The 41402-nt window shown below is 72.8% G+C and carries 34 protein-coding genes, 1 rRNA gene and 3 riboswitches; of the genes, 13 read left to right on the plus strand and 22 right to left on the minus strand.

The window, feature by feature from the left end:
• Nucleotides 1-165: 165 nt before the first annotated feature.
• Nucleotides 166-1158 (minus strand): M23 family metallopeptidase, encoded by a 993-nt coding sequence (locus ACWGJO_RS26225; RefSeq protein ID WP_452187377.1) that lies wholly within the window; start codon nucleotides 1156-1158, stop codon nucleotides 166-168.
• A 2-nt stretch (nucleotides 1159-1160) separates the two neighbouring features.
• A riboswitch (cyclic di-AMP (ydaO/yuaA leader) is annotated at nucleotides 1161-1298 on the minus strand.
• Between the two features lie 354 nt (nucleotides 1299-1652).
• Here ACWGJO_RS26225 and ACWGJO_RS26230 point away from each other — a divergent pair.
• Nucleotides 1653-3194 carry an MFS transporter gene (locus ACWGJO_RS26230; RefSeq protein ID WP_452187379.1) on the plus strand — a complete coding sequence of 514 codons (1542 nt, stop codon included), beginning with the start codon at nucleotides 1653-1655 and terminating at the stop codon, nucleotides 3192-3194.
• 7 nt (nucleotides 3195-3201) lie between these two features.
• Here the strand turns inward: ACWGJO_RS26230 and purB are convergent, their stop codons facing one another.
• Entirely contained in the window at nucleotides 3202-4641 is a 1440-nt protein-coding gene (purB, locus tag ACWGJO_RS26235; RefSeq protein ID WP_359907812.1) for an adenylosuccinate lyase, read from the minus strand.
• A 109-nt stretch (nucleotides 4642-4750) separates the two neighbouring features.
• Between purB and ACWGJO_RS26240 the strand changes: the two genes are divergently transcribed.
• Nucleotides 4751-6880, plus strand: coding sequence for a HelD family protein (locus tag ACWGJO_RS26240; RefSeq protein ID WP_452187381.1), 2130 nt, complete (start codon nucleotides 4751-4753; stop codon nucleotides 6878-6880).
• A 49-nt stretch (nucleotides 6881-6929) separates the two neighbouring features.
• On the opposite strand, the gene ACWGJO_RS26245 is transcribed toward ACWGJO_RS26240, so the two are convergent.
• From ACWGJO_RS26245 to ACWGJO_RS26255, 3 genes are all read right to left on the minus strand, one after another.
• Nucleotides 6930-7385, minus strand: coding sequence for a MarR family winged helix-turn-helix transcriptional regulator (locus ACWGJO_RS26245; protein ID WP_359907818.1), 456 nt, complete (start codon nucleotides 7383-7385; stop codon nucleotides 6930-6932).
• 81 nt (nucleotides 7386-7466) lie between these two features.
• Nucleotides 7467-7883: a DUF3037 domain-containing protein gene (locus ACWGJO_RS26250; RefSeq protein ID WP_359907821.1), complete on the minus strand. Its 417-nt coding sequence runs from the start codon at nucleotides 7881-7883 to the stop codon at nucleotides 7467-7469.
• A complete protein-coding gene (locus tag ACWGJO_RS26255; protein WP_359907824.1) occupies nucleotides 7880-8635 on the minus strand; it encodes a HipA family kinase in 756 nt (251 codons plus the stop codon). The genes ACWGJO_RS26250 and ACWGJO_RS26255 overlap by 4 nt, the downstream gene beginning before the upstream one ends.
• A 179-nt stretch (nucleotides 8636-8814) precedes the next feature.
• Here ACWGJO_RS26255 and ACWGJO_RS26260 point away from each other — a divergent pair, with 179 nt between their 5' ends.
• On the plus strand, nucleotides 8815-10173 hold the full coding sequence (locus tag ACWGJO_RS26260; RefSeq protein WP_452187383.1) for an NAD(P)/FAD-dependent oxidoreductase: 1359 nt from the start codon (nucleotides 8815-8817) through the stop codon (nucleotides 10171-10173).
• Nucleotides 10174-10252: 79 nt separating this feature from the next.
• Here ACWGJO_RS26260 and ACWGJO_RS26265 read toward each other — a convergent pair whose 3' ends face one another.
• Nucleotides 10253-11461: a GDSL-type esterase/lipase family protein gene (locus ACWGJO_RS26265; protein WP_452187384.1), complete on the minus strand. Its 1209-nt coding sequence runs from the start codon at nucleotides 11459-11461 to the stop codon at nucleotides 10253-10255.
• A gap of 273 nt (nucleotides 11462-11734) precedes the next feature.
• Nucleotides 11735-13072, minus strand: coding sequence for an aminotransferase class I/II-fold pyridoxal phosphate-dependent enzyme (locus ACWGJO_RS26270; RefSeq protein WP_452187386.1), 1338 nt, complete (start codon nucleotides 13070-13072; stop codon nucleotides 11735-11737).
• A gap of 34 nt (nucleotides 13073-13106) precedes the next feature.
• Between ACWGJO_RS26270 and ACWGJO_RS26275 the strand changes: the two genes are divergently transcribed.
• The 6 genes from ACWGJO_RS26275 (at nucleotide 13107) to ACWGJO_RS26300 (ending at nucleotide 18834) form a co-directional block, all read left to right on the plus strand.
• Nucleotides 13107-13778, plus strand: coding sequence for a pyridoxamine 5'-phosphate oxidase family protein (locus ACWGJO_RS26275; RefSeq protein ID WP_380551428.1), 672 nt, complete (start codon nucleotides 13107-13109; stop codon nucleotides 13776-13778).
• A 14-nt stretch (nucleotides 13779-13792) separates the two neighbouring features.
• Nucleotides 13793-14542, plus strand: a complete 750-nt coding sequence (locus tag ACWGJO_RS26280) for an FMN-binding negative transcriptional regulator (RefSeq protein ID WP_387727850.1) — start codon at nucleotides 13793-13795, stop codon at nucleotides 14540-14542.
• Nucleotides 14543-14659: 117 nt separating this feature from the next.
• Nucleotides 14660-16072, plus strand: coding sequence for a sugar porter family MFS transporter (locus tag ACWGJO_RS26285; RefSeq protein ID WP_452187389.1), 1413 nt, complete (start codon nucleotides 14660-14662; stop codon nucleotides 16070-16072).
• A gap of 57 nt (nucleotides 16073-16129) precedes the next feature.
• Entirely contained in the window at nucleotides 16130-16831 is a 702-nt protein-coding gene (locus tag ACWGJO_RS26290; RefSeq protein ID WP_387688261.1) for a dienelactone hydrolase family protein, read from the plus strand.
• A gap of 106 nt (nucleotides 16832-16937) precedes the next feature.
• A complete protein-coding gene (locus tag ACWGJO_RS26295) occupies nucleotides 16938-18206 on the plus strand; it encodes an MFS transporter (RefSeq protein ID WP_452187392.1) in 1269 nt (422 codons plus the stop codon).
• Between the two features lie 100 nt (nucleotides 18207-18306).
• Nucleotides 18307-18834 (plus strand): HAD domain-containing protein, encoded by a 528-nt coding sequence (locus tag ACWGJO_RS26300; protein WP_452187394.1) that lies wholly within the window; start codon nucleotides 18307-18309, stop codon nucleotides 18832-18834.
• On the opposite strand, the gene ACWGJO_RS26305 is transcribed toward ACWGJO_RS26300, so the two are convergent.
• Together ACWGJO_RS26305 and ACWGJO_RS26310 are read right to left on the minus strand one after the other, a co-directional pair.
• Nucleotides 18812-19600 carry a CPBP family intramembrane glutamic endopeptidase gene (locus tag ACWGJO_RS26305; RefSeq protein ID WP_452187396.1) on the minus strand — a complete coding sequence of 263 codons (789 nt, stop codon included), beginning with the start codon at nucleotides 19598-19600 and terminating at the stop codon, nucleotides 18812-18814. The two genes, ACWGJO_RS26300 and ACWGJO_RS26305, sit on opposite strands and share 23 nt — an antisense overlap.
• 107 nt (nucleotides 19601-19707) lie before the next feature.
• Nucleotides 19708-21213, minus strand: a complete 1506-nt coding sequence (locus ACWGJO_RS26310; protein WP_359907854.1) for a glutamate--cysteine ligase — start codon at nucleotides 21211-21213, stop codon at nucleotides 19708-19710.
• A 379-nt stretch (nucleotides 21214-21592) separates the two neighbouring features.
• Here ACWGJO_RS26310 and ACWGJO_RS26315 point away from each other — a divergent pair, with 379 nt between their 5' ends.
• Complete coding sequence (locus ACWGJO_RS26315) at nucleotides 21593-22165, plus strand: hypothetical protein (protein WP_452187398.1); 573 nt, start codon at nucleotides 21593-21595, stop codon at nucleotides 22163-22165.
• A 456-nt stretch (nucleotides 22166-22621) separates the two neighbouring features.
• Nucleotides 22622-22813, plus strand: a complete 192-nt coding sequence (locus ACWGJO_RS26320; RefSeq protein ID WP_188300053.1) for a DUF5999 family protein — start codon at nucleotides 22622-22624, stop codon at nucleotides 22811-22813.
• A 120-nt stretch (nucleotides 22814-22933) separates the two neighbouring features.
• On the opposite strand, the gene gcvP is transcribed toward ACWGJO_RS26320, so the two are convergent.
• Nucleotides 22934-25834, minus strand: a complete 2901-nt coding sequence (gene gcvP / locus ACWGJO_RS26325) for an aminomethyl-transferring glycine dehydrogenase (RefSeq protein WP_452187400.1) — start codon at nucleotides 25832-25834, stop codon at nucleotides 22934-22936.
• Nucleotides 25835-25937: 103 nt separating this feature from the next.
• A riboswitch (glycine riboswitch) is annotated at nucleotides 25938-26070 on the minus strand.
• A gap of 1 nt (nucleotide 26071) precedes the next feature.
• A riboswitch (glycine riboswitch) is annotated at nucleotides 26072-26175 on the minus strand.
• A gap of 226 nt (nucleotides 26176-26401) precedes the next feature.
• Between gcvP and ACWGJO_RS26330 the strand changes: the two genes are divergently transcribed.
• Nucleotides 26402-27622: a PRC and DUF2382 domain-containing protein gene (locus ACWGJO_RS26330; protein ID WP_452187402.1), complete on the plus strand. Its 1221-nt coding sequence runs from the start codon at nucleotides 26402-26404 to the stop codon at nucleotides 27620-27622.
• Between the two features lie 189 nt (nucleotides 27623-27811).
• Complete coding sequence (locus ACWGJO_RS26335) at nucleotides 27812-29308, plus strand: MFS transporter (RefSeq protein WP_452187404.1); 1497 nt, start codon at nucleotides 27812-27814, stop codon at nucleotides 29306-29308.
• A gap of 141 nt (nucleotides 29309-29449) precedes the next feature.
• On the opposite strand, the gene ACWGJO_RS26340 is transcribed toward ACWGJO_RS26335, so the two are convergent.
• From ACWGJO_RS26340 to rrf, 12 genes are all read right to left on the minus strand, one after another.
• Nucleotides 29450-30865 (minus strand): DNA polymerase IV, encoded by a 1416-nt coding sequence (locus ACWGJO_RS26340; protein WP_452187406.1) that lies wholly within the window; start codon nucleotides 30863-30865, stop codon nucleotides 29450-29452.
• Between the two features lie 66 nt (nucleotides 30866-30931).
• Entirely contained in the window at nucleotides 30932-31654 is a 723-nt protein-coding gene (locus tag ACWGJO_RS26345; protein WP_452187408.1) for a SanA/YdcF family protein, read from the minus strand.
• Nucleotides 31655-31748: 94 nt separating this feature from the next.
• A complete protein-coding gene (locus ACWGJO_RS26350) occupies nucleotides 31749-32393 on the minus strand; it encodes a MerR family transcriptional regulator (RefSeq protein WP_452187410.1) in 645 nt (214 codons plus the stop codon).
• A gap of 223 nt (nucleotides 32394-32616) precedes the next feature.
• On the minus strand, nucleotides 32617-33093 hold the full coding sequence (locus tag ACWGJO_RS26355) for a bifunctional nuclease family protein (RefSeq protein ID WP_224276619.1): 477 nt from the start codon (nucleotides 33091-33093) through the stop codon (nucleotides 32617-32619).
• Between the two features lie 97 nt (nucleotides 33094-33190).
• A complete protein-coding gene (ftsR, locus tag ACWGJO_RS26360; RefSeq protein WP_359915026.1) occupies nucleotides 33191-33886 on the minus strand; it encodes a transcriptional regulator FtsR in 696 nt (231 codons plus the stop codon).
• Between the two features lie 179 nt (nucleotides 33887-34065).
• Nucleotides 34066-34947 (minus strand): FHA domain-containing protein, encoded by an 882-nt coding sequence (locus ACWGJO_RS26365; protein ID WP_452187412.1) that lies wholly within the window; start codon nucleotides 34945-34947, stop codon nucleotides 34066-34068.
• A 229-nt stretch (nucleotides 34948-35176) separates the two neighbouring features.
• Nucleotides 35177-36373, minus strand: a complete 1197-nt coding sequence (locus tag ACWGJO_RS26370) for a DUF881 domain-containing protein (RefSeq protein ID WP_452187414.1) — start codon at nucleotides 36371-36373, stop codon at nucleotides 35177-35179.
• Nucleotides 36366-36698, minus strand: a complete 333-nt coding sequence (locus ACWGJO_RS26375; RefSeq protein ID WP_030062488.1) for a small basic family protein — start codon at nucleotides 36696-36698, stop codon at nucleotides 36366-36368. Before ACWGJO_RS26375 ends, ACWGJO_RS26370 begins: the two co-directional genes overlap by 8 nt.
• Nucleotides 36695-37783 (minus strand): DUF881 domain-containing protein, encoded by a 1089-nt coding sequence (locus ACWGJO_RS26380; RefSeq protein ID WP_452187416.1) that lies wholly within the window; start codon nucleotides 37781-37783, stop codon nucleotides 36695-36697. The genes ACWGJO_RS26375 and ACWGJO_RS26380 overlap by 4 nt, the downstream gene beginning before the upstream one ends.
• Before the next feature lie 191 nt (nucleotides 37784-37974).
• Nucleotides 37975-40470, minus strand: coding sequence for a sugar phosphate nucleotidyltransferase (locus tag ACWGJO_RS26385; protein ID WP_387688284.1), 2496 nt, complete (start codon nucleotides 40468-40470; stop codon nucleotides 37975-37977).
• A gap of 124 nt (nucleotides 40471-40594) precedes the next feature.
• Entirely contained in the window at nucleotides 40595-41215 is a 621-nt protein-coding gene (locus ACWGJO_RS26390) for a CDP-alcohol phosphatidyltransferase family protein (protein ID WP_359915003.1), read from the minus strand.
• A gap of 100 nt (nucleotides 41216-41315) precedes the next feature.
• Nucleotides 41316-41402: ribosomal RNA gene (gene rrf, locus ACWGJO_RS26395) — 5S ribosomal RNA — on the minus strand; the annotation flags it as partial.

Consider the following 41402-nt stretch of genomic DNA (forward strand, 5'->3'; position numbering starts at 1 on the left):
CGAGGAGGTCCTCGTGCGGCCGGGCCGGCCTGGGCGTGTCCCGCGCCCATGTCCGCCGTGCGGCGATCACCCGGTCGAGCGGTCACCCGACATGACCATCCCGGAGGATCGATTCGCCCCGCAGCAGCGGTGGTTCAGAAACCCTCGGGGCTCAGCGGCCCCGGGTCAGAGCGCGACGCCGTGCGCGCGCAGGTAGGCGACCGGGTTGATGTCCGAGCCGTACTCCGAGCCGTTGCGGATCTCGAAGTGCAGGTGCGGGCCGGTCACGTTGCCGGTGGCGCCGGAGAGGCCGATCTGCTGGCCGACGGTGACGGTCTGACCGATCCTCACGCCGATCGAGGAGAGGTGCGCGTACTCGGCGTAGTGGCCGTCGGCGAGCTTGATCTCGACCTCGTTGCCGTAGGCGCCGCCGTTGCCGGCCTTGACCACGACGCCGTTGGCGACGGCGCGCAGCGGGGTGCCGGTGGAGGCGACGAAGTCCTGGCCGGTGTGGTGGCCGGAGGCCCACATCGAGCCGGCCACGCCGTAGGCGGTGCCGAGCTTCGGGTTGGCCAGCGGGGCGACGAAGCCGGAGGTGGCGGCGGCGACCGGAGTGGCGGTCACGACCGGGGCCGGAGCGGCGACCTGCAGCTGGGTCTGGAGCTGGGCGGACGGCTTGGCGGCCTCGGTCTTCACCTGGACCTGGGCCTGCGGCTCGGCGGCCTGGGTCGCCGGGGCGGCCGGCTGGGCGGGCTTCGCCGGGGCGGCCGGCTTGGCCGGGGCGGCGTCGGCGGCCGGCGCGGCGGCGTGGCCCGACAGCGCGAGCTGCTGGCCCGGGAAGATCAGGTTCGGGTTGGCGCCGACGACCGAGCGGTTCTGCTCGTACAGCGCGTGCCAGCCGCCCTCGACGTTCTTGGCGTCGGCGATCTTGGACAGGGTGTCGCCGCTGACGACGCGGTAGCTCTCCTGCGCGGCCTGGGCGGCCGGGGCAGCGGCCGGCGCGGCCGACTTGGCGTCCGTGGAGGCGGCGGCCTGCGCGGCCGGGGCGGCCGGAACGGTGTGGGCCTGGGCGCTCACCGCGGTGACGAGCGGGAGGGCGAAGGAGACACCGGTGACGGCGGTCGCGATGCCGATACGGGCGGCGCGGGGCAGGGCGATACGACGAGCCTGAGCAGGCATGGAATTTTCCTCTCCGACGCCTGCGAGGTGAGCTGTCGGGTTCGGGCTGGAGTTGCCCGGCCGCATGCGCGGCTTCACCCCTAGCCGGTCCTGGACGCCCGCGCCCTGAGGCGCGAACTCCGGTCCGGCGACTTACCTGTGGGTCCCCCGCTCCTGCCGTACAGAGTTCGTTTCGAACCACCGGGCAGCGGCAGGACTCGGCGTTCCACCCGGGGGATCCGTCCGGACTGGCCGGGCGGTCGCTGAACTAAAACCCATCCGTTCGGGTGAAGCAATGTCGATCTCTTGAAAGGGCAACCATCTCCCCCGTTCCGGTGACCCTCCGCAGACCGGACCCCACGGTGCGTACACAACCCATTCACCCCCCGCCACTGATCCACGACCCTGCGCCGAGATCGGCGACGGAACGCAGCCACCCGTTCACGCACCGCCGACCGTCAACACACCCACCGGTGACCCTTGTCACGTGCGCCCCGGCAGCGCAGGATTCGCCCGTGGCCACCTCCGAGGCCGGCACCCTGCGCCTGGGCACCGCGCAGGGTCGCTGGGTACTACTGGCGACCGTGCTCGGCTCCAGCATGGCGATGCTCGACGGCACCGTGGTGAACGTCGCCCTGCCCCGGATCGGCGCCGACCTCGGCGCCTCCCTGGCGTCCCTGCAATGGACCCTGAACGCCTATCTGCTCACCCTGGCGGGCCTGATCCTGCTCGGCGGCGCGCTCGGCGACCGGTACGGGCGGCGCAAGGTCTTCCTGATCGGCGTGGTCTGGTTCGCCATCGCCTCCGCGGCCTGCGCCGCGGCGCCGAACATCCACGTGCTGATCGCCGCCCGCGCCGTCCAGGGCATCGGCGGGGCGCTGCTCACCCCCGGCTCGCTCGCCATGCTCCAGGCCGTCTTCCACCCTGACGACCGCTCGGCCGCGGTCGGGCTCTGGTCCGGCCTCGGCGGGGTGTCCGCCGCGATCGGCCCCTTCCTCGGCGGCTGGCTGGTGGACGGCCCCGGCTGGCGCTGGATCTTCCTGTTGAACCTGCCGCTCGCCGCCGCCGTGATCGCGGTGACCACCCGGTCGGTGCCGGAGACCCGGGACGAGGCCGCCACCGGCCGCTTCGACGTGCTCGGCGCCGTGCTCGCCGCCCTCGCGCTCGGCGCGATCACCTACGCGCTGACCGCGGCCGGCGAGGGCCTGTCCCCGGCGGTCTGGGTCAGCGGGGTGATCGGGGTGGTGCTCGGCGTCGCCTTCGTGGCCGTCGAGCGCCGCGCGCCCGAACCGATGCTGCCGCTCGGGCTGTTCTCCTCACGGCTGTTCACCGCGGTGAACCTGGTCACCCTGTGCGTGTACGCGGCGTTCAGCGGCGTCTTCTTCCTGCTGGTGGTGCAGCTCCAGATCGTGTCCGGGTTCTCGCCGCTGGTCTCGGGCTTCGCCCTGGTGCCGATCACCGTGCTGATGCTGGCGCTGTCCGCGCGCGCCGGGCGCCTCGGCAAACGGATCGGCCCGCGCGTCCCGCTGACCGTCGGACCGCTGCTGTGCGCCGCCGGGGTGCTGCTGATGCTGCGCATCGGCCCCGACTCCTCGTACTGGGTGGACGTGCTGCCCGCCGTCACGGTGATGGGCTGCGGGATGACGCTGCTGGTCGCGCCGCTGACGGCGACCGTGCTGGCCGCCGTCGAGGTCCGGCACGCCGGCATCGCCAGCGGGGTCAACAACGCCGCCGCCCGCGCGGCCGGCCTGCTCGCGGTGGCCGCCCTGCCGGCGCTGGCCGGGCTGAGCGGCGACGCCTACCGGGTTCCCTCCGCGGTCGACTCCGCCTTCCACACCGCGATGCTGATCTGCGCGGGCCTCCTGGTGGCCGGCGGGCTGATCGCCTCCGCGACCGTACGCGGCAATGTGCTCGCCCCCGAGGAGCAGCCGGTGGCCGAGCCGAACTGCGACTGGCCGTGCGGACCGACCGCCCCGCCGCTCGACCCCGGCCACGTCCCCACGACGCGCGAGGGCCCTGCCACCGGTCCGGCGGCAGGGCCCTCGACTCTGAACTGACCGAACGTCAGAGGATGTCGGCCGGCGCGTACTTGGCGGCCTCCGGGTAGGCGGCCGCGACGGCCTCCACCTGGCGGACGACCTCGGCGACCTGGGCACCGGCCGCGCCGGTGAAGGACAGCCGGTCGGCCAGCAGCGCGTCCAGCGCGGCCCGGTCCAGCGGGATCCGCTCGTCGGCGGCCAGCCGGTCCAGCAGCTCGTTCTCCCGAGCGCCCGCGCGCATCGCCAGCGCGGAGGCGACGGCGTGCTCCTTGATGACCTCGTGCCCGGTCTCCCGGCCGACGCCCGCGCGCACCGCGCCCATCAGCACCTTCGTGGTGGCGAGGAACGGCAGGTAGCGGTCCAGCTCGGCCTCGATCACGGCGGGGAAGGCGCCGAACTCGTCGAGGACGGTCAGGAAGGTCTCCAGCAGGCCGTCGAAGGCGAAGAACGCGTCCGGCAGCGCGACCCGGCGCACCACCGAGCAGGAGACGTCGCCCTCGTTCCACTGGTCGCCGGCCAGCTCGCCGGTCATCGAGGCGTAGCCGCGCAGGATGACGGCCAGGCCGTTGACGCGCTCGCAGGAGCGAGTGTTCATCTTGTGCGGCATCGCGGAGGAGCCGACCTGGCCCTCCTTGAAGCCCTCCGTGACCAGCTCGTGGCCGGCCATCAGGCGGATGGTCTTGGCCAGGCTGGACGGCGCGGCGGCCAGCTGGACGAGGGCGGTGAGCACCTCGAAGTCCAGCGAGCGCGGGTAGACCTGGCCGACGCTGGTCAGCACGTTCTCGAAGCCGAGGTGCCCGGCGACCCGGCGCTCCAGCTCGGCCAGCTTGTCGGTGTCGCCGCCGAGCAGGTCCAGCATGTCCTGGGCGGTGCCGACCGGGCCCTTGATCCCGCGCAGCGGGTAGCGGGCGATCAGCTCCTCCAGGCGGCGGAAGGCGACCAGCAGCTCGTCGGTGATCGACGCGAACCGCTTGCCCAGGGTGGTGGCCTGCGCGGCCACGTTGTGCGAGCGGCCGGCCATGACCAGCTCGGAGTGCTGGGCGGACAGCTTGGCCAGACGCACCAGGACGGCCACCGTGCGGTCGCGCACGTGCTCCAGGGACTGGCGGATCTGGAGCTGCTCGACATTCTCGGTCAGGTCCCGGGAGGTCATTCCCTTGTGGATCTGCTCGTGCCCGGCGAGGTCGCTGAACTCCTCGATCCGGGCCTTGACGTCGTGGCGGGTGACCCGCTCACGGGCGGCGATCGAGCCGAGGTCGACCTGGTCGATCACCCGCTCGTAGTCGGCGACGGCGGTGGCCGGCACCTCGACGCCGAGGTCCTGCTGGGCCTTCAGGACGGCGAGCCACAGGTGGCGCTCGAGGACCACCTTGTGCTCGGGGGACCACAGCTGGGCCAGGGTCGCCGAGGCGTACCGGGAGGCCAGGACATTGGGGATCTGGGGCTTCGCGCTCACGCTTCGCAAGAGTAACAGCCGAGGTCACGCCGAACGTCGGCGGCTGGGGTAGGCTGGGTCAATTGAGCGCCTTTCAGATGGCGCACCGCAACCTTCTCACCGCAAGGTTACCACACCGATGAGCGAACATCCAGCGGTCGCGGGAAACCCCGGCGACGCCCTCGCCGCGGCCCTGCGCACCGAGCAGGCCCGCCTCACCCGGCTCTACTCCCGGCTCGACACGGTGCGCGAACGGGCCCGCCGCACCGCCGACGGCGCCCACGACGGAGCCGCCCCCGGCGGCACCCACCAGGCCCGGCTGGAACGCGAGGTGCGCGCCCGCGAGGCCGCCCGCCACGCGGCCCGGCTGGACGCGGTCGAACGCGGCCTGTGCTTCGGCCGCCTCGACGAGCGCGACGGCACCGTCCACTACATCGGCCGCACCGGCCTGACCGACGACGCGTACGAACCGCTGCTGCTCGACTGGCGCACCCCGGCCGCCCGCCCCTTCTACACCGCGACGCCCGCCCGTCCGGGCCCGGTCGTGCGCCGCCGCCACCTGCACACCCGGGGCCGCACCCTCACCGGGCTGGACGACGAGGCGCTCGACCTCGCCGGGCTGGACGAGTCCGGCCGGCGCGGCCTGGTCGGCGAGGCCGCACTGCTCGCCGCCCTCGGCCGCGAGCGCACCGGCCGGATGGGCACCGCCGTCGCCACCATCCAGGCCGAGCAGGACCGGGTGATCCGCTCCCCGCTGCCCGGCGCCCTGGTGGTCCAGGGCGGCCCCGGCACCGGCAAGACGCTGGCCGCCCTGCACCGCGCCGCCTACCTGCTGTTCACCCACCGCGTCGCACTGGAGCGCCGGGGCGTGCTGGTGATCGGCCCCAACCCCGGCTTCCTGCGGTACATCGACCAGGTGCTGCCCGCCCTCGGCGAGACCGAGGTGGTGCTGCGCACCGTCGGCGAGCTCCTCCCCGGCGTCACCGCCACCCGCACCGACGCACCCGCCGCCGCCCTGGCCAAGGGCGGCCCCTGGATGGCCGGGGTACTCCGCCGCGCCCTGGCCGCCCACCAGACGGCCCCCGCCCACGGCCTGGACCTCGGCGACGGGCTGCGGGTCTCCGCCAGGGCCTGCGCCGAGGCCCGGGACGCCGCCCGCGGCCTGCGGCTGCCGCACAACCGGGCCCGCGGCTTCTACCTGAGCACCCTGCTCGACGCCCTCGCCATCGCCCAGGCACTCGCCCTCGGCCGCCCGTACGACGACGAGGAGGCCCACTACGCCCCGCGCGAGCTGTGGGAACGGCCGGACGTCCGCGCCGCGCTCGACCCGCTCTGGCCCCGGCTCACCGCCCGGCAACTGATCGAACGACTGCTCACCGACCGGGAGTTGCTCACCGAAACGGCCCCCGACCAGGCATCCGCCCTGCTCCGCCCGCCCGGCTCGGGCTGGACGGTCGAGGACGTCCCGCTGCTCGACGAGGCCGCCGAACTCCTCGGCACCACAGGGGAATCCGCCCCGACCGACGACGACCCGGACGAACTCGCCTTCGCCCAGGGAGTGCTGACCATCACCGGGCAGACCGACGACGCCCTGCTGGACTCCGCCGCCCTCGCCGAGCGCTTCCGTGACAACGGCCCGTACCGCTCCACCGCCGAACGCGCCGCCGCCGACCGCACCTGGGCGTACGGCCACGTCGTCGTGGACGAGGCGCAGGAGCTGTCCGCGATGGCCTGGCGCGCCGTCCTGCGGCGAGTCCCGACCAGCTCGCTCACCATCGTGGGAGACCTCGCCCAGACCGGATCGCCCGCCGGCGCCCGCAGTTGGGCCGACATGCTCGACCCGCACCTGCCCGGCCGCTGGCACGAGGAACGGCTGACCGTCAACTACCGCACGCCGGAGCCCGTCATGGCCCTCGCCACCGCCGTGCTGCGCACCGCCCTGCCCGACCACCGGCCGCCCGAGTCCATCCGCCCGGGCACCGAGCGGCCGCGCGCCGTCCCCGTCCCGGACGGCGACTTCGCGGCGGCGCTCACCCGGCTGCCCGGCGGCCCGGGCACCCTGGGCGTGATCGCTCCGGACACCCTGGCGGCGGAGCTGGACGCGCTCACCGTCGCGGACGCCAAGGGGCTGGAGTTCGACGCGGTGGTCGTCGTCGAGCCGGCCGGACTCGCCCCGCGCGACCTCTACGTCGCCTTGACCCGGACCACCCGCTCACTCACCCTGCTCCACCACCGGCCGCTGCCACCGGAACTCGCCGGGCTGCTCTGACCGGGACGGCGCGCGGGCGGCGCGGGCCGCGTGTTCTCTTCTGCGCGCGCTACTGCGCGCCGCCCGTACGGCCGGCCAGTACCGGCAGCACCTGCGCGCAGATGGAGTGCAGCGCGATCCGCTGCTCGTCGTCCATCGCCTCGAAGGCCTGGTGGGTCCGGGCCATCTCGCCGCGGATGCGGTTGAGGATCTCCCGGCCCTCGGCCGTGATCACCACGATCTTCACCCGGCGGTCACCGGCCGCCGCCTCCCGGTTGGCCAGACCCAGTGACTCCAGCCGGTCCACGATCCCGGTGACGTTCGACGCGTCACAGCCCAGCCGGCCGGCCAGCGCCCGCATCGGCACCGGCTCCTGCACCGCGCCCAGCGCCTTGGCCTGCGAGGAGGAGAGCCCGTGCCGGGCGGCGGCCGCCGCGAAGTCCTGGAAGTACGCGGCACCGACGGCGGCCAACGCCTCCATCAACTCGGCGTTGGTCGGTACGGTCGTCGTCGCTGTCGAACCCATGGGGCCAGGGTACGGCCAGGTGCTTCAGTATCTCAAGCTTTGACCAGGGCAACCGTCGACGAACCGCCCCGGCCGCCGGTGTCAGAGCACCAGCTGGTCGAACAACCGCCGCAGCTCCGCCTCCGGATCCGCGGTCAGCCCGGTGTGCACGGGCCCCGGCTGGACGATCGCACTGCGCGGCGCGGTCAGCCAGCGGAACCGCTGCCCGGGGCTGTCCCCCGCCGCCGGACCGGCCTGCGGCCCGCCGTGGCAGACCGCCTCGATCCCGTGCAGCGCCCGCCGCACGCCCTGGACGTCCGCCACCGGGTCCAGCGCCAGCAGCCGGGCCTGGTCCAGATGGGTACGGGCCGCCAGGTGCGAGCTCTGCCGGCAGTACAGCAGCACCCCGACGTTGACGCACTCGCCGCGCTCGACCCTCGGCACCGCGCGGATCACGGCGTACTCGTAGTCGTGCAGTTCGACGGTGGCCGGCAGCGCGGACAGCGCGGGCTCGGTCATGCGGGCACCTCCGGCAGCCAGTCGCGCGGACCGGCCAGTCGCTCGGTCAGCTGGGCACGGTACGCGGCGCGCACCTCGTCGGGCGAGTCGAAGCCGAACTCGTCCACCAGCCAGACCTCGGGGATCTGCGCCACCGCGCCCTCGATCGCCGCCTCGGCGAGCGGCGCGAGCGCCTTGTCGGCCGCCGCCAGGTCCGGCCGGGCCCGCAGCAGCGCGTGGTCGGAGGCGTCGTACGGACGGCGCACCCAGGAGGCGGCACCCGGCCAGTTGTGGTGGAAGATCAGGCTCGCGCCGTGGTCGATCAGCCGCAGCCCACCGGTGGCCACCAGCAGGTTGGGGTTGCGCCAGGAGCGGTCGACGTTGCCGATCAGCGCGTCGAACCAGAGCACCTGTCCGGCGAGCTCCGGCTCCACCTCGAAGCAGAGCGGGTCGAAGTTGAGCGCGCCGCTGACGAAGGCCATCCCGAGGTTGGTCCCGCCGCTGGCCCGCATCTGGTCCTGGACCTGGTGGTCCGGCTCGCTGCGCGCGAGCACCGGGTCCAGGTCGATCGTCACCAGCTCCGGCACCGGCAGCCCGAGCCGCCGACCGAGTTCCCCGGCCAGCACCTCCGCGACCAACGCCTTGCGGCCCTGCGCCGCACCGACCCATTTCAGCGCGTACAACCGCCGATCGTCGGCCTCGACCAGGCCCGGCATCGAGCCGCCTTCTCGCAGTGGCGTCACGTACCGGATCGCCGTCACCTCGGGTAGCACGGCCGACAGCCTATCGGTGTCGCCGCCCCACCCGCTCCGACCCCACCGCCGCGCCGCCCCTCTCCCCCACCCGCCGCGGCGCCTCCCCACACCCACGGCCCCACCCCGGTGGCAGCCCCCGCTGCTCCGTGCGAGTGTGGCGGACAGTAATGGGGACCTTCACGGCAAAGGGATGAGCGATGGAACGACCTCGGATCCTGATCGTGGGCGGTGGCTTCGCCGGCCTGGAGTGCGCCCGCCGACTCGAACACAAGCTGTCACCGTCGGAGGCCGAGATCTCGCTGGTCACGCCGTTCAGCTACCAGCTCTACCTCCCCCTCCTCCCCCATGTCGCGGCCGGCGTCCTGACCCCGCAGTCCGTGGCCGTCTCCCTGCGCCGCTCGCTGCGCCGCACCCACATCGTCCCCGGCGGGGCCATCGGCGTGGACCCTGCCTCCAAGGTGTGCGTCGTCCGCAAGATCACCGACGAGGTGGTCGCGCAGAAGTACGACTACCTGGTGCTCTCCCCCGGCAGCGTCACCCGCACCTTCGACATCCCCGGCCTCACCGACTACGCCCGCGGCATGAAGACGCTCGCCGAGGCGGCCTACGTCCGCGACCACGTGATCGCCCAGCTCGACCTCGCCTCCGCCACCCTGGACCAGAGGGAGCGCGAGTCCCGGCTCCAGTTCGTGGTCGTCGGCGGCGGCTACGCGGGCACCGAGACGGCCGCCTGCCTCCAGCGCCTGACCACCGCCGCCGCCCACCGCTACCCGCGCCTGGACGCCCGGCAGATCAAGTGGCACCTGATCGACATCGCCCCGAAGCTGATGCCGGAGCTGGGCGACCCGCTCGGCGAGGCCGCCCTGGAGGTGCTGCGCGAACGCGGCATCGAGGTGTCGCTGGGCGTCTCGGTGGCCGAGGTCGGCGCCGAGACCGTCAAGTTCACCGACGGCCGGGTGCTCCCCTGCCGCACCCTGATCTGGACCGCCGGCGTGGCCGCGAGCCCGCTGATCGGCACCCTGGACGCCGAGACGGTCCGCGGCCGGCTCGCCGTGACGGCGGAGATGCGGGTGCCGCAGTTCGAGGGCGTGTTCGCGGTCGGCGACGCCGCCGCCGTCCCCGACCTCGCCAAGGGCGACGGCGCGGTCTGCCCGCCGACCGCCCAGCACTCCGCCCGCCAGGGCCGCGCGGTCGCGAACAACGTGATCGCCTCGCTCCACGGCCGCCCCCTGGAGCCGTACTACCACAAGGACTTGGGGCTGGTCGTCGACCTCGGCGGCAAGGACGCGGTCTCCAAGCCGCTCGGCGTGGAGCTGCGCGGGGTGCCCGCCCAGCTGGTGGCGCGCAGCTACCACCTGATGGCGATGCGGACCAACGCGGCCAAGTTCCGGGTGGGCGCCAACTGGCTGCTCAACGCGACCGCCGGTGACGACTTCGTCCGCACCGGCTTCCTCGCCCGCCAGCCCGCCCGCCTGCAGGACTTCGAGTACACCGACGCGTACTTGACGAAGGATCAGGTCCGCGCGCACGCCCAGTCGCTGCTCGCCAAGGGCTGAGCGACGGCCGTACGGCGCCCCCGCGGCCGAGGCTGCGGGGGCGCCGTGTCACGCGGTCGGCGCGCCGTCGGGCGCGCGGTCACCGAGCGGTGAGGTACATCCCGCCCGCGTCCTGCCCGGCCGTGTTGCGGCACGCGTAGTCACCGCTCGGACGCGCCCACAGCAGCGTCAGGCAGCGCCCGGCCGCCTGCTGGCCGTAGTAGTTGGGGTGCATGGACTCCTGCAGCACGCCCTGCGTGGAGTTGAGCCCGCCGTCCAGGAAGCGCGCCCACTCGCTGGTGGTCGCGGACGGGCCGGTGCTCGCGGTCGGCTGCTTGGTGGCCGTCGAGCAGACCTCGCGGCCCTGCAGCATGTCCGACAGGTCCAGGAACTGCGCGCCCTTGGCGGCGGCGACGCCCGCCAGCGCCCGGGAGATCTGCGGCACCATGGAGTCGCGGGCCCAGTCGGCGTCCCCGTCCCAGAACGGGCAGCCGCCGGTGTTGGAGCGGGTCCAGCCGCTCTCCGGGTAGCGCATCTCGGCGCTGCGCGGGATCGGCGACGGGTAGGACTGCAGCACCAGGCGGTAGTCCGACTGCGCGTAGCCGGCGTCGGCCATCACCGCGCGGACCTCGTCGACCGCCTTGCCGACCCCGGCCATCGCGGCGGGCATCCTGTCGTCGATCTGGGACTGCGCGGAGTAGTGGCAGTAGGAGTACCAGATCAGGTAGTCCTTCACGCAGGTGGAGATGACGTCCGAGAAGCCCAGGTCGTTGCCGCCGATCGACAGGGTGATCAGCTTGACGTTGTTCTGCCGTGCCACGGTGGCGAGTTGGTCGGCCTGCGGGGCCTCGCCCTTGAGCGACTGGCCACCGTTGGAGGCGCGGAAGACGTTCGCGCTGACGGCTCCGGAGCAGGCCAGGTCGATCTCGTTCTGGGCCCCGGTCGAGGCGCTGAGCACCTCGGAGACGTCCGAGCGGTCGCATCCGCTCGCGGCGGTGGCGCCGTAGACCCGCGAGGCGTCGTACGCACTGCCGGTCCAGGCCCGGTCGGTGCCGTTGCGGCTGCCGCTGGTGCCGGCCGAGTTGCCCTTCCAGCGGCCGGCCTCGCCGGAGATGTAGCTGTCGCCGAGCGCGACGCTGGCGGTGGGCCCGGACGGCACGGCGGCCGGTGCGGCCGGTGCGGCGGAGGCCGGCGAGGCGACGGCCAGGCCCGCGACGACGAGCGGGAGCGCGAGGGCTGCGGCCAGCAGCCGCCGGCCGGGACGACGGGTGCTGCGGGTGCTGCGGGTGCTGCGGGTGTTGCGGGTCATGCTCGAACAGTTCTCGGGCACTGCGGAACTCCTGCGGCTCGATCCTCCCGAGGAATGGGGAACGGGAGGATGCCTGGGTGAGGGTGGGCCGCCGGCCGGTGGCGCGATGAAAGATGACATGCCCGCGCTCGCCACCGCTAGGCATCTGCGGGAGGTTTCCGCTTTTGTTACCGCCGGGTTCAGACCAGGCGGGCGGGCGACGACCGGATGCCGCCCGCGGTTCACACCCGCCACACCTGCCCCACCCGGCCCACGGCGCACCGGCCCACGGGCTCACACCAGCCGCGACCCGCCCCTGCCCGCGCCCAGCACCGCCGCCAGGTCCTCCGCCAGCTCCCGCGCCTGCGCCGCCTCCAGCCGCGCCGTGGTGAACCGCAGTCCGGGCGGCGACTGGATCCGGTACCGCGCGCCGGGCGCCGCGACCCAGCCGCGCTGCACCAGGGCAGCCAGCACCGAGGTCTCGTCCGGCACCGGCACCCAGACGTTCAGCCCGCTCCGCCCGTGCGCCGCGATCCCACGGGCCGCCAACTCGCCCAGCAGCGCGTCGCGCCGGGCCCGGTACGCGGCGGCCACCCGGTCCGCCGGCGCGGCGTCGCCGCGCCACAGCTCCGCGACGGTGCGCTGCAGCAGGTGGCTGACCCAGCCGGCGCCCAGCCGCAGCCGGCCGGCCACCCGCCCGATCGTCTCCGCGTCGCCGACCGCCACCGAGACCCGCAGGTCCGGCCCGTACGCCTTGGCCGCCGAGCGCACCACCGCCCAGTTCCGGGTGCCGGGGCCGACCAGCGGGTGGTACGGCTGGTCGACCATGCCGTGCCCGTGGTCGTCCTCGATCAGCAGCACTCCGGGGTGCTCGGCCAGTACGGCCTTCAGCGCCTCGGCCCGCCGCGCGGTGAGCGCCGCCCCGGTCGGGTTCTGCGCCCGGCTGGTGACCACCACGGCCCGGACGCCCTCGGCCAGCGCGGCGGCCAGCGCCTCCGGCAGCGGGCCCTCGTCGTCCAGCCGGACGGGCACCTGCTTCAGGCCCAGCGCGGGCAGCAGGTCGAGCAGGCTGCCCCAGCCCGGGTCCTCGACGGCCACCGCGTCGCCGGGGCGCAGCCGGGCATCGAGGATCCGTTCGATGGTGTCCAGCGAGCCGGAGGCGACGGCGATCGGGCCGCCGGGCAGGCCGTCGGCCTCGAAGGAGGCGCGGGCGAGCGCGAGCAGCTGCGGGTCGACGTCGGCATGCCCGTACAGCACCGGGTCGGTGCGCGCGGCCTCGGCGGCGGCCGCGAGGGCCGGGGCGAGGTCGGGCAGCAGGGCCGGGTCGGGGTTTCCGGTGGACAGGTCGCGGGCGTGCGGCGGGACGGGGATGCGGATCTGGTCGCGCGGGGTGAGCGCGGGTCTGGGCAGGATGCGGCTGCCCTTGCGGCCGGCGGTCTCGATCACGCCGCGGTCGCGCAGCAGCCGGTAGGCCGCGGCGACGGTGTTGGGGTTGACGCCCAGTTCGGTGGCGAGGTCGCGCAGCGGGGGCAGGGCGGTTCCGGGGGCGAGTCGCCCGCTGCTCACGCCCTGCTCGACGTGGGCCGCGATTTCGCTGGCGCGTCGCCCCTTCAGCGGATAGTCTCCTAGCACAAAGCAAATTATGCACTAGTACGTAGAGGATGTCATGTCAGCCACCCCGGAAGGGTCGCCCAGCTACTCCCGCACCGCCAGGACCACCCCCACCCGCTACCGGGACCGGGCCACCTGGGAGCAGGAGGCGATCCACGCCATCCTCGACAGTGCCTACATCTGCCACCTCGGCTTCGTGGTCGACGGCGCCCCCGTGGTGCTGCCGACGATCTTCGCCCGGGTCGGCGGCCGGCTCTACGTCCACGGCTCCACCGGCAGCCGTCCGATGCGCAACGCCTCCGGCGAGCAGGGCATGCCGGTCTGCGTCACCGTCACCCAGGTCGACGCGCTGGTGCTGACCAAGTCCGCGTTCAACCACTCGGTGAACTTCCGCTCGGTGGTCGCCCACGGCACCGCGCACCAGGTCACCGACCCCGAGGAGCTGGACGTCGCACTCGCCGCCCTGGTCGACCACGCGATACCGGGGCGCTCCGCCGAGGTCCGTCCGGCCAATGCCAAGGAGCTCGCCGCCACCGCCGTCCTCCGGCTGGAGCTGGACGAGGTCTCGGCCAAGACCCGCGAGGACGGCGCCGACGACGACCCGGAGGACGCCGACCTGCCCTACTGGTCCGGCCTGATCCCGGTCACCGCGGTGCACGGCACCCCCGAGCCGCACCCCGGCACCACCGTCCCGCTCCCCGCGCACCTGCGCGGCTACCCCCGCTGACGGGAGGCGCACCCGTGCTGATCAGATCCTGGGACCGCGGCGACGAGGCCGAGTGGCGGGCCTGGCTCGCCGAGGGCCGCGACTTCGGCCTGCTCGCCGCCAACGGCGGCCCCGGCGAGGGCCCCGTGCTGGTCCCGACCCACTTCCTGCTGGACGTCGAACACGGCGAGATCCTGCTCCACCTCGCCGCGCCCAACCCGCTGCTGGCCGCCGTCCGGGCCGACCCGAAGGTCACCCTCGCGGTCACCGACGGCTACGCCTTCGCGCCGGGCCACTGGCGCGGCGCACCGGGCACACCGACCAGCTACTACGCCTCGGTCCACTTCCACTGCACCGCCGAGGTGGTGGAGTCCGCGGCCGGCAAGGCGGAGATCCTCAACCGCCAGCTGGCGCACTTCCAGCCGGAGACGCCGGAGGTCCGGGTGGTGCCCGGCGAGGGCGAGTTGGCCCGGCAACTGCCCGGGCTGCGCGCGCTCCGGCTGACCGTCGACGAGGTGCGGGCCAAGTTCAAGTACGACGACAAGAAGCCGGCCGAGGCACAGTACGCGATCGCCGACCGGCTCGCCGAGCGTGCCGACGGCCCGGGGCGCGGCCGGGACCAGTACGCCGCCGCCCGCGCCCAGTTGCTCCGCCGTCACCGGCGGCGCACCGACGGGCCGCGCACCGCACCGCAGGGCCCCGCCGGCCCCCTGGGCAACGCCCCGCGCTCCGACCTCCCGCGCACCACCGGACGGCGCACCGACGGGCCGCACGCCACCGGCTGACCCCGGATCACCCGGTCGGCCGCCAACTCGGGCAGGTCGGCCGCCGCGCTGCTCGAATGTGAGACGAGCCCTGCCCACTCGGCGTCGGAGCGGGCCCGTCGACCCCCGGGAGCGCGAGTGTCCTCAGTCAACAGCCAACGGGCGGCCGGCGAGGCCCACCTCGGCCACGTGGTGTTCATCTCGGCGGCCGCCGCCATGGGCGGCTTCCTGTTCGGCTACGACAGCGCGGTGATCAACGGTGCCGTGACGGGCATCCAGAAGCACTTCGCGGTGGGCCACGGCACCACCGCCTTCGTGGTGGCCATCGCCCTGCTCGGCTCGGCCCTGGGGGCGGTGCTCGCCGGCCGGCTCGCCGACCACCTCGGCCGGGTCCGCACGATGCTGCTGGCCGCCGCGCTGTTCGCGGCCAGCGGCATCGGCTCGATGTTCCCGCCGAACATCGAGACCCTCGCCGCCTGGCGCGTGGTCGGCGGCATCGCGATCGGCATCGCCTCGGTGATCGCCCCCACCTACATCGCCGAGGTCGCCCCGACCGCCTACCGCGGCCGGCTCGCCTCCTTCCAGCAGATGGCGATCGTGCTCGGCATCACCGTCTCCCAGCTCGCCAACTGGGCGCTCAACCAGGCCGCCGGCGGCGAGTCCACCAACCACCTCGGCGGCATCCAGGCCTGGCAGTGGATGCTCGGTGTCGAGGCCATCCCGGCCCTGGTGTACGGGCTGATGGCGCTCGCCATCCCGGAGTCGCCTCGCTTCCTGATCGCCGACCACCGCGAGGAGCAGGCCCGCAAGGTGCTGGCGGAGGTCGAGGGCGAGGGCGTGGACCTGGACGCCCGGGTGGCGGAGATCCGCTCGGTGCTGGAGTCCGCCCACAAGCCCCGGCTCAAGGACCTGCTCGGCGGCCGCTTCGGCCTGCTGCCGATCGTCTGGGTCGGCATCGGCGCCTCGGTGTTCCAGCAGTTCGTCGGCATCAACGTGATCTTCTACTACTCGTCCTTCCTGTGGCAGTCGGTCGGCATCAACGAGTCCAACTCGCTGCTGATCAGCCTCTCCACCTCGATCATCAACGTGATCGGCACGGTGATCGCGATGGCCCTGGTGGACCGGATCGGCCGCAAGCCGCTCGCCCTGGCCGGCTCGATCGGCATGGCGGCCGCGCTGGGCACCGCCGCCTGGGCGTTCTCCTACCGGGAGGGCACCGGCAGCACCGCCACCCTGGACAACACCCACGCCACCGTCGCCCTGATCGCGGCGCACGTCTTCGTGCTCTGCTTCGCCTTTTCCTGGGGCGTGGTGGTCTGGGTCCTGCTCGGCGAGATGTTCCCCAACCGGATCCGCGCGCTGGCCCTGTCCGTCGCCGCCTCGGCGCAGTGGATCGCCAACTGGGCGATCACCGTCAGCTTCCCGGACCTCGCCGACTGGAACCTCTCGGCGACGTACGTCATCTATGCGGCCTTCGCCCTGCTCTCCGTCCCGTTCGTGGTCTTCTGCATCAAGGAGACCAAGGGCCGTGCCCTCGAGGAGATGGGCTGACCCGGCCCGCCCCGCCGAACACCCGCCGCACGCGGCCCGACCCACCGAGAGGAAGCCATGCCTGACGAGGGCGGCTCCCGGCAGAACGTGACCTTCCCGAGCAACGGCCGCACCGCGCACGGCTACCTGGCCCGCCCGCCGCAGGGGGTCGGGCCGGGCCTGGTGGTGGTGCAGGAGTGGTGGGGGCTCACCTCGCACATCGCCGACGTGGCCGACCGCTTCGCCGCCGAGGGGTTCACCGTCCTGGCCCCCGACCTGTTCGGCGGCGCCACCACCCACGACGGTGCCGAGGCCGCCCGGTTCAAGCGCGAGCTCCCGGTCGACCGGGCGGTGGAGGACCTGGCCGGGGCCGTCGACCACCTGCTCGCCCTGGACGGCGTGGTCGGCGACGCGGTCGGCGTGGTCGGCTTCTGCATGGGCGGCGGCTTCGCCCTGCTGCTGGCCGCCCGGGCCGGCGACAAGGTGGCCGCCGTGGTCCCGTTCTACGGCCTGCCGCCCGATCCGGACTTCGACTACCGCGGACTGACCGCCCATGTGCTCGGCCACTTCGGCGAGTTGGACGGCTCGATCCCGATGGCCGCGGTGGACGAGGCGGCGATCCGGATCGGCGAGGCCACCGACGTCCGCCCGGAGATCCACTTCTACCCGGCCGGGCACGCCTTCATGAACGACGAGAACCTGATCGGCACCCACGACCCGCTCCAGGCCCGGATCGCCTGGCGCCGGACCCTCACCTTCCTCTGGGGCCACCTCGGCTGAGGGGGCCACCTCGGCCGATGGGACCCTCGGCCGAAACCCCGCGCTCCGGGCGTCCGGGCGGGTAAACCGGATGGACACCCGTACAGCCCCACGGCATAGTCTCCGGGTGCCGACCCCACTCCCGTCCCCACGCCGCTTCGCCTGGGCGAGCCGTAACTTCCGCGTCCAGACCGCCGCCACCGTGATCAGCGGCCTCGGCAACGCCGGCGCCCCCATCGCCACCGCCTTCGCCGTGCTCGGCACCGGCGGCACCACCACCGAGGTCGGCTACGTCACCGCCGCCCGGCTGGTGCCCACCGTGCTGCTCATGGTGGTCGGCGGCACCCTCGCCGACCGGCTGCCGCGCCACCTGATCATGGTCGCCGCCAACGTGTTCAGCGGGGTCTCCCAGGCCGTCCTGGCCGCCCTGGTGCTGACCGGGGAGGTCCGGCTCTGGCAGATGCTGGCGCTCTCCGCGGCCGGCGGGGCCGGCTACGCCCTCTACTCCCCCGCCTCCGGCGGCATGATCATGCAGGCCGTCCCGCAGGAGCACGCCGCCCGCGCCTTCGCGGTCTTCCGGATGGGCCTCAACGCCTCCCAGATCGGCGGTGCCGCCCTCGGCGGCGCCCTCACCGCCGCCGTCGGCCCCGGCTGGGTGCTCGCGCTGGACGCGCTGTGCTTCCTGGCCGCCGCCGTCCTCCGCTTCTTCCTGGAGCCGGAGCAGGGCCCCGCATCGACCGGCAGCAGCATGCTGCGCGATCTGCGCGAGGGCTGGCGGGAGTTCGCCTCCCGCCGCTGGCTCTGGGTGATCGTGCTCCAGTTCTCCGTGCTGGTCGCCTGCATCAACGCGGTGGAGTCGGTGTACGGGCCGACCGCCGCCAAGGAGCGGCTCGGCGGCGCGGGCGCCTGGGGCCTGGCGATGTCCGCCTACGGCGTCGGCCTGGTGGCCGCCGGCGTGTTGATGACCCGCTGGCGGCCCCGCCGGATCCTGCTGGTCGGCAACTGGGGGGTCTTCCTGTTCGGCGTGCCCGCCGTGGCCCTCGCCGCCGAGGTGCCGCTGCCGCTGCTGGTCGTCGCGATGTTCCTGTCCGGCGTCGGCGTCACCGTCTTCAGCGTCAACTGGATGGTCGCGCTCCAGCAGGAGATACCCGAGGAGATGTTCTCCCGGGTGTCCGCTTACGACGAACTCGGCTCCTACTCGCTGGCCCCGGTCGGCACGGCGCTGGCCGGCCCCGCGGCCGTGGCGCTCGGCCTGTCCGGCGCGCTCTGGGCGTGCGCCGTCGCCTGTCTGGTGCTCAGCGCGGTCGTCCTGCTGGACCCGCAGGTCCGCAGGCTGAGCCGTCGGAGCACGTCGGACGCACCGGTGCCCGTCGGCGAGCCCGCGCCCACCCCGTGAGCGCCCCGTGCGCCCCGGGTGCGCCCGCCCGCGGGCAACCGGAGGTGTGCGAGGGTCGTCCGAACAGGCAGGAAACACCACCGCATCCGAGGGGCCACCGGTGCCGAAGCCACTGCTGTTCCTGGACGTCGACGGCGTCCTGAACCCGGTCTGCCCGCACCCGGACGCCGGGTTCGACGCCCACACCCTGTTCGGCTACACCGTCCTGCTGTCCGCCCGGCACGGCGCCTGGCTGCGCGAGCTCGCCGGAACGTACGACCTGGTCTGGGCCACCACCTGGGAGGAGCACGCCAACACCCACATCGCCCCCGCGGTCGGCCTGGACCCGCTCCCCGTGGTCACCTTCACCGGCTACGTCCCGCAGCCCGGCGACCCGCGCGTCCCGCTGATGGAGCTGTTCTCCGCCGCCAAGTGGGCCCCGCTGCTGCGCTACGCCGACGGCCGACCGTTCGCCTGGGTGGACGACGTCATCCCGCCGCGGCTGGTCCGCCGCTCCCAGTGGCGCCGGGACCGCCTGCTGCTGCCCATCGATCCCGGCCAGGGCCTGGAACGCCGGCACGTCGACCGGCTGCTCGCCCGTCCGCCGCGCGGCCAGGCGCTCTCGCTCAAGGGGTCGGAAGCCAGGTGACGTGCCCGGCCAGCAGGGCGTACCCGACGAAGGCCACGGTGTCGATCAGCGCGTGCGCCACCACCAGCGGCATCACCCGCCCCCAGCGCCGGTACAGCAGGCAGAACACCACGCCCATCACCATGTTGCCGATCAGCCCGCCGACCCCCTGGTACAGGTGGTACGAGCCGCGCAGCACCGAACTCGCCGCCACCGCGGCGGGCCACGACCACCCCAACTGCCCCACCCGGCGCAGCAGGTAGCCGAGGACGACGACCTCCTCCAGGACGGCGTTCTGCCAGGCCGACAGCAGCAGCACCGGTACCCGCCACCACACGTCCGGCAGCCCGGACGGCGCCACCGTGAGGTTGTACCCGGCCGCCTGCGAGGCCAGGTAGAGCGCCAGCCCCGACCCGCCGATCGCGGCCGCGACGGCGGCGCCCCGACCCAGGTCGCGCAGCTTCTGCCCGAGGTCGAAGCCCAGCGCCCGCAGCGCGACGCCCTCGCGCACCAGCAGGTAGCCGACCAGCACCACCGGCATCAGCCCGCGCCCGATGTAGTACAGCTGCCAGACGAGGTCCAGCCAGGGCCGCCCGGGCGCCCGCGAGCCGTTCAGCGTGGCGACCTGCTGGCCGAGCTCGAGCGGTTCGGTGAGCGAGCCGGTGAAGCTGATCAGCGCGCTGATCCCGCTGGCCCCGAGGGAGAGGCCGAGGACGATCAGCAGTTCCGCGCCGAGCAGCCGACGGGTGGGCTTCGCGGTCTCCGGCGCGGTCGGGACGGTGGTCACGGGGGCTCCAGCGGAGGGGCGGTCGCTCCGGCCGTCGGCCGACCGCCGGAGCGATCATCCTGACACAACCCCCGGAACGCCCCGGCGGGGAGGCGGGTTCCGGGGGATCAGCCCACCGGCCAGGTGTGCACCGGCTCCCCGCCGCGCATGTGTTCGGCGTAGCGCCTGGTCATCGCCGCGAGCGCGGCCGGCCGGTCCATCCCGTACTGCTCGCGCAGCCGGTGGAAGGTCGCGACCTGCCAGGACGCGCCGTTGGCGCGGCGCAGGCAGCGCTGCTCGATGATGCCCAGGTAGCGGTCCCGGTCTGCGGGCTCCACGCCCCACTCGTCGAGGCCCTGGTGGGCCATCGGCAGCAGCTCGTTCAGCACCAGGTCGACGGCGGACACGGTCTGCAGCCCGCCGCCGCGCCCGGCCCGCCCGGAGCGCGGCCACTGGAACACCGCGTCGATGCCGTACCGGGCGCCCTGCTGGAAGTTCTCGTCCGCCCGTTCGAACGGGAGCCGGGTCCAGATCGGCCGGGGCTGCTCGGCGAGCACCCGCACCAGCCCGTAGTAGAAGGCGGCGTTGGCCAGTGTGTCGGCCACCGTGGGCCCGGCCGGCAGGGCCCGGTTCTCCACCCGCAGGTGCGCCACCCCGCCCGCGATGTCGTACACCGGGCGGTTCCAGCGGTAGATGGTGCCGTTGTGCAGCCGCATCTCGGCGAGCCTGGGCGCGCCGCCGGAGGCCAGCACCTTCAGCGGGTCCTCGTCGTCGCAGATCGGCAGCAGCGCGGGGAAGTACCGCAGGTTCTCCTCGAACAGGTCGTACGCCGAGTCCACCCAGCGCTCGCCGAACCAGGTGATGGGGCGCACGCCCTGCGCCTTGAGCTCCGCCGTACGGGTGTCGCAGGCCTGCTGGAAGAGCACCGGACGGGTCTCCCGCCACAGCTCCCGCCCGAACAGGAACGGCGAGTTGGCGCCGAGCGCGAGCTGCGGCCCGCAGATCGCCTGGGCCGCGTTCCACACCGAGGAGAACCGCTCCGGGGTCACCTGGAGGTGCAGCTGGAGCGAGGTGGCGGCGGCCTCGGCCACCATGGTGATCGACTCCAGCTGGAGGCGCTCGACCCCCTCGATGTCCAGGGCGATGTCCTCGCCGCGGGCGGCCAGGATCTGGTCGCTGAGCAGGCTGTACCGCTGGTTGTGGCTCATCGCGTCGAGCCCGGTGTGGGCGTGTTCCAGGGTCGGCAGGATGCCCACCATGACGATCCGGGCGCCCGCCTCGGCCGCCCGCCGGTCGGCGTAGCGCAGCCCGGTGTCGATCTCCTCGCGCAGTTCCTCGAAGACGTGCCCGCAGAGCCGGTGCGGCGTGATGTTGACCTCGATGTTGAAACGGCCCAGTTCGGTCTGGAAGTCGCTGGAGCCGATCGCGCTCAGCACCTGCGCGTTGTTCATGGCCGGCAGGCCCTGCTCGTCGGCCAGGTTGAGCTCGATCTCCAGGCCCATCACCGCCCGCGGCCGGTCGAAGCGGTCCTCGCGGAGCATCCGTCCGAGCGCTTCGAGACACGCGTGGAGCTTGCGCCGGTACAGCTGCCGGTCCGCCAGTTCCGCACGAGTCGCCACGACCTTCTCGCCCACGGTCCCCTCCTCCAGAGCCACCCCGTCGAGCACCCGGTCGACCGACCGTGCAAGCAGCATGCCCACCTCGAAGATCGATACCCGAATGCGCTTACTGGCTTGCATTGCAAGGCATCTGATGGAAAATCAGAAGAACTGTAGACTTGCCCGGCACCACAGCCTGTGATAAACAGATCACCCTGTGCATCTGTTCGAATTGGTACAGCGCTCCGGCCGGTCCGCCTCGCCCCGAAGGCCCTCGTCGACGGCGGCGACCGCGCCGGCACCGCGATCCTGCACAACCGGACACGGCCGGGCCCCCGTCACCGAAGACGCGTCGCCCGCCACGCCGGTATGCCGCACTCGCACGCCGATCTCGCTTGGAGAGGCGGACCCCGCCATGACTCTGCAACCCCCCCAGCCCCCGCCGAGCGCACTGCGCGCCGTCCTGGGCGCGCTCGACTCGGAGACCGCGCTGCGCCAGCCCGCCGCCGCAGCACTGCGTCATCCGACCGGCCCGCTGCTCCCCGCCCACCCTCTCGCGGTGCACGTCCTGACCGGCGGGCGCCCGGAGCTCCCGGCCGCCCGCCGCACCGGCTGGCGCTTCCTGATCAAGGACGGCGCCGAGGTGGCCGCCGCCGCCGAGGTGGTGCAGAGCACCGAGGGCCACACCTTCTCCCACTTCACCGCGGGCCCCTACCTCGACTCGACGGTCCGGGCGCTGCGCGAGGCCTGGCAGCTCGCCCAGACCTCCCGGACCCGCCAACAGCCCCGGCTGCTGACCTTCCCCGGCCAGTACGCCACGGCGCTGTGGCTGCACAGCCCCGACGGCGACCCGGCCGCCGACCTGCTGATCCCGCTGGCCCCGGCCCCGCTCGGCGTCACCGCGCACCGCGCCCGCCCGGCCGCCGAACTGCTGCCGCTGCTCGCCCGCACCCCGCTCGCCAGGCCGCTGCTGCTCGGCTCCTCCTGACCCACCGACGCCCCCTCGGGCCGCCGGGCCCACCCGCCCGGCGGCCCGAGGCCGTACCCGCGCGCCCGCACGGCGCCCCGCGGTCCCCGGCCCCGCCGGCACACCCGCCCCCGCGACTCCTCACCCGAACGGCGACCACCCGTCCGGGTCATCCGGCATGGCCTCATCGGGCCATGCCCCGACTGACCCGCTGGTGCGCCTTTTCCCGTCGGCCCCACCTGAACGGGTGATCTCTACCCGGGAGTTGTGGCGCATGTCACGAAATCCCTGCGCGCGGGTCCCGGGATGCCGACACTGGGAACCAGCGTGGAAGGACCCCCTGTCCTACCCACTTGAACGCCGGTCCACACTAGGCCGGCGTGCGGACAGGATCCGACCACCGCGGCGGTTCCGGACGGCACGGCCTCCGGCGACCGCACCACGGGGAGGATCGCAGAGCGAAGCGAGGGTACGCGTATGTGCCAGCACCGTCCTGAGTGCCCATCGGCCGAGTCCGAGGACCGCGAGGCGGCCGCGTCGGTGGCCCGTCATCCGGAGCAGGGCTGGAGCCTGCTCTGCAACGGCGTCGTCCTGTTCGAGGACACCGGAGAGCTGCTGCCCGACGGCCGGGTGATCGCCCCGCGCCGCCCCGTCGCCCACGCGGCCTGACCACCCGTACGGCCGTACGGCGGGGGCAGCCGCCGACTCGACGGCACCACGGGCAGGGCCCCGGCGGAAACTCCGCCGGGGCCCTGTCGTGCGGGTCGGACCTCCAGGGGCCCGGTCCGGTCAGACGCCGTACTCGTCCAGCGGCGGGCAGGAGCAGACCAGGTTGCGGTCGCCGTACGCGCCGTCGATCCGGCTCACCGGCGGCCAGTACTTGTCCGCCGGGTTCACGCCGGCCGGGAAGACCGCCTCCTGCCGCGAGTAGCCGTGCGCCCAGTCGCCGGCCAGCGTGGCGGCGGTGTGCGGGGCGTTGCGCAGCGGGTTGTCGTCGGCCGCCCACTCGCCCGAGCCGACCTTGTCGATCTCGGCCCGGATGGTGATCATCGCGTCGCAGAACCGGTCGATCTCGTACAGGTCCTCGGACTCGGTCGGCTCGATCATCAGCGTGCCGGCCACCGGGAAGGACATCGTCGGCGCGTGGAAGCCGTAGTCGATCAGGCGCTTGGCGATGTCGTCCACCGTCACGCCCGTCTCCTTGGTCAGCGGGCGCAGGTCGATGATGCACTCGTGCGCGACCAGCCCGCCCGGGCCGGTGTAGAGCACCGGGAAGTGCGGCGCCAGGCGCTTGGCGATGTAGTTGGCGTTCAGCACCGCGACCTGGGTCGCGCGCTTGAGGCCCTCGCCGCCCATCAGCCGGACGTACGCCCAGGAGATCGGCAGGATGGCCGCCGAGCCCCACGGCGCGGCCGAGATCGGGCCCACGCCGGTGGCCGGGCCGGCCTCCGCCTGCAGCGGGTGGTTCGGCAGGTACGGCGCCAGGTGGGCGCGCACCGCGACCGGGCCGACGCCCGGGCCGCCGCCGCCGTGCGGGATGCAGAAGGTCTTGTGCAGGTTCAGGTGGGAGACGTCCGCGCCGAACTTGCCCGGCTTGGCGAGGCCGACCAGAGCGTTCAGGTTGGCGCCGTCCACGTACACCTGGCCGCCGGCCTCGTGCACCAGGGCGCAGATGTCGGTGATCTGGGTCTCGTACACGCCGTGGGTGGACGGGTAGGTGACCATCAGCACCGACAGGTTGTCGCGGTGCTGCTCGATCTTGGCCTTCAGGTCCTCGACGTCCACGTCGCCGTCGACCAGGGTCTTCACCACGACCACCCGCATGCCGGCCATCACGGCGGAGGCCGCGTTGGTGCCGTGCGCGGAGGACGGGATCAGGCAGACGTCACGCTGGGTGTCACCGTTGGCGTGGTGGTAGGCGCGGACGGCCAGCAGGCCGGCCAGCTCGCCCTGCGAGCCGGCGTTCGGCTGGATCGAGACGGCGTCGTAGCCGGTCACCTCGACCAGCTGCTGCTCCAGCTGGCGGATCAGGGTGAGGTAGCCCTGGGCCTGGTCGATCGGCGCGAAGGGGTGCAGCTGGCCGAACTCCGGCCAGGTCACCGCCTCCATCTCGGTGGTCGCGTTGAGCTTCATGGTGCAGGAGCCCAGCGGGATCATGCCGCGGTCCAGCGCGTAGTCCCGGTCCGACAGGCGGCGCAGGTAGCGCAGCATGGCGGTCTCCGAGCGGTGGCTGTGGAAGACCGGGTGGGTCAGGTACTCGTCCTCGCGCAGCAGCGCGGCGGGCAGCGCGTCGGCGGTCTCGGGGACCTCGACCGGCTCGACGCCGAACGCGGCCCAGACGCCGGCCAGGTGCTCGCGGGTGGTGGTCTCGTCGGTGGAGACGGAGATCCGGTCCGCGCCGTCCTGGAACACGTTGATGCCGTTGGCACGGGCGGCGGCGGCGATCTCGGCGGCGCGGCCCGGGACGACGGCGGTGACGGTGTCGAAGAACTCGCCGTGCAGCAGCTCGACGCCGCCGGCCCGCAGGCCCTCGGCGAGGGCGGCGGCGTAGCGGTGGGTGCGGCGGGCGATGTCGGCCAGGCCGTCGGGGCCGTGGTAGACGGCGTACATCGAGGCCATCACGGCGAGCAGCACCTGGGCGGTGCAGATGTTGCTGGTGGCCTTCTCGCGGCGGATGTGCTGCTCGCGGGTCTGCAGCGCCAGGCGGTAGGCGCGGTTGCCGTCGACGTCGACGGAGACGCCGACCAGGCGGCCGGGCAGCGAGCGGGCGTACTCGGCGCGCACCGACAGGTAGCCGGCGTGCGGGCCGCCGAAGCCCATCGGCACGCCGAAGCGCTGCGAGGTGCCGCAGGCGATGTCGGCGCCCAGCGAGCCCGGGGACTTGAGCAGGGTCAGCGCGAGCAGGTCGGCGGCGACGGCGACGATCGCGCCCAGGCCGTGCGCCTGCTCGATCACCGGGGTGAGGTCGCGGACCACGCCGGTGGCACCCGGGTACTGGAGCAGCACGCCGAAGACGCCGCGCTCGGCGATCTCGGCCGGGATGCCCTCGGACAGGTCGGCGACGACGACCTCGACGCCGGTCGGCACGGCGCGGGTGTTGATCACCGCGACGGTCTGCGGCAGGGTCTCGGCGTCGACCAGGAAGACGCCGCCCTTGACCTTGGTGACGCGGCGGGCCAGCGCCATCGCCTCGGCGGCCGCGGTGCCCTCGTCCAGCAGGGAGGAGCCGGAGGTCGGCAGGCCGGTCAGGTCGGAGACCAGGGTCTGGAAGTTCAGCAGCGCCTCAAGGCGCCCCTGCGAGATCTCCGGCTGGTACGGGGTGTAGGCGGTGTACCAGGCCGGGTTCTCCATGACGTTGCGCAGGATCACCGGCGGGGTGAAGGTGCCGTAGTAGCCCAGGCCGATCATCGGCTGGAGCACCTGGTTGCGGCCGGCCAGCTCGCGCAGTTCGGCGAGGACCTGGGCCTCGGACCGGCCCGTGGGCAGGTCCAGGGCGGTGATGGAGCGGATCGCCTCGGGCACCGCGGTCCCGGCGAGCTCGTCCAGCGAGCCGTAGCCGACGGACGCCAGCATCTTCTCCTGCGCGGCGGCGTCGGGGCCGATGTGGCGGTTCTCGAAGGGGCTGGCCAGCTCAAGCTCGGTGAGGGTCGAGGCGCCGGTGGGGCGTCCCGCGTTCGGCTGGGCGTTCATGGTGGTCGAGGCCTCCTGGTCACGGACCGGCGGGGGTACGCACGCCGGCCGGCCCCACCGCTGCGGGCAGCGGACGAGCCTGGGCGCGCGGACCCAACAGGCCTCCCCCTCTGTCATCGGGACCTGAGAGCTTCACCCGCACGGAGCACTGTGGGCGCTCCGCCGGCTTGCACCGTCGGTGAGGGTGGTGATCGCCGGCTTCCGTGCCGACGCTCCTGCCCTGCTTTCCAGAGTGACCTACCCCACACGGTACGGATGCCTGAGAGATTCCGGGGAGGAGTTGCTCCTTCGGCGCTCCGACCAGCGGTTTTCGTGATCGGAGACTCTCCCGAGCGGGCTCTGCGGTCGCCGCCCAGGGTACCAGCGGGAGGCCCCCCGATCACGGGTGTGTCTGGTCACTGGAGGTCTACGCGCGTCCCCCGGACGGTCCAGTGCCAACCCCGTACGGCGCACGCGGGGTCGCGATCGTCCGATTCATGGCTTTTGGTGTGAAGTGGCGGACGGAATCGGGTGCTCCGGCCGCCTTCCTGCGGGAGTTCCGCAGGTTCAGCGCGCGGGAGGAAAGAAGTGCAGACGGACATCGACCCCCGGGACCTCATCGGCCACAAAGCCGTCGACCGCAACGGAGACAAGATCGGCACGGTCGACGAGGTCTACCTGGACGACGCCACCGGCCGGCCCGGGTGGGCCGCGGTCCGGACCGGCATCTTCGGCCGGGACGCCTTCGTCCCGCTGACCACGAGCGAGTTCGCCGGCGACGAGCTCCGGGTGCCGTACGACAAGTCGCTGGTGAAGGAGTCGCCGGACTTCGGCGTCGGCCAGCACCTGTCCCCCGCCCAGGAGCTCCAGCTCTACCGCTACTACGGCCTCGACACCCCGATGGACAGCCGCCCGAACGGCGAGAACGGGAGCCGGCCCAGGCAGCCCGACCTCGACTTCGGCACCACGGCGGCGGCCGCCGCCACGACGACCGCGGCGGCCCCGGCCAAGTCGCTCACCTTCCACACCCCCGAGCGGTCACCCGAGCGGTCGCCCGAGCACTCCCCCGAGCCCGCACCGGCCAGGCCCCCCGTTGCCGCAGCCCCCGTTGCCGCCGACACCACCAGGACCGCCCCGGAGGCCGACATGCGGACCCTCAGCACCCCCGCGGCCCCCATGGCCCCCCCGCCGGCCGGGCCCGGCTTCGCCGCACCCGCCGCCGCCGCCGCCCCCGCCGCCCCCGTCGTGGAGCCGAAGCCGCAGCCCGCCGCCACGCCCGTCCCCACGCGAGCCCCGGTGGCCACCGCGGCCGCGACCGTCACCGCCGCCGCGAACGCCGACGCCTCCTCGTCCGCCCCCAGCAGCCCGGTCGAGATCACCTGCCGGGAGGAGCGACTGGAGATCACCACCGAGTGGCACACCCTCGGCACCGCGAAGCTGCGCAAGTACGTGACGACCGAACAGGTGGAGCGCCGCATCCCGGTGGTCCGCGAGCGCGTCCGGGTCGAGCGGACGCCGATCAGCGACGCCGAACGCGCCACGCTCACCGAGAAGGAGATCTCCGAGGCCGTCGAGGAGGTGACCCTCCGCGAGGAACGCGCGGTGGTGCGCAAGTACCTCGCCCCCGTCGAGCGGGTCCGCCTGATCGTCGAGCGGTACACGACCGAGGAGGTGGTCCGGGAGGAACTCCGCCGCGAGAACGTCGAGGTCCACGACGCCACCGCCTCGCCCTCCACCGCGTCCCCCGGCGTGGCCCGTGACATGGCCCACGAGGCGCCCCGCCCGGCCGGCCTGCGGCCGGGCGTCTGACCGCGGGGGCAGCGCCCGCGAACAGGGCCCCGGACGGTGTCCGGGGGCCGGGTAGGGCGCCCCCAACACCCGAGTAGCCGTCCCCACCCGTTGGGTTTTGCAAAGCTTAACCGCTCGATATTTGACACTCTGAAGTATCTCCCTGCATGGTTGCTTCAGTTCATTCACTATGTACGGGAGGAAGCAACCGTGAGTGAGGCACCACAGCCCACCACCGCGGCCGAGAAGCAGAGCAGCGCCCGGGTCCTGCCGGCCCTCATCCTGGCGATGCTGTCGTTCAGCGTGGTGCAGACCGCGGTCGTCCCGATCCTGCCCTCGCTGGCCAAGGAACTGAGCGTCTCCGCCTCCAGCATCACCTGGCTGATGACCGCCAACCTGCTCTCCGCAGCCGTGCTGACTCCCCTCCTGGGCCGCTTCGGCGACCTCCGGGGCCGCAAGCCGATGCTGCTGATCTCGCTGGCCGGCCTGGTCGCCGGTTCGGCACTGGCGGTCAGCACCCACTCCTTCACCTGGCTGGTCGTCGCCCGTGTCCTCCAGGGCGCCGGCGGTGGCGTCCTGCCGCTGGCGATCAGCATCGTCCGGGACGAGCTGCCCAAGCGGAAGGTGACCGGCGGCGTCGCCGCCATCAGCGCCTCGATGGGCGTCGGCTCCGGCCTCGGCCTGGTCGCCACCGGCCTCCTGCTGGAGCACTGGGACTACAAGTCGATCTTCTGGATGGGCCTGGTCTTCGGCCTGATCGCGATCGCCCTGGTCGCCTTCCGCGTCCCGACCGACCCGGTCACCGACAAGGAGGGCGGCGCCGACCCGCTCGGCGCCCTCACCCTGGCCGGCTGGCTCTCCGCGCTGCTGGTCGCGGTCAGCCAGGGCAACCACTGGGGCTGGACCTCGAACAAGACGCTCGGCCTGTTCGCCGTCGCCGCCGTGGTCGCCCTGGTCTGGGGCATCATCGAGACCAAGGTCGCGCACCCGCTCGTGGACATGAAGATGATGGCCCGTCCGGCCGTCGCCTTCACCAACGTGGCCGGCCTGCTCATCGGCTTCGGCATGTACGGCTCCTTCATGGTCATCAGCAACTTCGCCCAGACCCCGGAGAAGCTGACCCACTACGGCTTCACCGCCAGCGTGCTGCACGCCGGCCTCCTGCTGCTGCCGTCCGCGATCGGCTCGATGGTCGCCGCCCCGGTCGGCGCCCTGCTGATCGCCCGTCGCGGCCCGCGTCTGCCGCTGGTCCTCGGTGGCGTCCTCGGAGCCGTCGCGATGGCCTACCTGGCCGTGCGCCACGGGCACGAGGGCGACATCTACACCGCCTCGGCGATCTTCGGTCTCGGCGTCGGCCTCGCCTTCGCCGCGATGCCGGCCTACATCAACGGCGCCGTCCCGGTCGAGCAGAGCGGCATCGCCAACGGCATGAACTCCGTGCTGCGCACGGTCGGTGGCGCGATCGGCACCGCCGTCATGGCCGCCATCCTGACCGGCGACACCATGAAGCTGCCGCCGCAGATCCCGCTCTCCCTGCCCACCCTGGACGCCTACAAGCACGCGTTCTGGACGGCAGCCGTGGTCTGCGCCGTCGCCGGCGTCGTCCCGTTCCTGATCCGCGGCGCCACCGCGGCCGCCACCGCGACGGTCGCCGGCGGTGCGGCCCAGCAGGACTCCAGCCCCGAGCTGGTCAAGACCGACGCCTGACAGGGCGTCCGGCCCCCGCGCTCAGGGACAGGGCGCGGGGCCCCGGCCTCCGTACGTCGCGAGGGCATCACGAACGTACGGGTCCGGCACGGTGATCGGCCCCACCCGGTACTCCCCCACCGGGTGGGGCCGCTTCGTGTTTCAGGCGCTCTCCGCCGGACCTCCGCCCTCGTCCGGCGCTCCGTCCGCCCCCTCGTCCCGGCGCAGCGGCAGCGGCCGGGAGGGTTCGAGCGCCGGGTCGTCCACCGCGAAGGTCCGCACCCGCCCACGCTCGCTCCACGGCGTCTCGAACCGTACGGTGACCCTCCCGACGCCGCTGCCCTGCACCCAGCCCGGTCCGTACTCCGCGTGCCGGACGTCCTGCCCGGGCATCCAGCGCCGCACCACGACGGCCTCCGGCTCCTCCGCGGCCTCCTCGGTCTCGGCCGCCGCCTCCGCGTGCTCCGCGGCCTCCTCCCGCAGCGCCTGGGCGAACAGGTCCTCCTGGGTGTAGTCGGCGAGTTGGGCGACGCCCACGCCGAGCAGCCGGACCCCGCCGGTGATGTCGACCTGCTCGGCCAGCCGGCGCGCGGTCGCGGTGATCACCGTCTCGTCGTCGGTGGGCCCGCCCAGCGTCTCCGAGCGGGTCAGCGTCGAGAAGTCGAACCGCCGGACCTTGAGCACCACCGTCCGGCCGGAGCGCCCGGCCGCCCGCAGCCGCCGCACACACCGCCCGGCCAGCGCCTCCACCTCGCGCAGCACCCGCTCCCGGTCGGCCAGGTCCACCTCGTAGGTGTCCTCCACCGACACGGACTTGGCGTCCTGGTCGGCGATCACCGGCCGTTCGTCCAGCCCCGTGGACATCTGGAAGATCCCCGCGCCGTGCGCCCGCCCGACCAGCTGCACCAGCTCCGCCTCCCCCGCCTCCGCGAGGTCGGCCACGGTGTTCAGCCCGGCCCGGCGCAGCACCTGCTCGGTGGCCGGCCCGATCCCGGGCAGCGCCCGCACCGGCATCGGGCCGAGCACGGCCCGCTCCTGCCCGGGCTCGACCATCACCAGCCCGTCCGGTTTGGCCTGCTCGGAGGCGATCTTGGCCATCAGCTTGGACCCGGCCGCCCCGACCGATCCGGTCAGCCCGGTCAGCCGCTGGATGTCCGCCCGCAGGTCCTCCGCCAGCGCCAGCACCAGCCGCTCGCCGGTCTCGTGGTCGGCCTCCAGCAGCGCCGGTCCGTACGGACCGGCCTCCAGGTCCACGAAGGCCTCGTCCAGGCTGAGCGGCTGCACCAGTGGGGAGAGCTGCCGCAGCAGCCCCATCACGATCTCGCTGTTCTGCCGGTAGGCCTCGAACCGCCCCGACAGGAAAGCGGCGTTGGGGCAGAGCCGGCGCGCCTGCGCCATCGGCATCGCCGAGTGCACCCCGAACCTGCGTGCCTCGTACGAGGCCGTGGAGACCACCCCGCGTCCGCCGAGCCCGCCGACGACCACCGGCTTGCCGCGCAGGCTCGGCTTGGCCGCCTGCTCCACCGCCGCGAAGAAGGCGTCCATGTCGAGGTGGATGATGCTCGGCAGAGATCGCACCCGCCGATCATCGCGTACGGGTCCGACAGTGCGTGCGAACCCGGCCGGACGGCCCGCGCTTGGGGGCTACCGCTTCGCCGCCTCCGCCAGCGCCTTCGGGATGCCGTCCTCCTGGGGCCCCAGGAACAGCGGGTCCGGCCGCAGCCAGGCGTTGGCCGCCGCCTTGCCCGCCCCGGCGACCTCCCGCAGCCCGCCGTACAGCCAGGTCGCGTCGTGCAGTTCCGGCACGCCGACGGCGTAGGAGCGGATGCCCGCCGCCTCGCACAGGGCCAGCGCGCGGCGGACGTGGAAGTCCTGGCTGACCAGCACCGCGTGGTCCACCCCGAAGATCCGGCGCGCCCGGGTGCAGGAGTCCCAGGTGTCGAAGCCCGCGTAGTCGCGGACCACCCGGTCCCCGGGCACCCCGTGCTCGGTCAGGTAGGTGTACATCGCGTCGGGCTCGTCGTACTCGACCCGCCCGTTGTCCCCGGTCACCAGGATCGCCTGCACCTTCCCCTCCCGGTACAGGTCCACCGCCGCGACCAGCCGGTGCTCCAGGTACGCGGAGGGCTTGCCCTGGTACAGCCCGGCGCCGAAGACCACGGCGACCGGCGCGGAAGGTGCGCTCTCCACCGTGCCCACCCGGTCCCCGGCGGCGAACCACACCCAGGCGCTCGGCGCCAGCGCGAGCGAGCAGAGCACCGTTCCGACCTGGAACACCCTGCGCTGCGTCCGCCGCTGCCGCAGCCGCGTCCTCAGCAGCCCGGCCCTGCGCCGCAGCAGCCCCGATATTCCGGTGCCGACCTCCACGTGCCCTCCCTCGATCCCGTCAACCAGGCAACACGACGAGGCCGCGGGTCCGAACGGTTCCCCGTCCGGGCCCGCGGCCCCGTCGAACGCCTGCTCAGACCGCCCGGTTGCGCCGCTGGGCCAGCTCGTCGGCCGGGTCGTGCCCGACCAGGGTCTCGCCGGTGTCGGTGCGCTCGGCGTGCAGCCGGCCGAGGGTGAGCTCCAGCTCCCGCCAGACCGCTCCCACCGCGATGCCGAAGACTCCTTGACCGCCCTTCAGCAGGTCCACCACCTGTTGCGGCGTGGTGCACTCGTACACCGTCGCGCCGTCGCACATCAGCGTCAGCCCGGCCAGGTCGGCCTGGTCGGCGGCCTGGAGGTGGGCGACCGCCACCCTGATGTTCTGCAGCGAGACGCCCGCGTCGAGCAGCCGCTTCACGATCTTCAGCAGCAGGATGTCGCGGAAGCTGTAGAGCCGCTGGCTGGTCGACGGGTACGCGGTGCGGACGCTGGGCTCCAGCAGTCCGGTACGGGCCCAGTAGTCCAGCTGGCGGTAGGTGATGCCGGCCGCCGCACAGGCCGTCGGGCCGCGGAAGCCGAGCAGGTCGGACGTCGGGGCCAGCCGCTCGATGGCCGGCTGGCCCGGTTGCACGGCCGGGAACCTGCTCATCCGGGGGAGATCCGTGACGGTGCGAGCGGTGCGCGGCATGTGCACGGCGCACCGGCCTCCCACGGCCGCGTCATCGCCGGTGCTGCTCATGCCTGCCTCCGTCCACTTGTGCTGCGGGCAACCCGACTGCGGGCATCGGCCACCCGGACAGCCACTCCTGACGGTAGGCAGTCCCCTATGACCCGTCAACGATCGCCACGCCGGGTCAGACAAACCACATCACTCAGGAGAGTGGTTTTTCGTGCCCCTAGTGTGGGTAGATGGACGGTTTTTGGCAAAACGGTCGGCCACATGGCCGCACGGCCGGTCCCCGCTACTGCGGGCCGCTGCCCCCGAAGTCCTCGGGCGACACCTGGTCGAGGAACTCGCGGAACTTCTCGACCTCGTCCTCCTGCTCGTCCGGGATCGCGATGCCCGCCTCCGCGAGCACCTCCTCGCTCCCGTAGATCGGCGTGCCGGTGCGCAGCGCCAGCGCTATGGCGTCGGACGGCCGGGCGCTCACCTCGACCCCGCCGGAGAAGACCAGCTCGGCGTAGAAAACGCCCTCCCGCAGGTCGGTGATCCGGACCTCGGTGAGCTGCTGGCCGAGCGCCTCCAGGACGTCCTTGAAGAGGTCGTGCGTCAACGGGCGCACCGGCGTCATGCCTTGCTGGGCGAAGGCGATCGCGGTCGCCTCGCCGGGGCCGATCCAGATCGGCAGGTAGCGATCGCCCCCGACCTCCCGCAGCAGCACGATCGGCTGGTTGGAAGGCATCTCCACTCGGACACCCACGACGTCGAGCTCATTCACACACGCAACCCTATGGCTCCGCTCCCGGATATGAAAGCGCAGAGCAGTCGCCGCTGGTCAGCGCGGTGCAGCCGGTGCAGCCGGAATACCACGGCCGCTATCCGCGGGACCGCAGACCGGCCTGGACCATCGCCGCATGCAGCCGCACCGACAGGGTCGCGAGTTCCCGGGCGGTGGCCTCCGCGTGCGCCCTGGTCTGCGGGTTCCGGTGCCGGCGCAGCGGCGCCACCACCTGCTCCACCAGCGCGATCTCGCGGTCCGCCGCGGCCTTCATGGCGCGCAGGTGCCGGGGCTCCAGGCCGTACCGGCCGAGCTCCGCGACCAGTCGGGCCACCTGGAGCGCCTCGCCGTCGTAGCCGCCGTCCGGGCCCGCGGCGACCAGCCCGTAGGACTCCCACTCGGCCAGCTCGGGTTCCCCCGCCTCGGCCGCCGCGAGCAGTTCGGCACGCCCCAGCCGGACGCCGGAGGGCACCTCGCCGGCGGCCACCAGCTCCCGGTCCGCCTCCTCCAGCGGCCCGGGCCGGGTGTCGGCGGCGGAGGGCAGCGCGGGAGGGTTCTCGCCGCGCTCGATCGCGTCCAGGTGCTCCCGGATCACCCGCAGCGGCAGGTAGTGGTCCCGCTGCATGCGCAGGACGTAGGCCAGCCGCTCGACGTCGGCCGGGCTGAACTTGCGGTACCCCGAGGGCGTGCGCTGCGGCTCGACCAGCCCCTCCGCCTCCAGGAAGCGGATCTTGGAGATGGTCACCTCGGGGAAGTCGTCGCGCAGGAAGGCCAGCACCGCGCCGATACTCAGCAGTTCGTCACCGCCGCGCCGCCGCCCGGCGGGCCGCTCGCTCCGGAGCGGCTGCCGCGGGCCCGCGACCACCCCGCGCCCGCCGCGGTCCGCCTGCGGACCGGACGGGGTGGGGGTGGCCGCCCCGAGAGAAGAGGAAGGGGTATTCGTATTCACTCGGGCTCCTGCCGACGTCGCTTTCAGTACCCCCGGTTGTGGCCGGCGAAGAACACCAGCCGGTACTTCCCGATCTGCACCTCGTCGCCGTTGTTCAGCGACACCTCGTCGATCCGCTCCCGGTTCACGTAGGTGCCGTTGAGGCTGCCCACGTCCGCGACGCTGAAGCCGGCCGGGGTGCGGCGGAACTCCACGTGGCGGCGCGAGACCGTGACGTCGTCCAGGAAGATGTCACCCTGCGGGTGACGACCCGCCGTGGTGATGTCCGAGTCCAGCAGGAAGCGGCTGCCGGAGTTCGGACCGCGCTGCACGATCAGCAGGGCCGAGCCCGGCGGCAGCGCGTCGATCGCCGACAGCACCTCGGCCGACAGGGCCGGCGTGGCGCCGGTGCCGGTCGTGGTGGTGGGGTCGTACGACTCCAGGCCGGAGATGGAGATGGTCGACGTGGTCTCCGCCGCCCCCTCCGGGAGCAGGCCGCCGCGCAGCGCCGTGCCGCAGTTGGAACAGAACCGGGCCGAGGCCGGGTTCTGGTTGCCGCACCTGGGGCACGGAGTGGGGCCAGCCATGTTCACAGCCTCCTGGCGCGGCACACCCGACGGGTTGTGCCCGGCGTACGGATCCGGGGTAAACCCTCCACCAGAGGTTGAGGGTCCTGACGGGAAACCTATGCGCGGCTCGCCGGAGGGGTCAACCGACGCGCCGTAGCCCGCCGGATTCCCCGCGTACTGGGCGGCGCCGCCGTCCCGGTACAGCTGCTGACCTGCGTACGGCGCGGCCTCGGGGGCCGGACGCATGCCCGGCACTGCGGGCTTGTCCTCCGGTCGGCGGTGACGCGCGGTGGGCGCCTCGACGGCGGCCGCGTCACGGCCCTTGTTGCGACCGAACAACTTCGAGAAGAAACTCACGGGCGAATCCCCTTGCGTGTGACAGACCCGCCCGCGGGGCAGGGTGAGAACCTCGGACATGCTGCGAGCCCGGTCGTTGCGGCTCGGGATCGCCGGCGCGGTACCCCGGCGGTCGGTACTGCGGTTGTTGCTCCGGAGCGTACTGGTGCGAACCAGTCTCGCCCATGTGACGGCGGCGTCCCCCGGCGGGTGCCGCCCGCCCTTGACGGGCCGTTCGTCGAGCGCCCCGTCACTTCGGAGCCGGCTTGGCGTACTGCGGCGACTTCGGGTCCACGAGGGCGTCGACGACCACCTTCTGCTGCTGGGCGATCGTCGCCCGTGCCTGGTGGCTCTCCAGCGTGCGGACGACACCTCCCGGGATGTTCAGCGCGGGTGTCAGATCCTGCGGGTTCCCCACGACCGTGAAGCGGTAGGGCTGCGAGACCTTCTTCCCGTCGATCTGCACTCCACCGCCCGACAGGTCGGTGAAGTAGGTGTTGACCACCACGCGCACGTCGTTGATCTGAATCGCCTCCGCCCCCGCCGCTCGAAGTTCTTGCAGGGTGTCCAGCAGCATATCTGCCTTCACCTGCCCTTGGGGATCATCGACCGTGAGTACGATGCCCGGACCAGTGGCTTTGACGGTACCGGCGAGCACACCGAGCTCCGTCACCTTCTTCCTGGTCTGTTCCTGGGCCTCCTTGGCCTGGTTGGAGCTGTTCTCCAACTTCGCCAGGGACTGCTCCAGCTCCGCCTTCTCCTGCTGGAGACGCTGCTGACGGCTGTCCAGTTCGTCGAGGATCCGCACCAGGTCCTCCTGACGGGCCCCGCGCAGCTGGCTGTGGTGGTCGTTGGTCGACCGCACCTGGATCGCCAGCCCCAGGCCGAGCGAGAACAGCAGCAGCGCCACCACCAGCTGCCCGCGCGACAGCCGCGGCGGCCAGAGCGCCGCCTTCAGCCGCCGCCGGCCGGTGTTCCGGTCCGAAGCGGGCTCGGACTCGGGCGCCGCTTCCGGCTCGACCTCGACCTCGGGCTCGGACTCGGGCTCGGGCTCGGACTTCGCCTCGGCGACGGGCCCGGCCTTCGCCTCCGGCTTCGTCCCGGCTTTCGTCCCGGCCACGGGTGCCGGCCCGACGACCTTCGTGAGCCGCAGCGTCGGCTCGGGCGCCGGATCGGCCTCAAGCTCAGCCTTAGCGTCAGACTTCTCCTCCGGGGCCTTCTCGGCGGCGGTCCCCCCGGCCGCCCCGGCCGGGTCCTCCGAGCCTTCCGGACCGGACTCCCCGTCCGCCTCCGGCCCGGGGGCACCCACGGCCTTCTCGGCGGGCTTCACAGCCGCCTTGGCACCGACGGCCTCCCGAGGTTCCCCGCCCCGCTTCCCGGCGGCCGGACCGACCGCCGCCGCCTCCGGCTCCTCCGCCACCGCCTCCTCGCGGCGCGGCTCAGGCACGGAAGACATGGCGCCGGATCGCGGCCGCGTTGGAGAAGATGCGGATGCCGAGGACGACGACCACGCCGGTGGACAGCTGCGAGCCGACTCCCAGCTGGTCACCGAGAAAGACGATCAGCGCCGCGACCACCACGTTCGACAGGAACGAGACGATGAACACCTTGTCGTTGAAGATCCCGTCGAGCATCGCCCGGACACCGCCGAACACGGCGTCCAGCGCCGCGACCACCGCGATCGGCAGGTAGGGCACGACGGCGTCCGGCACCTCGGGTTGGACGAAGAGGCCGACGACCACCCCGATCACAAGACCCAGTACGGCAATCACGGTCTGGCTGCTCCTGTCCCTGTCGTGGTCTTGGTGGGTCCGGTCGACGGACGCCGCTTGGTGGTGGGAGTGCCGCCGGGCCCGGCCGACGAGGCCGATGCGGAAGACGGGGCCGATGGTGAGACGGACGCGGCGGGGCTCTCCTGGGTTCCGGCTCCGGTCGGCGGCGTACCGCCCGGAGTCGTCGGGGAGGCCGCGGGCGAGGTCTCGGGCGTCACCGGCTGCGCGGTCCGCAGCGTCACCCCCACCGCCGCCGGCAGCGTCAGGTTCTTCTGCACGGAGAGCGTCGACTTGATGCCGTACTGCTCCTGGAGCAGCCGCAGGTACTGCCCGGCCATGTCCTTCTCGAAGGCGGCGAGGAGCTTCGAGCCGTCCCCGACCGCCTGGATGCTGTACGGCGGCACCAGCGGCCGGTTGTCCACCAGCACCGCCTCGCCGGCGGCCCGGATCGCGGACAGCGCGGTCAGCCGCTGGCCGTTGATCGCGATCGCCTCGGCCCCGGATCCCCAGAGGCCGTTCACCACCAGCTGCAGGTCACGGTCCCGCAGCCGTCCGCTGTTGGAGAAGCCCTGCCCGGCCCGCGGGTCGACGTTGCCGCCGGCGCCCGTGCCCGTGGCGTCCTCCAGGACCAGCTTCAGGCCGGGCCCGGCGACCGGGCCGAGGCCCACGGCCCCGCTCAGCCCGCCGGGATCGCCGTCCCCCGAGGCGAGCGCCTGCTGCTGGGTGCTGTCGACCTTGAGCCGCAGCTCCTGCACCTGCTTCTGCAACTGGTCGGCCGAGGTGTTGCTGTCGTTGATCCGGTGGATCAGCGCGTCCCGCTCCTTGGCCAGCGACGGCTCGGCCTTGTGGGCGTTCACGGCGCCCACCGTCACCACCCCGCCGACCAGCGCCAGCCCGGCGCCGAGCGTGAGCAGCCCCTGCCAGGTGCCGGGTATCCGGCTGTCGCGGGCTCCACCGCGCGCGGCGGCCGCCTCCGCATAGCCCTCGTCCAGGCTGTGGTCCATCACATTGGTCAGCAAGGACATCGAGGCGTCCGGACGGTTGTACCGTCCGTTCGGGGCACTCGGTGTCGGCGTCGCTGGCATGGAGACCATCGTCCCACGCCGCCGACGGGCCCCGTGCACGGCCCCTGAGCTGCACACACGCTGCACACATGACGGAAAGTGACGGATTGTTCCGAATAGTGTGAAAACGGACAGCGGGGCGCACGGATCACACCGCGCGCCCCGCCGTTCGAGGCAGTTCCGAGCCTCAGGCAGTGCTCAACCCCGGACGCTCACCGCCCCGCTCCGTCGACCACGGCCGCCCACTCGTCCAGCAGCGCCTCGGTGGCCTCGTCGTCCGGGCCCTCCGCCCACAGGTGGGTGACCGCCTCGGCCGGGTCCGGCAGCACCAGCGTCCAGCGCCCGTCGGCCTCGACCACCCGGACGCCGTCGGTGGTGTCCAGCCGACGGCTGCCGGCCGCCTCCACCACCGAGCGCATGACCATGCCCTTGGCCGCCCACGGCGTCGCGATGTCCCGGCGCCGGATGTGCGCCTGCGGAATCCGCGCGTCGATCTGGCTCAGCGTGAGCTGGGTCCGTGCCACCAGGCCGACCAGCCGGACGAACGCCGCGGCGCCGTCCAGCACCCCGCTGAACTCGGGCACCACGAAACCGCCGCGCCCGTCCCCGCCGAATACCGTTCCCTCGGCGGAGGCCGCCTTCGCGAGGTCGTCCGGCGTCGTCGTGGTCCAGATGACCTGGGTGCCGTGGTACGCCGCGACCTGCTCGGCGATCCGGGTCGTGGTCACCGGCAGTGCCACCTGCCCGCTGCGCCGCTCGGCCGCGACCAGGTCCAGCAGCACCAGCAGCGCCCGGTCGTCGTCGATCACCCGGCCGAGCTCGTCCACGAACGCGACGCGCTCGCCCACCGGATCGAACCGGACGCCGAAGGCCGCCCGCGAGGAGGCGACCAGCTCGCCCAGCCTGGCCAGCCCGGCCCTGCGCTCCTCCGCGTCCTCCGTCGGCCTGGCCTCGTCCAGCCCGGTGGAGACGGTCAGCGCCTCGACCCCGAGCCGGCCGAGGATGCTCGGCAGGACCAGGCCCGCGCTGCCGTGCGCGGTGTCCACGACCACCTTCAGCCCGGCCTCCCGGACCCCGGTGGTGTCCACCGTCCGCAGCAGGTTGCCCGCGTAGGAGTCGAAGACGCTGGACGGGAAGGTCAGGTCCCCGATCTCCCCCGGGAACGCCCGCCGGTACTCCTGACGTGCGTAGACCCGGTCCAGCTTGCGCTGGCCCGCCTGCGAGAGGTCCGCCCCGCGCTCGTCGAAGAAGAGGATGTCCAGCGAGTCCGGCACACCCGGCGTGGTCCGCAGGAAGATCCCGCCGGCGCTCCCCCGGGCCGTGTGCTGCCGGGCCACCGGCATGGGCACGTTCTCCAGGTCGCGGACGTCGATCGCGGAGGTCTGGAGCCCCGAGATCATCGCCCGTTTGAGCGCGCGCGCACCACGCGAGTGGTCACGCGCGATGGTGACGGTGGCGCCCTTCTTCAGCGTCGTCGCGTACGCCCCCGCCAGCCGCACGGCCAGCTCCGGGGTGATCTCGACGTTCAGGATGCCCGAGACGCCGCGCACCCCGAACAGGTGCTCCTGGCCGCGCGACTCCCAGATCACCGAGGTGTTGACGACGGCGCCGGCCTCGATGGTCTTGAACGGGTAGACCCGGACGTTCGCCCCGATGATCGACTCCTCGCCGACCAGGCACTCGTCCCCGATCACCGCGCCGTCCTCGATCCGCGCGGCCCGCATCACATCGGTGTTCTTGCCGACCACGCAGCCCCGCAGGTTGCTCTGCGGCCCGACGTAGACGTTGTCGTGCACCACCGCCTTGTGCAGGAACGCGCCGCGTTTGACGACCACGTTGCTGCCCAGCACGGTGTGCTCGCGGATCTCCACGCCGGCCTCGACCTTGGCGTAGTCCCCGATGTACAGCGGCCCGCGCAGCACCGCCTCCGGATCCACCTCGGCGCCCTCGGCGACCCAGACGCCCGGGGAGATCTCGAATCCGTCCAGCTCAACGTCGACCTTGCCCTCCAGGACGTCGGCCTGGGCCTTGCCGTAGCTCTCGTGGGTGCCCACGTCCTCCCAGTAGCCCTCGGCGACGTAGCCGTAGACCCGCTTGCCCTCCTTCAACAGCTGTGGGAAGACGTCACTCGACCAGTCGACGGACTCACCCGCCGCCACGTAGTCGAAGACCTCGGGCTCCATCACGTAGATACCGGTGTTCACCGTGTCGGAGAAGACCTGCCCCCAGGTCGGCTTCTCCAGGAAACGCTCGACCCTCCCCTCGTCGTCCGTGATCGTGATGCCGAACTCCAGTGGATTCGGCACTCTCGTGAGACAGACGGTGACCAGAGCGTTCTTGCTGCGGTGAAAGTCGATCAATTCCGAGAGATCGAAGTCGGTCAGCGCGTCACCGGAGATCACCAGAAAGGAATCGTCCTTGAGCGCGTCCTCGGCGTTCTTGACACTCCCCGCAGTGCCCAGTGGCGTCTCCTCGTGGGCATAGGTCAGATGCATGCCCAGCTCTTCGCCGTCACCGAAATAGTTCTTGACCAGCGACGCCAGGAACTGCACGGTGACGACGGTGTCGGAGAGGCCGTGCCGCTTCAGCAGCCGAAGCACGTGCTCCATGATCGGCCTATTGGCGACCGGAAGCAGCGGCTTCGGCATGCTGGAGGTCATCGGGCGGAGTCGGGTGCCCTCGCCCCCTGCCATTACAACGGCTTTCATTACGGGTGCGTCCTCCTTCGCGGTGGTGGACCAACAGGTCCATCAAAGCGTTCCAGAAGGTTCTCTACCCGGAAGGTATCGTCCGACGCACCGATGAGGCGTGGGGCTTCTCTCAGATCACGTCTCAGACTGTGGACGCGGAGCCCGCGGTGCTCGCCCGGACGATCCGCCGCGCCTGAACCGCGTAAAGAATCGCGGCCCACCAGTACAGCGTCGTCCCCCACCAGATGAACGCCCAGCTCACCACCTCGGCCGGCCGGGCGATCCAGCTGTCCACGCTGCCGAGCAGCAGAAGCGGAAAGGCGTACATCAGATTGAAGGTCGCCGCCTTGCCCAGGAAACTCACCTGGAGCGGTCCGTAGCCGTGCCGGTTCAGAATCGGCAGCAGCGCGGCGATGAATACCTCACGGGCCAACAGGATCGCGGTGAGCCACCACGGCAGAATCTCACGCCAGGTCAATCCGACCAGCGTGGACAGCACATAGAGCCGGTCGGCCAGCGGATCGAGCAGCTGCCCAACCCGGCTGATCTGCCCCCACCGCCGGGCGAGCTTCCCGTCCAGGTAGTCGCTGATCCCGCTCAGCATCAGGATCAACAGCGCCCAACCGTCATTGTTGGGCCCGTCGAACACCGGCCACAGGATGAGCCAGAGAAAGAGCGGAACACCGACCAGCCGGCCCATGCTCAGCATGTTGGGGATGGTGAGGACGCGATCGGTCTGGACCCGCGTCTCCTGGACCTCCACCCGGGGGGCCTCCTGTCCCGTATGACGACAATTGCATGTTGACCCTACAACAGAGAAGCCCCCGACCGGTTCACCCGGCGGGGGCTTCTCTAGAATAATTGTTCGGCGGCGTCCTACTCTCCCACAGGGTCCCCCCTGCAGTACCATCGGCGCTGTAAGGCTTAGCTTCCGGGTTCGGAATGTAACC

Source organism: Kitasatospora sp. NPDC054795 (assembly GCF_053611565.1).

What these genes read in the sequence shown, in the direction of transcription:
- ACWGJO_RS26240 (WP_452187381.1), top strand. Translation starts at nt 4,751, where the DNA reads ATGAGCGAACATCCAGCGGTCGCGGGAAACCCCGGCGACGCCCTCGCC.
- ACWGJO_RS26380 (WP_452187416.1), bottom strand. Translation starts at nt 37,783, where the DNA reads ATGCCAGCGACGCCGACACCGAGTGCCCCGAACGGACGGTACAACCGT.
- ACWGJO_RS26315 (WP_452187398.1), top strand. Translation starts at nt 21,593, where the DNA reads ATGACTCTGCAACCCCCCCAGCCCCCGCCGAGCGCACTGCGCGCCGTC.
- ACWGJO_RS26245 (WP_359907818.1), bottom strand. Translation starts at nt 7,385, where the DNA reads ATGGGTTCGACAGCGACGACGACCGTACCGACCAACGCCGAGTTGATG.
- gcvP (WP_452187400.1), bottom strand. Translation starts at nt 25,834, where the DNA reads ATGAACGCCCAGCCGAACGCGGGACGCCCCACCGGCGCCTCGACCCTC.
- ACWGJO_RS26260 (WP_452187383.1), top strand. Translation starts at nt 8,815, where the DNA reads ATGGAACGACCTCGGATCCTGATCGTGGGCGGTGGCTTCGCCGGCCTG.
- ACWGJO_RS26290 (WP_387688261.1), top strand. Translation starts at nt 16,130, where the DNA reads ATGCCTGACGAGGGCGGCTCCCGGCAGAACGTGACCTTCCCGAGCAAC.
- ACWGJO_RS26225 (WP_452187377.1), bottom strand. Translation starts at nt 1,158, where the DNA reads ATGCCTGCTCAGGCTCGTCGTATCGCCCTGCCCCGCGCCGCCCGTATC.
- ACWGJO_RS26275 (WP_380551428.1), top strand. Translation starts at nt 13,107, where the DNA reads ATGTCAGCCACCCCGGAAGGGTCGCCCAGCTACTCCCGCACCGCCAGG.
- ACWGJO_RS26265 (WP_452187384.1), bottom strand. Translation starts at nt 11,461, where the DNA reads ATGACCCGCAACACCCGCAGCACCCGCAGCACCCGCAGCACCCGTCGT.
- ACWGJO_RS26350 (WP_452187410.1), bottom strand. Translation starts at nt 32,393, where the DNA reads ATGAGCAGCACCGGCGATGACGCGGCCGTGGGAGGCCGGTGCGCCGTG.
- ACWGJO_RS26385 (WP_387688284.1), bottom strand. Translation starts at nt 40,470, where the DNA reads ATGAAAGCCGTTGTAATGGCAGGGGGCGAGGGCACCCGACTCCGCCCG.
- ACWGJO_RS26250 (WP_359907821.1), bottom strand. Translation starts at nt 7,883, where the DNA reads ATGACCGAGCCCGCGCTGTCCGCGCTGCCGGCCACCGTCGAACTGCAC.
- ACWGJO_RS26320 (WP_188300053.1), top strand. Translation starts at nt 22,622, where the DNA reads ATGTGCCAGCACCGTCCTGAGTGCCCATCGGCCGAGTCCGAGGACCGC.